Here is a 56682-nt window from a genome sequence, read left to right as displayed (position 1 = left end):
CAGCACGTGAGGCTTCTGGCGGTAGGTGCCGCGCTGATAGCCGCCGGCGCCTTCGTGGTAGGCGTAGTAGAGGTGCTCGGGGTTGTTCAGAGAAATGCCGGTCTGGGCCCGGGTGCGGGCGTTGTACCAGCCGATGAAGTCGGTCGCGTGCTTCATGTGAGTACGCCGGGCGAACAGGCTCCCCGCCTGGTCGCGGTACTCGCCCCACACTGGGTCCTGGGCCTGGGCGTAGCCCTTGGCCGAGGAGGGCCGGGGGCCGGGAATGAAGCCCAGATAGTACTTGCGATCCGGGCGCACGTGGCTTCTGAACGACGACTCCTGCTGGATGAACGACATTTGCGTCGCGATCGGCGTGCCCCACTGCTGGTGGGAATCCCGGGCATAGTCGTACCAGCTCGGCTGTTCGCGAAAGATCTCGCAGACGTTGCTCTGGTCCTGCGGCGGGTTGGGCGCGAAGGTGGCGCAGCCGGTCAGCAGCGAGAGCGCCAGCAGCACTCCCAGGCAGCGCAGGCGCGCCGGGCCGCGCGTCGAATTGGCGCGTTGAAACATGAGTCATCCCCTGTGGTCATTGGCGCTTGGCGCGTCTTGTCGTCATGGCGTGCGCAAAAGCGCCGCCAGGCAGTGGCGAAGGCGCAGCACCTCGCGGTTCAGCGTCTCCCCGGAGAGCATGCCCACGCCCATCACCAGCCCCGTCCGGTGATCGTGCTCGGCGCATACCGGGCTCAGCGCCCGCACGATCAGGTGCTCTTGCAACAGCGCCTGGGCGATGGCCACGTCGTCGATACCGGGCTCGAACTCCACGCACAGGCTGATGGTGCTGCTCGGCGGCGAGACCCGCTTCACGCCGGGCAAACTCGCCAGCTGGTCGTGCAGCACCTGCTGGCGGCCAAGATAGTCGCGCTGGATGCGCCGGCACCAGTGGTCCAGGTCGCCGTCGAAGATGAACTGGGCGAGCACCGCCTGGTCGAGCATGCGGCCCTCGCGAAAGAGTTCGCTGCGCAGGCGGTTCATCGGCTCCGCCAGGTGGCGCGGTACCACCAGGTAGCCCAGGCGCAGGCCGGGAAACATCATCTTCGAAAACGAGCCCACCAGCAAATGGCGTGGCGAGGCGGGGTCGAACAGAAGCGCCTCGTGATCGCCTTCGGTGAACTCGTAGTCGTCCTCCAGCACGTAGCCCGGCGCCAGCGCCTCGCACAGCTGCCCCTTGTGGCGGGCGCTGGCCGGCTCGCTCAGCGGGTAGTGGTGGGTGCCGGTCAGGTAGGCGAGCGCCACCGGCGGCGGCTTGGCGGGAAGCCTGTGGCCCCGAACCGGGTCCCAGGGCAGCAGGGCAAGCTCGAGCCCGGCGGCAGTGAAGATGTTGCGCGCGCCCCAGTAGCAGGGCGACTCCATCGCCACCGTGTCGCCCGTATCGGTGAGCGCCATGGCGCACAGCTCGATGCCGTTGTGAGTGCCGTCGGTAATGATGATCTGGTCGACGTCGCAGTCGAGGTGGCGCCAGCGGGCGAGAAAATCGCGAATCGCCCGCTTGAGTGGGCCGTAGCCGCCGGTGGAGTAGGAGAGCAGCAGCGCGTTCTGGGCCACGGTAACGCTGGTGTAGAGCTGGCGCCAGCGGCGCATGGGGAACTGGGCGATATCCGGGATGCCGGGCATGAAGGCGCCGCTCTGGATCGCGCTCGAACCCGGCGCGCGCAGCACCTGGCGGGCGCGCCGCGAAAGCGGTGTGCTCAATGGCGAAGGATTCGGCGCAGGCGCCCTGCGGCGCACCCAGGTGCCCTGGCCGTGACTCGTTCTTAAAAGCTCCTCGGTGAGCAGGGTGTCGATGGCCAGCGCCAGGGTCTGGCGCGCGCAGCCGATCCGCTCGGCCAGCGCCCGGTGCGCCGGCAAGCGGCTGCCCGGCGCCCAGTGGCGCGTCACCGCCTGGCGCAGGGCCTGCTCGATACGCACCTGCTTGCTCAGCCGTTCGGGCTCGCGCGCGTAGAGCGCCGCGAACGTCTCCAGCATCTCTTCCCGACTCATCGACGCTCCTTCAACGCAAGGCTCTTCACGGCAGATTCATCGTCAAATCCGAGCGTTATCGCACAAAGGCGCAAAGTGGTCCAGTCAAACAGCCAAGTGGTCCATTCGCGCCGCGCGGCGACCCTGCTAGCGTGTAGAGAAAGGCGCGTTGCGCCCGCAGGCAGCGGGCGGCGTCTCAAACAACAGCTGTCTCAAACAACAACGCCGCACTGCTCACATAATAATCAACGACCCTGGAAAACATCATCATGACGACATCGACTCCTGAACAAGCCAGGCTTGTTCGCGTACTGGCACGCGGGGACGTGCTGGCGCTGGCCTTCGGGGCCATGATCGGGTGGGGCTGGATCGTGCTGACCGGCACCGCCATCCAGTCCGCCGGAAGCCTGGGGGCCATTCTCGCCTTCATCGTCGGCGGGTTCGCCATCGTGCTGGTGGGCCTGACCTACGCCGAGCTCGCCTCGGCCATGCCCAAGGTGGGCGGCGAACACGTCTACAGCTACCGGGCGCTGGGCCACGGGGCCTCGTTTCTGTGTACCTGGGCGATCATCCTGGGCTATTTGAGCGTGGTGGCCTTCGAGGCCGTGGCGCTGCCGACGGTGGTCGAGTACATCGCGCCCGACTACGCGGTGGGGCATCTCTGGACCATCGCCGGCTGGGAAGTGAAGGCTACCTGGGTGGCGGTCGGCGTGGGCGGCTCGCTCGCCATGATGGCGATCAATTACTTCGGCGTCACCACCGCTGCACTCCTGCAGAAGGTGGTGACCGGGCTGATTCTGGTGGTAGGTGTGATGTTCATCACCGGTGCCCTGTTCGAGGGCAGCACCGCCAACATGACGCCGCTGTTCGCCCCAGGAGAGGCGGGTGTGGCCGCCGGCATCATGGCGGTACTGGTCATGGTGCCGTTTCTGTTCGTCGGCTTCGACGTCATCCCCCAGGCCGCCGAAGAGATCGACCTGCCCTACAAGGCGATCGGCAAGGTGCTGATGCTCTCGGTGCTGCTGGCGGTGGCCTGGTACTCGCTGATCATCCTGGGTACCAGTCTGATGCTCGATAGCGCCGCACTGGACAACGCCAGCCTGACCGTGCCGGAAGCCATGGGCGTGCTGTTCGACGCCGCCTGGGCGAGCAACCTGATGGTGCTGGCGGGTATCGCGGGCATCATCACCAGCTGGAACGCCTTCTACATCGGCGGCTCGCGGGCGATCTACGCGCTGGCCCAGGCGGGGATGCTTCCGCAGACCTTCGCCAAGCTGCACCCGCGCTACAAGACGCCGACCAATGCCATCTTCCTGATGGGCTTTCTCTCCTGCATCGCGCCGTTCTTTGGCCGCCCGGCGCTGGTGTGGATCGTCGACGCCGGCGGTCTTGGCATCGTCATCGCCTATCTGTTCGTCGCCGTCTCCTTTCTGGTGCTGCGCGTGCGCGAGCCGGACATGCCGCGCCCGTTTCGCGTCAGCTTCGGCATGCCCTGCGGCGTGGCGGCGGTGCTGATGTCGCTGGCCATGGCGTTTCTCTACCTGCCCGGCAGCCCCGCCGCGCTCACCGGTGCCGAGTGGATCATCTTCGCCGGCTGGTCGCTTCTGGGCCTCATCCTCTACGTCTATTCGCTGCGCACCTACGGGCGCGCCTACAGCGACCGTCACATGTTGAACGATCTGTAACGTCTGGGAGTACTTTATGAGTTTTATCGATCAATGGTTAAACGACAGCGTACCGGCACTGGTAGGCGGACAGTGGCGCCAAGGGGAAGCGACCTTTGCCGTCGACAACCCGTCCACCGGCGAAACCATCGCCCGCGTGGCGGAGCTTGGCGGTAGCGACACCGCAGACGCCGTGGCGGCGGCGTATGAAGCTGGCCCCGCCTGGCGCGCGACTCCGGTCAAGGAGCGCGCAAGAATCCTGCGCCGCTGGTTCGAACTCATTTCTGAACACGCTGACGATCTCGCCCGGCTGATGACCCTGGAGCAGGGCAAGCCGCTGGCCGAAGCGAAAGGCGAGGTAGGTTATGGCGCCTCCTTCATCGAGTTCTTCGCCGAGGAAGCCAAGCGCATGGCCGGCGAAACGCTGCCGAGCCACGGCGCGGACAAGCGCATTCTGGTCACGCGCGAGCCGGTCGGCGTGGTCGCCGCCATCACGCCCTGGAACTTCCCGCTGGCGATGATCACCCGCAAGTGCGCCCCGGCGCTGGCTGCTGGCTGCACCGTGGTGATCAAGCCTGCCGAAGCAACGCCGCTCACCGCACTGGCGGCGGCGTATCTTGGCCGCGAGGCGGGCCTGCCTGCCGGCACCATCAACGTGGTCACCGCCAGCAAACCCGCCGAGGTGGGCGAAGTGCTGACCACGGACCCGCGCGTGCGCAAGGTGTCGTTCACCGGCTCCACGCCGGTGGGCAAACGCCTGCTCGCCCAGTGCGCCAGCACGGTCAAGAAGACCGCCATGGAGCTCGGCGGTAACGCCCCGTTCATCGTCTTCGACGATGCGGATCTCGACGCCGCCGTCGACGGCGCCATCGCCTCGAAATTCCGCAACGCCGGTCAGACCTGCGTGTGCACCAACCGCTTTCTGGTTCAGGACGGCGTGTACGACGCCTTCGTCGAAAAGCTCGCCGCCCGCGTCCAGACGCTGAAAGTCGGCGACGGCCTGAGTGAGGGAAGCACTATCGGCCCGCTGATCAATCAGGCGGCGGTCGAGAAGGTACAGCGCCACGTCAGCGACGCCCAGGAGAAGGGCGCCCGGCTGGTGTGCGGCGGCAACGCCCACGCGGCCGGCGAGCGTTTTTACACCCCCACGGTGCTGGCAAACGTGACCACCGACATGGCCGTGGCCAGTGAAGAGACCTTCGGCCCGGTCGCACCGGTGTTTCGCTTCGAGCGCGACGACGAGGCGATCGCCATGGCCAACGATACGCCTTTTGGCCTGGCCGCCTACTTCTACGCAACCGACTACCGGCGCATCTGGCGCACGATGGAAGCACTCGAATACGGAATGGTTGGCGTCAATGAAGGGCTGATCTCCACCGAGCTTGCGCCCTTTGGCGGGGTGAAGGAGTCCGGCCTTGGCCGTGAAGGCTCCCATCACGGGCTCGATGAATTTACCGAACTGAAGTACGCCTGCATCGGCGGGCTATAAGGAGTTGACGATGACCAACCACGAATTGAACGAGCTGAAGAACCGTTTTGTCGCCAACGGCGCCGCCACCCCGACCACCCAGTTCGCCGAGCGCGCCGAAAACGCGGAAATCTGGGACGCCGACGGCCACCGCTGGATCGACTTCGCCGGCGGCATCGGCGTGCTGAACCTCGGCCACCGCCACCCGAAGATCGTCGCGGCGGTGGAGGCCCAGCTCAAGAAGGTGATGCACACAAGCGCCGCCGTGATCTCCTACGCGCCCTATGTCGAGCTGTGCCAGAAGCTGTGCGAACTGACCCCGGTGCGCGGCCCCGAGCGCAAGGCGATGCTGGTCAATACCGGCGCCGAGGCGCTGGAGAACGCGGTGAAGATCGCCCGCGCTGCCACTGGTCGCTCTGGCATCATCACGTTCGATGGTGCCTTTCACGGGCGCACCATGATGACACTCGCCATGACCGGCAAGGTGCTGCCCTACAAGAACGATTTCGGCCCGATGCCGGGTGACGTCTTTCGCGCGCCGTTCCCCAACCCGATCCACGGCATCAGCGAAGAAGCGTCTCTGGAGGCCATCCGCACGCTATTCAAGACCGACATCGCCCCGCACCGCACGGCGGCCATCGTCATCGAGCCGGTGCAGGGTGAAGGCGGCTTCTACATCGCCTCTCCCGAGTACCTGCAGGCCCTGCGCGCGCTGTGCGACGAGCACGGCATTCTGCTGATTGCCGATGAAGTGCAGTCCGGCTTCGCCCGTACCGGCAAGCTGTTCGCGCTGGAACACAGCGGCATCGAAGCGGACATCCTCACCACCGCCAAGAGCCTCGCCAACGGCATGCCGCTCTCGGCGGTCGTGGGCACCGCCGCGGTGATGGACGCCTCCGGCCCGAATTCGCTGGGCGGCACCTACAGCGGTAACCCGCTCGCCTGTGCGGCGGCGCTGGCGGTGATCGAGACGATCGAGGAAGAGAACATCCTCGCGCGCAGCGAGCAGATGGGCCGGATGCTCGCCGAGCGCTTTGCGGTGTGGGAAGCGCGCTTCGAGCACGTGGCCCACGGCCGCCATCTGGGTGCCATGGCCGCCTTCGAGCTGGTAGACGCCAACGGCAAGCCCGACTCCGCCGCTACCGCGGCGCTCTGCGCCAAGGCGCGCGAGCAGGGCCTGATCCTGCTTTCCTGCGGTTTCTACGGCAACGCCGTGCGCATTCTGGTACCGCTGACGGTCTCGAGCGAGGTGCTGGAAGAGGGACTGGGTATCATCGAAGCGTCGCTGCAAGCGCTCGACTAGGTCGCGAGCGCTTGCAGTCGGCTGCTGGCTTCTCGGCCGTTTACTTCTGTCATGCGGCGGCCAGCGGCCGGGCGGGGCCGAAGTGCTCGTAATGGCGGTGGGCTTCATCGACGCCCAGCGCCGCAAGCGCCTTGTCCATCATCGCCATGAACCCTTGGGGGCCGACGAAGTAGCAGTGCGTGTCGGTGCCCGGCAGGTAGCGCGCCAGAAGCGCCTGGTCGATGCGTCCGATGTGCGCCGCCTCGTCCCCGTTTTCCAGCACGTCGATCACCGTGAGCTGCTCCGGGTAGTCACGGGCGAGCGCCTGGACGTCATCACGAAAGGCATGGTGATCGCGGTCGATGGCGGCGTGCAGGTAGACCACCCGGCGGCCCTTTGAAAGCGCCTGGCGGGCGATGGGGAGAAGCGGCGTCTGGCCCACCCCGCCGCTGGCCAGAAGCAAGGGTTCGCTGCCCTCGATGAGCGTGAGATCACCCGCCGGCGGCAGCAGCTCCAGCGTATCGCCCACGTCCAGCGTATCGTGAAAGTGGCGGCTGACGCGGCCCTGCGCCTCGCGCTTGATCGAGAGGCGGTAGCTCTTGCCATTGGCGATGTCCGAGAGGCTGTAGTGGCGGTAGACCGGCTCGCCGTCGATCAGCACGCGCACGCCAATGTACTGGCCCGGCAGATGATCCGCCACCGGGCCGCCGTCTTCAGGCTCCAGCACGAAAGAGCGGATCACCGCGCTCTCCTGACGGGTGCGTGCGATTCTGAAGCGGCGCGCGCCGCGCCATCCGCCGGGGCGGCGTTCGAACTCGCGGTAGCGCTGGTCCTCGAGATCGATCAGAAGGGCGGCCAGTTCCCCGTAGAGCGCGCCCCAGGCGTCGGCGATCTCCGGGGTGAGCGCGTCTCCCAGCACCTCGCCGATCGCCGCCATCAGGCACTCGCCGACGATGGGATAGTGCTCGGGCAGGATGTTGAGCGATACGTGCTTGCTGACCACGATATCCAGCGCCGCCCGCGCCTTGGCCGGGTTGCCGCGCAGCTGCACGTAGGCCAGCACCGCGCCGGCCAGCGCCCGGGGCTGGCTGCCGTTTTGCTGGTGGACCTCGTTGAACAGCACCTTCACCTCCGGGTAGCGCTCGAACATCAGCGGGTAGAAACGGCGGGTGATGGCTTCGAGGTGTTCGGCGACCACCGGGGCGGTGGCGGCAATCAAGGCTTCCTGGTCGTGGCTCAGCATGGCGTGCTCCTTATAAGATGTATTTAAAATGAATCTTATAAGGCGGGCTTGATTAGCTCAAGCGCGCAGGCTCGCCGGATGTTGATCTGGATCAAGAAGTGGTGGGTTATTGAAAGGCAGCGCTCATAGCTGGGCAGCGGGGATGCGCAAAAGCCCGGCGAGCTCCGGTACGTGGCCATCGAGCACGTCTGCCAGGGTGTAGCGGTCGAGCACGGCGAGAAAGGCAGCCAGCGCCTCGCCGAGAATCGGCCGCAGCCGGCAGGCCGGGGTGATCGCGCAGCCGTTGCCTTGCTGGAAGCACTCGACCAGCCCCAGGTCCTGCTCGGTATCGCGCACCAATGCCCCGAGCCCGATGGTGTCGGGAGCGCGCGCCAGCACCAGCCCGCCATTCTTGCCCCGCATCGCGGTGACGTAGCCTTTGCGCGAGAGCTCGTGCACCACCTTCATCAGGTGGTTGCGCGAGATATCGAAGGCCTCGGCAATCTCGCCGATCGTCGAGCGCGCCTCCTGCTTGACGGCGAGATAGATCAGCACGCGAATCGAGTAGTCAGTGAACCGGGTCAGCTGCATGGTGGGCGCCTGGCGTTCGCCCCGCGCGGGGCATCGAGATGGAGGCCGTAGCCTAATCACTTACCGGTTGTGGGTCAAAGCACACGGCGCCGCTCAGTCGGCGGGCGGCTCGAACAGCGCAAGCTGGCGATGATCCACGGGTTTTATCCGCCCGCGTCGGGCGCTGGGGCGGCGGTGGCTGGCAAGCCGAGCCATCAGCACCTGGCTGATCTCTTTCGCCTGCGGCGTGTGACTCATCTCGAAGATGCGCGTTTTCCACACCTGCGCTTCGGCTTCGAAATCGTGGGGCAGCGGGTAGTGCTCGCCGGGGGTGAAGGCGTAGCGCGTCTGCAGGCTCTGCGGCAGCGCCCAGGGTTTGGTCCGCCACTCGACGGGGAGTGCGGTAAGCTCCGGCACCCAGCGGGCGACGAATTCGCCGCTCGGGTCGTTGTCTTCCGCCTGCTTGATCGGGTTGTAGATGCGCAGCGTATTGAAACCGGTGGCGCCGGACTGCATCTGGATCTGCGGGTAGTGGATGCCGGGTTCGAAATCGGTGAACAGCCGCGCCAGGTGCAGCCCGGGCTCACGCCAGTGAAGGCCAAGGCCGAAGGTCGCAAACGAGATCAGCATCGCGCGCATGCGGAAGTTGATCCAGCCGGTATGGATCAAGCAGCGCATGCAGGCATCCACCAGCGGCACCCCGGTGTGGCCGCGCTTCCAGGCCAGCAGTCGCGGGTGCTCGGGGTCGCGCTCGCGCAGCCCCTTGAGCGCCGGGTGTAGCGTGTACGATTCGATACTCGGCTCGCTTTCGAGCTTCTGGATGAAGTGGCAGTGCCAGTGCAGCCGCGAGGCGAGTGCTCTTAGCGAGTGCGCCCAGCGGGTCTTCTCGGCGTGCTTCTCGCGTTGATGGCGCAGCGAGCGCACCACCTCGCGCATCGAGAGCGTCCCCCAAGCCAGGTGCGGCGACAGCCGCGAGCCGTGCACCTCGGCCAACAAAGGCTTCGAGATCGAACCCCGGTAGCGCTCGCCGCGCCGGGTGATGAAGTCGTACCACAGCGCCCGCCCGGCCCGCCGACCGCCGGGCTGGCGCGCCGGGCAGGGCGTGGTGTCGAAGCCAAGCGTTAGCTCGGCCAGTTCCTCTATCTCGACATGATGAAACGCCTCCCAGCCTGGCGCAGCGTGGGCATTGGTGGGTGCCTTGAAGGGCGCGGCCTGCATCAGCGCCTCCCACTGTTCCTCCCAGGCCTCTTGATCCACGCGGCTCTTGAGCCCGCGCACCACGCCCACCTGACGATATTCGTGCCACGTCACGCCTTTAGCGCGGCACCAATCCAGCACCGCCACATCGCGCGCGTAGCTCCAGGCGTTGCCGGTTTCCTCATGCGAGTAGAGCGTAAGCGCCCCGTAGTGCGCCTTCAGCGCGGCGAGCAGCGCGAGCATATCGCCCTGCCAGATACACAGCGGCAGCCCCCGCTCGCGCAGCGCCGCCGCGAGATCGACCAGTGACTCGGCGGCGAACTGCCAGTGGCGCAATGCGCTGTCTGGCGCCTGCCACTGGCCGGGCTCGATGGCGAACACCGGCAGTACCAAACCTGCCTCGGCGGCAAGGGTCAGTGGCGCGTGGTCATGAACGCGCAGATCGCGCTTGAACCACACCACGTGAATACTGGCAGTGGCCATGGGGCTCCTTGGGCTATCCGTGCCCGGGTCGTAGCGTTACCATCAAGCGTTGGTCACAATCTCCCAAGGAGCAAGCCCATGTACATCGCCATGAACCGTTTTCGTATCGCCCCGGGCCGGGAAGAGGAGTTTCTCGAGGTATGGCGCAACCGCGACTCCCACCTGGACGAGGTACCCGGCTTCAAGGAGTTCAAGATGCTCCAGGGCGACAAGCAGGACGACCATACCGTGTTCATCTCCCACAGTATCTGGGAAAGCCAGGAGGCCTTCCGCGCCTGGACGCAGTCCGATGCGTTTCGCAAGGCGCATGCCAATGCCAAGTCGCCGGAAGGGATTTATCTGGGGCCGCCGAAGTTTGAAGGGTATGAGGTGGTGCTTTAGAGCATTCCTTTGAAACCACGTGTTCGATGCTGCCGCTTGCGAGCGGTAGTGTTGTGTTTGGCTGGGGTGAAATGCTGACGAGTGTGTGGGGCTGCGACCTATGGTTGACGGCTTTCATCGAGTTTACGCGTGACCGAAGGTAAATTTGTGGGTAGGGTGTGATGGAATTGAGCAAAACGAGCGGGCACGCGAAGAAAGGATAGGCTGCCTGAGAATTAGGCCGTACTTTATTTATCAATGGGTTATAGTTTCGGGGTTGGCTGCATAACCTCAATGAACGCGCCGGCACGTTTATTGAGGTTATGCAGCTGGGCGTATAATCACTGTTATAGCTGTAGAGCACAAATCTAAGGAGAAAGAGGTTGTCGGAAAAACCAAATTACTTTGTAAGAACTTTAATAGTGCTTTTCGTATTAGCGCTTTTCTCTATGGCATTCTTAAGCTTCTATCTGGCCGAACCGAAATACCAAATAACAACAGGCATTGTTACGATAATAGGGTTTGTTGTTGTGCTGGTTTTGTCGGAATCTTTCAATAATCTTAGTTTGGGTAAGATATTATCACTGAGTAGAGAGGTTCAAAAGAAAGAGCATGAGAAGGAAAAAGTAACAAGCGAGAATAAAGAGTTACGGCAAGAGCTTTTTAAGATCGTATCAAATATCCAGCAATCACAAGTTAACAATACATACAATGCACCATCTGATGAGTGGTTGAAACTGCTTGGAGTTGTAAAAGCACCAGAATCTGATGCTGAAGAGGATCAGGAGGAACAAAAGGAAGCTCAACGCGCTATGGAGTACATGGCAGAGCGTCAAAAGGCTAGAGACGAGTCTAGGGCAAGGATGGAATTGCGTAGAACAGCTGAGATTATTGGAATGGAGAAATACGCCAAAAACCTCTCAATATCTGATTCAGTGATAATTCAGCGCGCTGAGTTTTCACAAGCATTCGATGAGATTGACCCAATAATGCACAGAAGAATTATTTTCGACGGGTATATAAAGGGGGCGGGTCAAGAGCGATTTATTGATGTTCGTCCTAAGGGCTCGATCTCTCCAATGTATTATGATCGTCTTTACGTAATGCTCAATAAAATATACCTTTATCGTCAAGCGAAAGGAATTTCAGCTGAACTAGTTCTAATCATGCTAGATATCGAGGGAGAAGACAATAATCGGCTTTGGAATATCGATAAGTTTTATGACTATTTTCAGTCTGCAATTTCAAATAAGTTACTAAAAATCGAGTCGATCAGTGTGTCCACTGAAGAGATTGGAAAGTACGGCAGTAATAGTCAGCAAAGCTTGCTATAACAAGGCGCTGCTACGGAAAATTTATTCGCTGGCGCTCCTAAATTTCCGCAGAGCGCAGCGTTAAAATCTCGGGAGAGCATCATGATTGAGTGGGTTTCTGTAAGCTCAAAAGCCATAAGAAAAATCGGATATGATGCTACCAGTTCCAGAATGTTTATCGATTTTGAAGATAGCCATCCGATTTACACGTTCTGTGGCGTTCCAGAATCAGTGTTCCATGATTTTATAAGTTCTGGCTCTGTTGGACGCTATTACCACCAATACATTAAGGATCGGTATCAGTGCTGATCTGGTGCTAATTTTGCAGGCAATGATAAAACTAATGACATCAGTGAGTGGCTTCGCTATGCTGATGAAATGTCAGGAAAATATATGAACAATATAATGGAGATTGATCTCAGCAAGCGGCTTGAGATAAAAATCAATAACAAAAACCCTGTCGGTCTGGAAGATCTATCTCTCTCTTTACTGGCTTTCAATCATCAGTTTCAAAAGTTTGTCGAGTCTGAGACCAATCGGGAAACGGATATAGGCTCCGAGTTACTGATTAAAGAGGTTCGTAGCGGGTCAATCATTGTCGAGTTAATTTCCCATGCTGCACCAATAATACCTCTGCTGTGGGAAGGTGGTTCGTTGGCTCAATGGTCCAAAGTCGCAGAGGGGATTTGTGGTTGGTTATTGGGTAGAGCAGAGAAACCTCCAAAAGAGCTAACAAAGCAGGATCTTCAAGAGTGGAACAAATTTGTTGAGCCTGTGGCGAAGGATAATGGCTCTCAAATGAACATAAATGTTTCCGACAATGGCAAGGTAATCCAGCAATTCATCATCAATTCCACCGAAGCAAATGCCATGCAGAACCGAATCGGAAACCTGATATCCGACATGGATACCCCCGAAGGCAACATACATACCCGAAAGGTGATGTATTGGTACCAGACAAAATTTGATCCGAATTCAGACACAGGTAATCGAGCAATCATCGATGACCTCTCGAAATCAGCCTTAAAGGTAATTTTCGAGAATAATGCGGTAAAGGATGAGATGCTGCATGCGGAACCAAAATTTGGGAAGCCTTGGCATGAACTTGCTTATGTGGTTGATGTAGAGGTTGAGACTGTGAGGGGAACGCCCAAAATGTATAAGGTCCTCCGCTACTACCCGGAGCATACCTTTGACCCTGACGCGGACTGAGGTTTTAACAAATGGCTGTTGTCGGAAGCGCCTACGCTGCGCTCCGGCACGCCGCAAAGCCAAGCGTTATGCAAATTGACACCCTGTACGTTACAGGTTGCGTTTAGAGGTTGATACGAAGCATCAAACACAAGGGCTTGGCCGAGTTCTTCAAGTCTGGTAGCACTGCGGGTATTCAGGCCGCTCATCCAAAGAGGCTTTGGCTTCAGGAGCTTTCCGGCCATCGGTCGGGAATCTGGTCGGTGACGGTAAGCGGCAACTGGCGCATGACGTTCCGTTTTGAGGATGGAGACGCCGAGATAGTGAATTACGAAGATTGTCACTGAGGTACTCCTATGTTGATGCACAACCCCCCCATCCAGGTGAAGTCATAAGAGAGCTGTGCTTGGAGCCTCTTGGTTTGTCTGTGACAGCGGCGGCACAAGCGCTCGGGGTCAGCCGAAAAACGTTAAGCGCAGTTTTGAACGGCAAAGCTGGTATTAGCCCGGAAATGGCAGTCAGGCTTTCTATCGCTTTTAATACCTCATCGGAGAGCTGGCTAACCCAGCAGGCTCAATATGAGCTGTGGCATGCTGAGCAACACCGTAACGACCTTAGGGCCAAGAAGCTTGTCGCCGCGTAGTAGAGCACATCATCAGGCCATCAAATTCGCTCCCTCCGGTCGCGGCGAGCTGGGAGGAGGATGTGTTGGGCAGCGACGTGTTGAGAGACGGCGATACCCAGCGCGTGACGCTGACCAATTACACCAGCCCCATCTTCGATATTCGCCTGGTGGATGAAGACAAGGACAGCTACACCTTCTGGGATGTGGATGTCTCGCAGCGGGATATCGTGGTCACGCTGGATGATCTGGATTGAAGCACCCTCGTGGTCAAGCATGAGCGAAACCCCGAACCGTACCCTCATTCCGGTGGGCTGACCGGCAACGCTCATCTTTGGAGCTTGGGAAACCGAAACAATCAAGCGGATGCTGCGAAGGAAAATGCTAACGTATGAATTCTCTAACGTGAACTAAAGAAAAATCTGTTTTTATAAACGTGGCGAGCGGCGCATGCTGGAGGGGTCTTCCACTTCTGGAGCCGGAGCCATGACGGATCTTTCCACGGGCGCTTCGCCCCGTAGTGCCTCTGCCGAGCGCACTAGCACGGCACTCAACCACCACTACTGGATGCCCTACACCGGCAACCGGGATTTTCGTGCGAACCCCCGGGTCATCACCGGGGCCGAAGGGCGCTATTACATCGACGATCAGGGCCGCAAGCTATTCGATTCGCTCTCCGGGCTCTGGACCTGCGGGGCCGGGCACAACCGCGAGGAGATTCAGCAGGCGGTCTCGAAACAGCTCGGCTCGCTCGACTTCGCGCCGGGCTTTCAAATCGGCCACCCCTTGGCGTTCCAGCTGGCCGAGAAGATCGCGAGCCTGACGCCCGAAGGGCTCGATCACGTCTTCTTCACCAACTCCGGGTCGGACGCGGCGGACACCTCGATCAAGATGGCGAAGGCCTACTGGCGCCTGAAGGGTAAACCCGAAAAAACGCGCCTGATCGGCCGCGCCAAGGGATATCACGGGGTCAACATCGGCGGCACGAGCTTGGGCGGCATCGGCGGCAACCGCAAGCACTACGGCCAGTTGATGGACGTCACCCACCTGCCGCACACCCTGCAGGCGGGACACGCGTTCACTCGTGGTCAGGCCGAGACCGGCGCGGCGCTGGCCGATGCGCTGCTCGATCAGATCGCGCTGCACGACGCCTCGACCATCGCGGCAGTGATCGTCGAGCCGATGTCCGGCTCCGCTGGCGTCATCGTACCGCCGAAGGGGTATCTGGATCGGCTGCGCCAGATCTGCACCGACCACGATATCCTCTTGATCTTCGATGAGGTGATCACCGCCTTCGGACGCAGCGGCGCCCGTACCGGCGCTGAGGCGTTTGGCGTGACGCCGGATATCATGAACGTGGCCAAGCAGGTCACCAACGGTGCCATTCCGATGGGCGCGGTGATCGCAAGCCGCGAGATCTTCGATACCTTCATGCACGGCGGCGGCCCGGCCCACGCCATCGAGTTCCCCCACGGCTACACCTACAGCGCCCACCCGGTGGCCTGCGCCGCGGGTCTTGCCGCTCTCGAGATGCTCGAGCGCGAGGACTTCCCCGCCCAGGTGCGCGGTATCGCCCCGGCCTTCGAGCAAAAACTTCACGCCCTGAAGGGCCGCCCCCACGTGGTGGATATTCGCAATTTTGGGCTTGCGGGCGCCATCCAGCTCGCCCCGCGCGCGGGCGACCCGACCCTTCGCCCGCGCGATGCGCACCTCGCGCTGTGGGAAGCAGGCTTCTACGTGCGCTTCGGCGGCGACACGCTGCAGTTCGGCCCTCCCTTCGGCACCACCGACGCCGAACTCGAGCGGCTGTTCGATGCCGTCGCCACCACCCTGGATGCCCTCGCCTGACCGACCAAGGAGACCTCGATGGAACACATCACCCACCTGATCAACGGCGAGTCCGTTAAAAGCGAGCACACGCTTGCTGTCACTAACCCCTCCACCGGCGAGGTGATTCGCCAGGTGGCAGAGGGCCGCCGCGAAGACGTCGAGCGCGCCATTGCCGCCGCCCAGGCGGCATTTCCCGCCTGGCGCGACACGCCGCCGGCCAAGCGCGCCCAAGTGATGTATCGCTTCAAACAGCTTCTGGAAGACAACGCCGAGCGTCTGGTACAGCTTGTCAGCGAGGAGCACGGCAAGACCCCGGAGGATGCCCTGGGCGAGCTCAAGCGCGGCATCGAGAACGTCGAGTACGCCTGCGGCGTGCCGGAACTCTTGAAAGGCGAGTACTCCCACAACGTCGGCCCGGGGATCGATGCCTGGTCGAACTTCCAGCCGCTGGGCGTGGTGGCGGGTATCACTCCGTTCAACTTCCCCGCCATGGTGCCGCTGTGGATGTATCCGATGGCGATCGCCTGCGGCAACACCTTCGTGCTCAAGCCCTCGGAAAAGGACCCCAGCGCGGCGCACGCGGTGGCAGCACTCTTGAAGGAGGCCGGGCTGCCGGATGGCGTGATGAACGTGGTCCACGGCGGGCGCGAGGCGGTCGAGACGCTACTGGACGCCAAGGCGATCAAGGCGATCTCGTTCGTCGGTTCCACACCGGTGGCCGAGGCGATCTATAGCCGGGGCACGGCGAACGGCAAGCGCGTTCAGGCCTTGGGTGGAGCCAAGAACCACGCCGTGGTGCTGCCGGATGCGGATCTGGAAAACGCTGCCAATACGCTGATGGGCGCGGCCTTCGGCAGCTGCGGCGAGCGTTGCATGGCGATCTCGGTGGCGGTATGTGTGGGCGACGAAACCGCCGACCGGCTGGTGGAAACGCTGCTGCCCAAGATCGCCGCGCTCAAGGTCGGCCCCGGCACCGACAAGGGCCTGGACATGGGCCCATTGGTCACCGCCGAACACCGCGACAAGGTACTCGGATATATCGAGGAGGGCGTGCGAAGTGGCGCGAAACTCGTGGCTGACGGGCGCGAGCTGACCGTGAAAGGCCATGAAAACGGCTACTTCGTGGGCGGCTGCCTGTTCGATCACGTCAAACGTGACATGCGCATCTACCAGGAAGAAATCTTCGGCCCGGTGCTCTGCGTGGTGCGCGTGGGAAGCCTCGATGATGCCATGCAACTGATCAACGACCACAAGTACGGCAACGGCACGTGCCTGTTCACCCGCGATGGCGAGGCCGCCCGGCGCTTCACCGACGCCATCGAAGTCGGCATGGTCGGCGTCAACGTGCCGCTGCCGGTACCCGTGGCCTATCACAGCTTCGGCGGCTGGAAGCGCTCGCTGTTTGGCGACTTGCACGCCTATGGGCCGGATTCCGTGCGCTTCTACACCCGCCGCAAGGCGGTCTCCCAGCGCTGGCCTTCGGTGAGTGAGGCGACCCGGGCGGAGTTCTCCTTCCCGGCTAATCAGAACTGACGCTCCTGACCCGCCAGAGTTGACGTCTCGAGCCATCTAGGACATCGTCTCAGCACCGCCTTCGGGCGGTGCTTTTTTTGTCGTCGCTTGCGCTGCCAGCGTCGGCGAAGTCTTTCTCGTTTGCGTCATAGGGCTACGCCAGCCCCTCGACGACCAACAGTTCGAAAAGGCGGTGCAAACGGTCACCTCGGTGATCCTGCGTGGAATCGGACTCACGGCTTGATCAGGGCCGAGTACGTCGAGACTATCGTTAACAAGAATCAAAACTTCTTTTATCGCTTTCGGTGTTCTTGCCGTGATTAAAAGTCGACCGGTAAATAGTCCTGGTGAGTGTTTTACGAAGCTGGCTAGAATGGAAAGTTCATGATGACCAATGATTTGTACCGAGGTAAGACGAGTGTTTCTAGCATTGAACGATAGTGAACATAACGAGCGAACCGAGCAAGGTGGTTTATCCAGCGTTGCTTACGATGCCATCATGCGGATGATACTGGCACGTGAACTCTCGGGCGGCGATATCATTCAGGAAAGGCGTCTGGCGGATGAGCTCGACATGTCGCGCACACCGGTCAGGGAAGCCCTGCGTCGCCTGGAAGCCGAGGGGTGGCTGGAGCGTCTCAACGCGCGAACCATCGGCGTGAAGAAGATTGCCATCAATGAATACGTGGCGGCGCTTCAGGTGCGTGAGCTTCTGGAGCCCGAGGCGGCAGCCCTGGCGGCGGCGAAGGCCGGTACCGACATGATCACCGAGTGGGCCAGCAAGCTCGAGGCCATTCGCCAGGCAGAGCAGACCGGTCTCAAGCAGCAGTGGGAGTTCGATCAGACGCTGCACATGGGGATCGCCAAGGCAACGGGCAACGAAGTCTTGCTGAAGATCATCTCCGAGCTGAGAAAGACGACGCAGATCTTCGAGAACCAGACGCTGCCCGCGCGATCCTTTCCTGGTTATGACGCTCACCTTGCGATCATCCACGCCATCGTCAGTGGCGATAGCGAACAGGCGCGCAACGCCATGCAGCTTCATTTGCGCGAAACCAAGAAAAATATTTTCGATGCCATCTAAATATAACTCGCTCTGACGGCACGAATTTGGTGCGCGAGCTGATTGTCATGGCGGGTGCAAGGCTAGCCATGGCGCTATGAGAATCGGTTGATCGACTATCTTTGGTTAAACGTGTCAGGGCATGCACTAAATCTGTGCAGTAACGTCCGATTGAATCCCTTTTTTGTTGCATAACGCTGAGCTAACTACCAACGAAATGACAGTTGACAGCTGGTATACCACTGGTCTACAAATGGGCTACAACGTCTAAGAGATATAACTATGAAAAAATCTATAGCTGTTGCAATGGCCGTTTTCACCACTACCTGTTCGACGGCTTCCTTGGCGGACACTCTGGTCTTGAGAGCCGGTCACTCGGCCAATCTGAGTGAGCCTTATCAAAAGGGATTGGAAAAGTTTGCCGAAGTCGTCGAGCGAGAAACCAATGGTGACGTGACGGTTCAGATCTTTCCCAATAATCAACTGGGCAACGAAAGAGAAATGATCGAGGGCGTGCTGTTGGGAACCCTGGATATCGCCGTTCCCACCAATGGCGTGCTGACCAATTTCGTTTCTGAACTCTCGATCTTCGACCTGCCGTTTCTTTTCGATGATCGCGCTCACATGTACCGCGTGCTCGATGGAGAAGTGGGCGAACGACTGGCGTCGACCATGCAGGACAACGGCTTTCGCCTGCTCGGTTTCTACGAAGCCGGTATTCGCCATATCGTGACTCAGGAGCCCGTCAACAGTATCGAGGATCTGGATCGTCAAAGCATCCGTACCATGCAGATCCCGGCGCATGTGGCGGCGTTCAATGAGTTCGGTGCCAACGCGACACCGCTTGCCTACAGCGAACTCTATGCTGCGCTCGAAGCCGGTGTGGTGGATGGCGCCGAAGCGGCGTACACCAACTACCAGGCTCAGCGTTTCTATGAGGTGGCGCCTTACCTTGCCGAGGTCAGCTGGACGACCCTGGTGGCCGATCTGATCATGTCCGAACAGCGCTTCCAGAGCCTGCCCGAGAACGTGCAGCAGGCCTTGGTGGTCGCCGGTCAAGAGTCCGCGGATTACGAACGTCAGGTGTATGCCGAAATGGATACCCGCATTCGCGAAGAGCTCCTGGATGCCGGCGTCGAATTCACTCAGCCGGACTTGGCACCTTTTCGTGAAAGAGCGCAGGCGGTTTACAGCCAATACGTCGATACGGATCAGAAGAAGACCCTTCTGGACATGATTCAGCAGCAACATTGAACCGCCATTCGCTATTTACCGCGTCGTAAATGGCCCCGCTGTTTCGGGAGATATCATGACACCTATAGTGCGATGGGCAGAACGAGTGCTGCAGTGCATTCGCGTGTTGATTGCAGCATGCATCGTCGTTTTATTTGCGTATATGGTCGTGGCAATACTTACCCTGGTAGCGGGGCGATACGTGTTCGGTTTTTCCGTGGCGGGTGCTGCGGAAACCGCCACCTTCGCGCAGATATGGGTGATCTTTCTCGCCGCCGGAGTGGCGATGCGCGAAAAGCTCCATATCGGCGTCGATATACTTTATGAAGCGCTGCCGATGTTTCTCAAGCGTGTGGCCGCGCTGTTCATTCTGCTGCTGGGCAGCTGGTTCTTGTGGCTGGCCATTCTGGGCAGTCAGCGGCTGCTGCAGATTGGGCAGATGCAGACGTCCTCGGCGTTGGGCATTCCCATGTGGATTCCCTATCTCTCCTTGCCGGTAGGGCTCGGGTATTTCTTCCTCGAGTTCTTCATCGCCTATTCGAGAAAGATATTCGCAAGCTCCACCAACGCCGACCAGAACGATGAAGAGGGCGCCGTCTCATGATCATGGTCCTCGTACTGTTTGTCGTGCTGCTGATCGCTGGCGCCCCGATCGTGTTCACCATGGGCGTGTCCGCGAGTCTCGTCTTGATGGGCGAGGGAATTCCCAGCAGCATCATCTCCCAGCGCCTGTTTGCCGGCCTGGATAGTTTCACCATCATGGCCATTCCCTTTTTCGTGCTGTCCGGGCTCTTGATGGAGCGCGGTGGCATCGCTCGGCGCATGATCGATTTCGCGACCGCTCTGGTCGGCTGGATTCGTGGCTCGCTGCTGCTGGTCTCGGTCGTCTCGGGCACGGGGCTTGCCGCCGTGTCCGGGTCCGGTTCTGCGGACACGGCGGCCACCGCTTCCCTGATGCTGCCGGAGATGAGGCGCCGTCGCTACGATATCGACTTCGCCGCAGGCTTGATGGCGGCAGCGGGCTCGCTGGGGCCAGTCATTCCTCCCTCCATCATGATGATCGTGCTGGCATCCGTGGGCAACGTCTCGGTAGGTGACATGTTCATCGCCGGGGTCGTGCCCGGGTTCTTGATGGCGGCGGGGCTTCTGCTGGCAGGGTATCTCCATGCGCGTCGCCACGGTGGGGTCTACAGCCATGTTCAGCCTTTCTCGCTGCGTGAGCTGGGCTCGACCGCTTTCAAGGCGATCCCCGCGTTCTTGATGCCGCTGATCATCATTGGCGGTATCGTCGGCGGCGTTTTCACCCCGACCGAGGCCGCCGCCGTGGCGGTAGCCACGGGGCTGCTGGTGGGGCTTCTGATCTATCGTGAGCTGAAGCTTCGTGACCTGCCTCGCCTGATACTGCGCGCCGCCAGCATTTCCGCGTCGGTGATGATGATCATCGCCGTGGCCAACATCTTCTCCTGGCTGGTGGCCCGCGAAGGCGCGCCCCAGCTGCTGGTCGGGTTCCTGCAGTCCATCTCCGACAATCCGTTGATCTTTCTGGCCCTGCTCAATGTCGGCCTGCTCTTCATCGGCATGTTCATGGAAAGCATCGCCGCCATCCTGATCCTGGTGCCGGTACTCATGCCTGTCGCTCAAAGCTACGGTATCGACCCGCTCCATCTGGGGGTGGTCATCATCATCAACCTGTCCATCGGCATGGTGACGCCGCCCTACGGCATCACGCTGTTCGTGGCCAGCAGCATTGCCCAGCGCCCGATCATGCGCGTGGCGTCGAAGATCGTGCTGCCGCTGAGTTTCATGCTGGCCGTGCTCCTGTTGGCCACCTATGTACCCCAGGTCGTCACTGCCTTACCTGATCTTTTCAGAACCCGTTAACGTTGAGTAGGAATCCCAATGCCCCAGTTCGCCGGTACTTATAGTGTGCTTATCACCCCGTTCGATGACGACCTGAACGTAGACGTGGAGAGGCTGCGCTCGTTCATCGATTGGCAGATCGAACAGGGCATCCATGGCCTGATACCGCTTGGCAGCACCGGCGAGTTTCTCTCGATGACCGACGAGGAGCGCCGCCTGGTGGCCAAGACCGTGATCGATCAGGCGGCCGGTCGCGTGCCCGTGCTGGTGGGGACCGGCGCGGAAAACACCAATGACGTGGTGCGCTATAGCCGCGAAGCCGAGGCGCTCGGCGCGGATGGTCTGATGATCATTCCGCCGTTCTACAGCTGCCCTACCGAAGACGAGCTTTACCATCACTACAAGCAGGTATCGGACGCCGTGTCGCTGCCGATCATGATCTACAACAACCCGAATGCAGCCAACGTGGACATGCAGCCCGAAACGGTCGCCCGGCTCGCCGAGATCGAGAATGTCGCCTACATCAAGGAGTCCACGCTCGAGGTCACCCGAGTACGCGACATTCTAAGACTGTGCGGTGACAAGATCGGTGTGTTCGGCGGCGTGCTGGGGTTCGAGTCCTACGTGGAAGGGGCGATCGGCTGGGTGGCCGTTGGCTCCAACGTGATGCCGGCCGAGTTCGCCGACCTCTACACGGCGACGGTCGTCGAGAAAGACCTGGATCGCGCTCGTGAGGTGTACCGTCGCATTCTGCCGGTCATCGATTTCGTCTTTGGCCATCGCTACGTATCGGGCACCAAGGCGTTGCTCGAGTCGATGGGCCAAAGCGTGGGCCATCCCCGCCCGCCGCGGTTGCCGTCCCCCGCCGACGACAAGGCGTGGGCCGATCGCATCGTTCGTACACTTGCACTGAAGTAAGGGGCGATCATGGACGCGCTGGGACGCAAGGCCGTCAAGGCGGCAGCGAGCATCACCTTCACCTTCGAAGGCGAACACATCAAGGCTCTCGAAGGCCAGAGCCTGGCCTCTGCCTTGGTCGGAGCCGGCCATCTCTCCCAGCGCGAGGGTCGCCAAGGCGGCCTGCACGGTCACTACTGCGGCATGGGGGCGTGCTTCGAGTGCCTCGTCAACGTCGATGGCCATCACGGTGTGCGTGCCTGCATGACGCCTGCCCAGCAGGGGCAGACGGTCACACGTCATCCCTACAAGAGTCCGCTGACACACACGCCCTCTCACGCTACCCCCAAATCCTCTCATGAGATCGTGACGACGGACGTGCTGGTGATCGGCGGTGGCCCCGCCGGCTTGCAGGCGGCGCTTTCGGCCCGTCAGGCGGGAGCGGACGTGCTACTGGTCGACGAGCGGCCGAGTCTGGGCGGGCAGTACTACAAGCAGCTTTCGCAAGCCTACGCGACGCGCGATGGCAAGGCGCCCGACAAGCAGATGCAGGCCGGACGCGAGCTCATCCAGGCGGTGAAGGAGGCGAAGGTACGATCCTGGCACGATACGCTCGTCTGGGGCGCGTTTCGAGAGCGCCCGGAACAGCTGCGTATCGGTGTCGAGCAGGCGGGCGAGGCGAAAATCATCGAGCCTCGCGCTGTCGTCGTCGCGACCGGCGCCACCGAGCGCTCTTACCCCGTGCCCGGCTGGACGCTGCCCGGCGTGATGACCACGGGCGGGCTGCAAACGCTGCTGCGCTCCTATCGAACAGCGCCGCCGGGGCCCGTGCTGGTTGCCGGGAATGGTCCGCTCAACCTGCAGGTCGCCGCCGAGCTGGTCGCAGCCGGTGTCGAGGTGGCGGGCGTCGTCGAGAGTGCACGTCTCACCTCCCTGACCGCGCTCGCTCGAACCGGGCAGGCGAGTCGTCATGCGCCCGGCTTGATCAGCGCGGGACTTGGCTACCTGCTGACCCTCAAACGTGCTCGCGTGCCCATTTTCGATGGCCAGGCGGTGGCGGCGATCGAAGGTGACGACGCTGTCCAGAGCGTGGTGCTGGCGCCCGTGACCGCCTCGGGCGAGCTGGGCGAGGCGAGGCGTCGCCTGCACGTCAAGGCGGTCGGGCTCGGGTACGGCTTTCAGCCGCAGGCCGAGATCGGCCGGCTGCTGGGTGTCGAGCACGCGTATGCGCCCGCCACGGCCTCCGCCGTGAACGTGCTTTCCGCCGACCGGCGAGCGGACGGTAGCTGCAATATCGACGGTATCTTCATCGCCGGGGAGGCTGGAGGCTTCGGCGGTGCCCAGCTGGCGCTGGCGCAAGGGGCGCTGGCCGGCGCTGCCGCCGCTAAATACTGTGGCCATGAGGTGAGCGACAGCGGCGCGAGCTGGCGGGAGCGACAGCGAACGCACCAGCACTTTCAGACAGCACTCTGGCGCGCCTTCGAGTCGCCCTTGAAGCCTCTGGCCGGCCTGACCGACGACACGGTGGTGTGCCGCTGCGAGGGAATCACCGCCGGAGAAATCCGCAGTGGCTACGAGGCCGGGAGCGACGTGGCCTCGGTCAAGCGTCAGACCCGGGCCGGTATGGGGCGCTGCCAGGGCCGCTACTGCGCCTCGACGGTCAGCCGGCTGATCGCCAGCGACAAGAGTGATGGCAGCCAATTCGATCTGCCCGCTCCGCAGAATCCGATCAAGCCGATCACCATCGGCGCACTGGCCATCGAAAAGGGCGAGTGGGCCGGCCACCGGCGCGTCGACATGCCGCGCTCACCAAGCCGGCAAACGCCTGGCGCCGCCCGTTCGGTCAATGATGCCGAGGTGCTGGTCATCGGGGCCGGTGTCGCAGGAAGCGCCACGGCGAGGGCGCTGGCTCAGCGGGGCGTCGACGTGGCGGTGCTGGATCGCGGGCTGCCCAATGGCCAAGCGTCGGGTGGCAATGCGGGCAGCCTGCATGTTCAGCTGCTGTCGTTCGATTTCGGTGCCAAGGCTGAAAGTGGAGGAGGGCCGGCCGCCAGTACGCTACCGCTGCAGCAGGCGAGTGCCTCGCTTTGGGAGCAATTGGCCAGCGAACTGGGGTGCGATATCGAGTTCAAGCGCAGTGGCGGTCTGATGGTGGCGGAAAACGAGGTTCAGATGCGTTTTCTGGAGCGCAAGGCCGCGCTCGAGCGCTCGCTGGGCATCGATACCCAGATCGTCGGACGGTCCGACGTGGAGCGCAAGGTGCCCACGGTGTCAGAGGCCGTGGTGGGTGGGGCATGGTGTGCCGAAGAAGGAAAAATCAACCCGCTGCTCGCGACGCCGGCGCTGGTGCGGGCGGCCAAGCAGGCCGGGGCGCGCTTTTATACCGGCGATGCGGTGTGTTCGATCGAGCGCGTCGATGGGCAGTGGCAGGTTGGCACCCGTAGCGGGCGTCTCTATCGAGCACCTCGAATCGTCAATGCGGCAGGCGCCTGGGCGGGCGAAATAGGCCGGCTCGCGGGCATCGACGTCCCCGTGCACGCCGCTCCCTTGCAGATGATCGTCACCGAAGCGGCGGAGCCGGTGGTCGATGTTCTGCTGGCTCATGCCGATCGTCACTTGACGCTCAAGCAGGCGGCGAACGGCAATGTCATCATCGGCGGTGGCTGGCCGGCGGGGCTCAGCATTCCCTTTGGTTACCAGCGGCCGCTGCTCGACAGCATCGAAGGCAACCTCTGGGTGGCGCAGCACGTGCTGCCGGCCTTGAATCGACTTCGTGTGATACGCAGCTGGGCGGCGGTCAATATCAACATCGACGGCGCACCGATTCTGGGTGAGGCGCCTGGGCTGCCCGGCTTCTTTAACGCCGTGACCTCCAACGGATACACGCTGGGGCCGCTGGTGGGGCAGATCACGGCGGATCTGCTGACACGAGGCCATGGCGACTGGGATCTGACGCCTTTTTCGCTGACCCGATTCGAAGGGCTTCGCCTCTCTTGAGTACGTTGACCGCTGCCTCACAGCGCCCGTTACGCGGCATCGCGTGCATGCTGGCGGCGGCCGCGCTGTTCGTGGCCATGGACTCTCTGGCCAAGTACCTGGGAGATCGCTACTCCCCCGTACAGCTGGCCTGGTCGCGCTACACCGTGCATCTGGTCGTGTTGGTGGCGCTGCTGGCCGTCATGGGGCGACTCAATCGCGGCGAACTCGAAAGCCAGGCTCCCTGGGGGCAGCTGGGCCGAGGGCTGCTGCTGCTGGGCGCCACGCTGTTCGCTTATCTCTCGGTGCGCGCGTTGCCGTTGACCCAGGTTTACGTCGTCAACTTCAGTTCACCGCTCATCGTCACGCTGCTGGCTATTCCACTTCTGGGTGAGCGGGTGGGTATCAAGCGTATCATGGCTGTGGTGGGTGGCTTTTCCGGCGTGCTCATCGCCGTGCAACCCAACGTGGGCGGCGTGAGCGGGGAGCTTCTGCTGCCCGTGGCCATGGCGGTCTGTTTCGCGCTTTATCAATTGGCAACACGCTATTTCGCCGCGCAGGACTCCGCGCTCACGTCGCTGCTTTATACCGCCGCGGCCGGCGGGGTGGTGAGTACGCTGGCGGTGCCCTTTTTCTGGGTTCCCATCCTGACCCAGGACATTGCCCTGTTCGTCATGATCGGTGTGCTGGGGGCGTTGAGCCATTTCGCACTGATCGAGGCCATGCGTTCGGCCTCGGCATCGCTGGTCTCGCCCTTTCTCTATTCACAGCTGATCTGGGCGACGCTCATTGGCTACTGGTTTTTTGGTGACGTCCCCTCCGGAGCCACCCTTCTGGGGGCGGGTATCGTCGCCTTGGCAGGCGGTTATCTGATCATCGGTGAGCGCCATCGACATTAGATCGAAAAGGAGAACTTTCATGAGTGAACAATCCCAAACGCTGCGCATGTTCGTCAACGGCCAGGCGATGTCGGGGGGAAGCATCAATTTCGCCCTCGAGGGCGCGAAATTTCTGGGGCCGGTCAAGACCGCTCCTCGCTATCGCTTCTACTCCGTGCGCGATGAGTTTCCCGGCCTTTGGCCCGTCGAGCAGGGCGGCCAGTCGATTCCCGGCGAACTCTACGAAGTGACCTACGCCCAGCTTCGCGAATCGCTGCTGCCCAACGAACCCGGCGAGCTCGAGTTGAGCGTCATCGAACTCGAGGACGGCAGCGGCTCTTTGAGCATGAAGATGCGTGCCGAGGAGATCGATGCCGATGGCGTGGTGGAAATCACCGATCAAGGCGGCTGGCTCAAGTATCTCGCTCGCAAGGGGTGATCGCTGCGGGTCTTTCGTCCGCGATACTCACCTACGACACTTACTAACAAGAGCATCTTTACATGACCGGATTCGATTTGATCATTCGTAACGGCACCGTGGTGACCGCAAGCGACACCATGCGCTGCGATGTCGGGATTCGTGAGGGCAAGATCGTGGCCCTGGCGGACAAACTGGAGGGCGGGGAGCGCGAGATCGACGCCACGGGGCTTTTGGTCCTGCCCGGCGGCATCGACAGTCACGTTCATCTGGCGCAGCCCACCAGCGACGGCAGCGTGATGGCCGACGACTTCGAATCCGGTACCCGGTCGGCCGCCTGCGGTGGCAATACCACGGTCATTGCCTTCTCGCTTCAGGAGCGCGGAGCGTCACTGCTCGATTCGGTCGCGGAGCATCATCAGCGCGCGGCGGACAAGTGTCATATCGACTATGCCCTGCACGCCATCATTACCGACCCTACTCAGCAAGCGCTCGAGCATGATCTGCCCAAGGTCGTGCAAGAGGGGGTCTCGTCGATCAAGATCTTCATGACCTACGAGGATATGGCGCTGAACGACGGCGAGATTTTCCGGGTCATGGAGGCGGCGCGTCGCGAAGGCGCGCTGACCATGGTGCACGCGGAGAATTTCGACGCCATCCAGCAGATGACCGAGCGCCTGGAGAAGGCCGGCCAGACTGGGCCGCGCGGCCATGCCGACTCCCGGCCCATCGTGGTCGAGCGCGAGGCGACGCATCGTGCGATCAGTTTCGCCGAGCTGGTCGATGTTCCGCTGTTCGTCGTGCATGTCTCCGGTGGCGATGTGATCGAGCAGATCGAGTGGGCGAAGCGGCGTGGCCTGCCCATCTATGCGGAGACCTGCCCGCAGTACCTGACGCTGACCGCAGACGATCTGGATAACGCCAACATGGAGGGAAGCAAGTACGTGTGCAGCCCGCCTCCGCGAGACGAAGCCAACCAGAAAGCCTGCTGGGATGCCCTGGCCAGAGACGTGTTCTCGACCTTTACATCGGACCACTGCCCGTTCATCTACGAAAGCGAGACCGGCAAGCAAAAGGCCGGTGCCGACACGAGCTTCAAGTACGTGCCCAACGGTATTCCCGGCGTCGAGACGCGCCTGCCGATCCTGTTCAGCAAAGGGGTCAGCGAAGGGCGCATCAGCCTGAATCAGTTCGTTGCTCTGTCAGCGACCAATCATGCCAAGGTGTATGGCATGTATCCTCGCAAGGGAACCATCGCCATCGGCTCGGATGCCGATATTGCCCTATGGGACCCGGAGAAGCGCGTCACGCTCTCGCAATCGATGCTCAACCACAACTGTGACTACACGCCCTACGAGGGCATGGAGTTGATCGGTTATCCCGTCACCGTCATTTCCAACGGCGAGATCGTGGCCGACCAGGGGCGCCCTACGGGCGGTCCCGGCAAGGGACGCTTCATTGCCCGAGGCCCCTCGAGTTTGATTCCCACAACGCGGTAAGACTTGGCGGGCGCTTACCTCACCCGCTACGGTGCATGCTCTGATTCATCCCTAGCCCCGTAGCGCGGTATAACGAGCGCAGCGAGGCATCCGCGAAGGCGGCCTCAGCCGCCCCAGTGATGGCACCCCATCATCAGCGGCAGGTTGTTATGCCAGAGGATGGGGAGCTAACCGATCCGCAGTTCTCCCTTGCCCATCCAGACGGCACGGCCACCGACGCGTACCCGGTCAGCGTCCATGGCGGTGTCGATCACGCTGGGCCGTCCCATCTCCACGCCTTGGTGAAGGGTCCAGCGCCGCGCCGTTCCGGTGGTGGCAAGATAGCCGCTCAGCGCCGCCGCCGCGCTGCCGGTGGCGGCATCCTCGCACACGCCGTGCTCGCGGGAGAACATGCGGGTGCGCAGTCTCGGCAGGTTATCGGCCACATAGAGGTAGACCTGCTCGACACCGGTTGGCGCCACGCGGGCCTTCCACTCGGCCGCCGAAAGGCTGACCGCCGCCAGCGCTGCCAGATCGCGCAGCTCGATCAGATGAAAAGCTAGCCCGCAGGAAGAGATGACGGGCGTACCGACGACCTGGTGCGCCTCGAGCCCCAGCAGCGCCGCGGCGGCGGGACCGTCCAGCGCGCTCGATGCTATCCGGGCGGGGTGCGCGGTAATGAAGCTGGCTCGGTCATCGTCGAAGGCGATGGGCAGCGCGCCGACCGGCGGCACCAGCGTCAGCGCCTGTCCGCGATCGACCAGGCCGAGGTCGGCCAGAAGCCAGGCGGTGCCTACGGTGGGGTGGCCGGCGAAATCGAGCGCTTCGACCGGCGTGAAGATGCGCATCGGATAGCGATTCGCCGCATCGGCGCGGCCCAGAAAGACCGTCTCCGCCAGATTGAGCTCCCGGGCGATCGCCTGGCAGGTGCGGCTGTCGAGCGCATCGGCATCGAGAAACACGGCAAGCTGATTGCCTGCGAAGCGGGTATCGGTAAAAACGTCGAGTAGATGGTAGGTCGCGGTTTTCATGGGGCGGTCCCTGGTAAAAGAGCGTGTCAGAAGAGGCGGCGGCTTTCGCGGCGAACCTGTGCGCGACTGATGCCGACATCCCTCAAGAGCCGGTCGTCAAGGGTGGCGAGCTGGCGGCGGCTGCGTTGACGCTCACGGTAACGGCGTAGTCCGGATCGGATGCTTGCAAGGCTGAAGCGGGGCATGGGAGGTCTCCTGTAGGGGGCCCGTTCAGGTTACTCAGCAACATAAGTTCAATACAGATATAGAAATGAAAGATTTTAAAATACAGTTGAGGTATTTTCAGGTGCTGTAGGGTGGCTTTATCCACCAACTGTATGGCGACTGAAGAGGCAGGCACCGTGACACGTTATGAATCAGTGGCCGCTGTATTGCGCGAGCGTATCGAGCATGGTCTTTATCGTCCGGGGGATCGCCTGCCGTCGATTCGTGCCGTATGCCAGGAAATGGACGTAGGCATCTCGACCGCCCAGGAGGCGTATCGGCAACTCATGGACGCGGCGCTGATCGAGTCGCGGCCGAAATCCGGCTACTTCGTGCTGCCGGGATACGCGCCCTCGGTGCTGCCCTCGGCGTCGCGCCCGGCCCAACGGCCGCTGGACGTCTCCCAGTGGGACCAAGTGCTGGAGCTCATCGCCACCCGGCGCGACGACGACCGGCTGCAGCTGGGGCGCGGGGTGCCGAACCTCGAATGCGCCACGCTCAAGCCGCTTTCGAAAATTCTGGGCGGGCTGCATCGCCGTACCGAGCTCAACGGCTTCAACTACGACACGCTCATCGGCAGTCCCGAGCTTCGCCAGCAGGTGGCCAAGCTGGCGGTGGCCTCCAACTGCCTGCTGCACCCGGACGATATCCTGATCACCACCGGCTGTCAGGAAGCGCTGGCCATCGCCCTGCGCATCCTGACCCAGCCCGGCGACGTGGTGGCGGTCGACTCCCCCAGCTTCTACGGCACCCTGCAGATCCTCAAGGCCAACGGCCTGAAAGCACTGGAGATTCCCACCGACCCGCAAACCGGCATCAGCCTCGAAGCGCTGGAGCTGGCGCTCGAGCAGTGGCCGATCCGCGCGATCCAGATCACGCCCACCTTCAACAACCCGCTGGGCTACACCCTGCCCGCCGAGCGCAAGCGCGCGCTGGTGCAGCTCGCTCAGCGCTTCGACGTGGCGATCATCGAAGACGACATCTACGGCGATCTGGCGTATGCCCAACCTCGCCCGCCGACCGTGAAATCCTTCGATGACGACGGCCGGGTACTGCTGTGCAGCGGCTTTTCCAAGACCCTGGGCCCCGGGTTTAGAGTCGGCTGGCTAGCGCCGGGGCGCTACCGCGACCAGGCGCTGCACATGAAGTACGTCTCCACCGGCGCCTCCGCCACACTGCCCCAACGGGCGGTGGCGGAATTCATCGCCAAGGGCCATTTCGATCGCCACCTGCGCGCGGTCATCCGCCAGTACCAGCGCCAGCGCGACGTAATGATTGGCTGGGTGCAGCGCTACTTCCCGCCCGGTACCGGCATCAGCTACCCCCAGGGCGGCTTTCTGCTCTGGGTAGAGCTACCCGCCGCCGTGGACTGCGTGCGTCTCAACGACCGCTTGGCCGAGCACCGCCTTCACGTTGCCCCGGGAGCGCTATTCTCCGCCTCGGGCAAGTTCCGCCAGTGTTTGCGGCTGAACTACGCGTTCACACTTACGCCGGATATCGAAGACGCCGTGCGCCGCGTGGGCGCACTGGCGGGTGCAATGGTCGAGGAAGCCCTGCAGCCGCTCGAGTAGCAGCGTTCGACTCAGTAGACATCACCGCGAATACGCAGCTATAACATCACGCTTAGTGGACTTTTATAGGGGCTTAGCAAGTAACTGATTTTAGGGTTCTTTAATAATATGCTGTTGATCAAAAAGTAACCAAACACGGTGGTGGATTTTTTGTTGCCTGTTTTTGTCTTTTAGATCAATTGTCTATAATTAGACCGTTCCCCGCAGGCGTGGGGATGAACCGGCGGGCTGCGAGTGGTTGGCCAGCGTTGCCGACCGTTCCCCGCAGGCGCGGGGATGAACCGTCGGGCTGCTTCCTCCAGGTGATCAGGGGCGACCGTTCCCCGCAGGCGCGGGGATGAACCGCCCGTGTTGGCCGACCTGGAGTCTATTGGTACCCGTTCCCCGCACCTGCGGGGATGAACCGCTCGTTCTCGCGCCTGGAGAATTTGCGCTGGCCCGTTCCCCGCACCTGGGGGGATGAACCGCCTGAGGGTGAGCGCAGTATGGCAGCCACCGTCCGTTCCCCGCACCTGCGGGGATGAACCGCCAAAGGGCATTTTGTGGGCATCACTCAGGGTCCGTTCCCCGCACCTGCGGGGATGAACCAGAAGCTCCGCTCGCCGAACAAGCTGGAGGAAGCCGTTCCCCGCGCCGGCGGGGCAATTCCATCCCCTCCACCGTTACGCGAACACGCGGTGGCCTGCATGAGGATGAAATAAGAAGCGACAGTGGAAAACATTGCCTGGGGATGGCTACCTGGATGAAATCGGCGTATCAAATAGGGATATTGCCAAGTCGCGATGAGTCATGAACGCTCATCGCAAGAGGAAGGTAGTCATGATGTTGCGTTCATTTGGCTGGATGACGGCTGCTGTCATGGGGCTGTCGATAGGGTTTGCCGTTGAGGCCAGCGTCAGCACTGCCCAAAGCGGTTGGCGCGCAGATGAGTGATACCTGCACCCCCGTCGACGAATCGCTGGGGATCACGCCCCAGCGCTACGCGATGGATGATGACATGGGTGGCGATCTGTGGCTCTTGCCCTGCAACGCAGGTGCCTACCAGACGTCTTTCGAGGCGGTCTACCAGCCGGAAGACGCCGAACCGCGCAAGTTGCTGTTTGCCTTGTGGCGTAACGGGAACTGGACCGGCACCGCCTCGCTCTTCGATCCCGACACCGGTGTCCTGACCGACCGGTACAAGGGTCGCGGCGTCGGCGGCTGCGGTGGCGAGCGTACCTGGCAGTGGGAGCAGGGTGATTTCCGGCTGACCGAGTATCGCGCCCAGGAAATCTGCGATGATGAGGCCGGCGAGTTTCCCGTCGTCTTCGAGGCCGAATGATGGCTCCGAGCGATGAGCCAACCGCTCAGAGCGTCAGGTTGTCTCGCCGTACGTCCAGCTGCTCAAGGCGCTGCTTCAATAAATCCGGGAAGCGACGGTACCAGGTCTGATTGAGCGGTGACGGGTGGGGGAGCGGGTAGAGCGTGAAGGTCTGAGTTTTGCCGTGTGCGTCTTCCAGGGTGACGTCGATATGGTTCTCGAAGCGGTCTTCGCGCTTCCAGAACGCCTCCAGCCGGTCGCGCTCTTCCTCCGGGCGGTCGATGCCGAACCAGAGAAACGCCTCGCGCCCCAGGGTGATCAGAGTGCGGCCTTCCCAGTGCGAGATCAGTACCTCGCTGACCAGCCCATGAAAGCGGCGCTTGACCTTCATCGACCACGCCTTGTTGCCGACCGGCTTGTAGGGCACGGTGTTGATCCAGAAGAAGTGCTCGCCGATCTCTTCTGCCGCGTCGAAGTCCGGCATCTCCTCGCCGTAAAGGTGGCGGTAGAGCGCCTTTCTGACCAGCTGGCCGCCGGCGCCGATGAAGGGCTCGTTGAAGCGTACTTCATCGCGGCCCGGGTCGCGGCCGAAGAAGCCGAGGCGCAAATCGCGCCGGCCAAGGCCGATGATCGGCTCCAGCGGGTCGCGTTCGAAGCGCTGGTACACCTCAAGATCGATACCGTCGGTCTCGGCGGCGAGTGTCCGAAAGCGCTCGCGTTGTCGGTTGGTCAGCGGCATCCTTGCCTCCTTTCAACAGGTTAGGGTAAATGCGGGTGAGTCAGTCGAACCACTCCTGAGCGGTGCGCCACAGGCACATGCCCACGAAGTAGATGGACGCCACCGCCAGCCCCAGCAGCGCCCAGCCGGCATGGACGGGGCTTTCGATAATCAGCACGGTGGCGCACACGCACCATACCAGGGTGATGGCGATATTGAGCGGCATGAAGCGGCGCACCCGGAAGGGGTGGAGAAACTTCATCTTGGTGACGGTGAGCACGGCGAGAAACAGGATGGCGCCGAGTGTCAGCCAGGGCGGCAGGTCGAGAATGAAGAAGTAGGCCGCCGCGATGTTCCAGGCCGCCGGGAAGCCGACGAAGTAGTTGTCTTGGCTTTTCATGTCGACGTTGCAGAAGCAGAACATCGACGACAGCAGGATGGTGAACACCGCCAGCAACTCGAAGCCCGCCGGCAAGTCGATGAAGTAGTAGATGAACAGCGCCGGGATGAACGCCCAGGTGAGGTAATCGATCACCATGTCCAGGGTCGAGCCGTCGAAGTGGGGCAGGATTGTCTTCACCTCGTACTTGCGCGCCAGGGTGCCGTCGAAGCCGTCCACCATCATCGCCGCGCCCAGCCACAGAAGACACGCCACCGGGTTGTCGTCGATCAGCGCCAGCAGCGCCATGGTGCCCAGCAGCACGCCGCTTGCCGTGAGCACGTGCACGCTCCAGGCCTTGCAGCGAGACGCCTGAGACGGCGCCGGTGAAGAGAGTGGTTGAGCCACATTAACCCCAGGGGGAACCCGTGTTCCCGATATGTTTGGTGTATCGATTCGCGTGTGAAGCGTAACCCTACTACAAGAGAGCATACCGAGAATACGTGGCCCTGCTCATTCGTCGCCGCTGGCCACGCTGTGGGCCTCTCATCAAGATAGTCGACCTTCGTTCGATGCGGCCACTTCGGCGAGCCAGAGGCTGCACAGCCACTGCCCGGCGCGCAGGATCGCCTCGTCCGAAGCGCCCGCATAGCCCAGCACCAGCCCCGTGCGTGCCGGCGTGCCCAGGTAGTAGCGCGAAAGTGGCGAAAGCGTTACCCCCGCCTGGCGCCCCAGCGCCGTCAGCCGGGTTTCCTGCTCGATGCTTTCGAGCTCGGCCACCAGGTGCATGCCGGCGTGGCCTGGCGACAGCCGCAGACCGGCCTTCACTGCCGGGGGCAGCTGGTACTGATGACTCAGACCGACAATGCCCCGCCCAAGCGCTCTACGAATCGCTGGGTTGGCAGCGCAACACTGCTTTCTACAGCTACCTGCTGGATATCGAATAAAGGAGCGAATCGATGACGCCAATTCCCTCTGCAGTGTTCGTTTTTCTGACGAGAGCGAGGAGCGGGTGGTGATCGACACGCGAAGCCTTGAGCACTACCGTGCGAGGTAGCGGCTGTTGAATGATGCCTTGTACACAGGCCCGGCGCTGACCGGGCCTGTGTATATCACGCCTCGCTCAGCTTGCGCGCCCGGTGCAGGTTTTCCATCGTGTTCAGGCAGGCGCTGGCGGCTTCGCGCCCCTTGGTCACGAAGTGCTCGAAGTAGAAGCCATGGTGGGTGGCGTGCTCGTGGAAGTGATGCGGGGTGAGCACGACCGAGATTACCGGTACATGGGTGTCGAGCTGAACGCGCATCATGCCGTCGATCACCGCGTGGGCGACGAAGTCGTGGCGGTAGATGCCGCCATCGACGACGAAGCCGGCGCCGACGATGGCGCCAAACCGGCCGCTTTCCGCCAGTACCTTGGCCTGAAGCGGGATTTCATAAGCGCCGGAGACGGTGAATACCTCGACTTGGTCGGCGCGCAGGCCGTTTTTCTCGATCTCTTCGATGAAGGAGGTGTAGGCCTGGCCGACGATATCGCTGTGCCAGTGCCCCTGGATGAAGGCGATGCGCTGGGAGGTGGTGTGGCTGGAAAGCGTCAACGGAAAGGTCTGATTCATGGTCATTCTCATGGATGATGGTTGCCAGAATCAGGGCATGCGGCGAGCAGACGCGCCCGTGCCTGGGCCCGGAGCGCGTCCGCGCGGCCGTTCTCTTTCATCCGGACTATCACCGTCGGCTTCGGGATCTCACCGAATCTGCTGACCTCCAGAACGTGACATAGCCTGGAGCGCTCGCGGGCTCGTGCCTTTTGGCCATCACCGCCGGTGGGGACTTTCACCCCGCCCTGAGAACTTGTTCGCGTGCGAAACGCGGCCAGTGTACGTCGATTGTCGCAGCGTCGCCAGTCAGGCAGGCGAGCAGACGTCGAGCCACTCGGCGCCTACCAGCGTCGCCAGGCGTTCCGGGGCAATGCGTACGGCGCTGCTGGGCGAACCTGCCGCCGGTAGCACCTCGTCGAAGCGCTTGAGCGATTCATCGCAGTAGATAGGCAGGACCGTGGCGAGTCCGAAAGGGCAGACGCCGCCCACAGGATGGCTGGTCAGCTCCATCACCGTTGCCTCGTCGAGCATCGTTGCCTTGGCCTCGAAGCGCTCGCGGAGCTTGGCGTTGTCCAGGCGCGCATCTCCCGCCGCGACCACCAGAAAGGGCTGCTCGCCGACCTTCAGCGCCAGCGTCTTGGCGATCTGGCCGGACGTCACGCCGTGGGCCTTGGCGGCCAGCTCCACGGTCGCGGTGCTCTCCTCAAGCTCGATGATCTCGATGTCCGGGGCGTGCTCGGCCAGAAATCCCCGCGCGGTATCAATGCTCATGAAACGGCTCCTTGTCGTGAACCGTTTCAGATTAAACCGCTTTTGGGATCTCAGCCAATCCAAAGCCCCCGCTCGACGCGCGATCGGGGGCAGGCATCACGCATGACTCAGGGCCTTGCGCCCAGCGCGCTGGCTACTTCCTCGATCTGCAGCGCCAGGCTCTGCAGGCCGCCGCCGGAAAGATACCAGAGCTCCGGCGAGAGCAGAGCGACGTCGACATCGTTGGCGCCGACCTCGGAAAGCTGTTGGCGCAGGGCATCGGCGTCAAGAGGCGTTTCGCCGATGGCGGCGCTGCGGTCAATCACCAGCAGGCGCTGCGGGTCGATCTCGGCGATCGCTTCCGGCGAGAGCCGCGTGAAGCTGCGCGCGCCGAAGGTTTCGGTTTCGACGCCCTCCGGCATCTGTTGTTTCTCCACACCCAGTACGTCGTGGATCACCGAGTGCTCGTTGAGCGAATAGTTGCCGTCGTTGTGCGTGATGACCAGCGTGCGCGGAGCGTCTGCCAGCGCTTCGCGCTGGGTCTCGATCTCTTCGTGCAGCGTCTCGAGGGCGCTTTCGGCCTCCTCTTCGAGCCCGGCGTGCTCGCCGAGCGCGCGCACGTTGTCATCGAAGGCGGCGAGGTATTCGTTGCCAGAAAGGCTTGCCTCGAACAGCGGCGCGATCGCCTCGAACTCCTCCTGCCACTCGCCCTGGCGGCCGGTGTAGACGATCAGGCTCGGCTCGCTTTCCGCAAGCGCCTCGAGGTCGGGGCTGCGCAGCCCGCCGAGATCGGCGTAGTCGTCAGTGTCGAAGCTTGCAAGGTAGGCGGGCAGGATCTGCTTGGGCAGTCCGACCACCTGGTCGCTCGCGCCCAGCGCGTGCAGGGTATCGAGGCTTCCAAGGTCGAATACGGCGAAGCGCTCCTGAGCGTGGGCGCTGGCGCTCATGGCGGCGACCAGCAGCGAGGAGGCGACGAGCGAGGCTTGTGTTCCGATCTTCTTCATGGAAATCCTTTTATGAGAAAGTATTTTATATGAGACTTATTATCATATTGGGGTTGGTTAGGGATTGCCATGCTTTTTCTCGTCTCAGGATCGCTCGCTCTCGAAATCATATGTGATATGTTATAGCGTAATTTTTCGGGACGACAGGCGTCGGCCAACGATCACGAGCTTTAAAGGGAGAACCCGGGTGGCCTCGGTACTTTTCGAACATATTGAAGCGCTCCACGGCAAGCGTCAGTGGGGCACGTTCCTCGACGCTGGCACTGGCGTCAACTCGATCACTTGGGTAAGTGGTCTTTCAACCGACAGCTGGACCGCGGTGACCGGTGCCGGCGGCATGGCCATGAGCGTCGAGCGCGCGGTGGAGGGCAAGAAGCGCGAGCAGGACCGGCTGGTGCTGGGCAACTGGCAGGACCCGCATTTTCTTGCCGGCGAGCGCTTCGACACCGTACTGGCGGACTATCTACTTGGCGCCATCGACGGCTTCGCCCCCTACTGGCAGGACGAGCTCTTCCCCAGGCTCTGCGCGCTGACCAAGAAGCGCCTGTACCTGGTCGGCCTCGAGCCCTACGTGCCCTTCGATGCCACTACCGCCGCCGGCAAGCTGGTGGTGGAGATCGGCCGGCTGCGGGATGCGTGTCTGCTGCTGGCCGGCGAGCGCACCTACCGCGAGTATCCGAGCGCCTGGGTCGCGCGCCAGCTCGACCGCGCCGGCTTCGAGGTCATCGAGACCAAACGCTTTCCGATCCGCTACGGCAAGAAGTTCGTGGATGGTCAGATGAAGATGTGCCGTCAGCGCATGGCGACGGTGGCGGATCGCAAGCTGGCCCGGGCAATGCTCGAGCACGTCGACGACGTCGAGCGCCGGGCGCTTGCGCACATCGAGATCGACGGTGGGCTGAGCCACGGGGCGGACTACGTGATGGTGGCCGAGCCGAAAAAAAGCAAGAAGTGAAGAAGCAGCGATCCAAAGGTGGCGGAGGAGGGTGAGAGTCGAACTCACCAGGGGCTGCCTGGCAGCCCCTACGCGGAGTTGAAGTCCGGTCGTCCCACCGGGGAGCGATCCTCCTCCTTGTTGCTTGCCACCAGAGCCTAACCGCTTTTAACCCCACATGCCAGGGCGGCGCAGCTGGCGGGCATCATGTACCCGGCGGGTGTAGCCCACCCGGTCGAAGAATTCGAGCTGAGCGATGGCGAGCTTGCGCCCCACCTGGGTGCGGTCGCGGTAGTCGGCGGCGCGTACGCAGCCGTGCTCCCGGGCGAGTGCCTCGATGATCTCGCCCAGGCGGGCCAGGGTATCGGTAGGGTAGAAGTGATCCTTGCGCACCTGGAAAAGCCGGCCGAGCCGAGCGTTGGCGAACAGCACCTCGCGCACCCGAGGCTCGTCGAGCTGCCGGTCGGTTGCGATATCGCGCACCCGCGGTGGGTCGAAGCGCTCATCAAGCAGCGGCAGCAATGTCTGTGAAAGCGTCTCCAGCGCCTCGTCCAGGCGTGCCTCGTGGGAAGGACGCTTGATGAACGGGCCCTGGGCGATGACATGCCCGGCCGAAACCAGCGTGTCGAGCCACTCGCGGAACACCCCGACGTTCCACTTCGGCGCCACGACGCGTCGCAGGCGATCGCGCTCCATGCCCACCTCGGCGGGCGCTTCCAGATGATATTGTGCCAGCGCCTCGTCGAGCACGTTGGCCAGCGCGTCGAGATGCACGGGAGCGAAAGCGCGGTGCTCGGTGCCGGCGCGAATCAGCGTCAGGCCCCGGGCGCGGGCCTGCTCCTCGAGGGTTTCGACCGAGCGGTTCAGGGTAGCGGAGAGCTCCACCAGGGAGAGGCCGTCTGGCTGGCGTTCGGCAAGGGTTTCGAGCGTGGCGGCGAAGCCGTTCTGGCGCTCGCTGGCGCCGTTTTCGAGCGCTTGCTGCAACGTTGCCAGGTACGCCAGCCGCGGCGGTCGGCGCGCGCCTCGCCGTGGCGGGTAGGGGTCGAGCACGCGCCCGCCGCCGAGGGTCTCGTCGGCGCCTTGGGAGCGAATCACGAAGCGGTCGCCGCAGCAGGCGTGCTGCGGGGCGTCCAGGGTCAGCTGGGCGAGCGCCCGGCCGCCGGGGGCGAGGGTGGGCGCCTCGAGCAGGCCGAGCCGGCCGGTCAGGTGCGCCGCGCCCATATGGATATGCACCGGCATCCAGTGCAGCGCGTCGCGATCGAGCGTGGGCAGAAGATGGAGCGCAACGTCGAGACGCTGGCTCGCGGGCAGCGGCGCCGGGGCGTCGATCAGCCAGTCGCCACGCTTGATCTCGCACTCGACCCCGGCGAGGTTGAGCGCGCAGCGATCTCCCCGTTGAGCGTGCTCGGCCTCGCGGTTCTGGCGTCGCAATCCGCGCACGCGAACCCGCTCGCCCCGGGGCAAGAGCCACAGCGACTGGCCGCGTTCGACGACCCCATCGACCACCGTGCCGGTGACCACGAGCCCGGCACCCTTCTTGGTGAACACCCGGTCGATGGCGTGACGAAAGCGCCCCGGAGCGGGGCGAGCCTGCCAGTCGGCGGCGCGCGCGTCGAGCCAGTTCGAGAGCGCCTCGATACCCGTGCCGGCGCGGGCGCAGACGCTGAACATAGCCACCTCGCCGACCAGGGCCTGTGCCTCGCGCTCGCAGGCGGCACGCCGCTCGCTATCCACCAGGTCGGTCTTGGTCAGCACCACGGCCACCACGGGAATCGACAGCAGCGTCAGGATCGCCAGGTGCTCGCGGGTCTGGGGCATCACGCCATCGTCGCAGGCGATGATCAGAAGTGCCCCATCGACGCCGGCCACGCCCGAGAGCATGTTGTGGATGAAGCGCTCGTGGCCGGGCACGTCGATGAAACCGAGCTCGGCGCCGCTTTCGGTCGTGGGGTAGATGAAGCCGGGCTCGATGGTCAGCCCCCGGCTCTTCTCCTCCTTGAGCGTATCGGCATCCACGCCGGTCAGAGCGTGGAGCAGCGTGGTCTTGCCGTGGTCGACGTGACCGGCGGTGGCGAGAATCATGTTGGCGTCTCGGCGGCGTGCAGGGCGCGGGTGATCTGTGTGGCCAGCAGCGCTTCGTCACCCTGCATCAGGCAGCGCAGGTCGAGCCACAGCGCGCCTTCCTTGACCCGCCCGATGATCGGCCGGGGAAGCTTGCGAAAGGCGCGTTCGAGTTCGCGCAGCGCGCGCTCGCGCACCTCGCGCCGGGGCGAGTCCACGTCCAGCACCAGCGCCACGCTCGGCAGCCGGTCCACCGGCAGCGAGCCGCTGCCGAGCTGGCTCATGCACGCTTGTAGCCGCGCGGTACGCCCGGCGGGCAGCGTGGTGATCCCGGCCAGCACGCGCTCGCCGGCGGCCTGGATGTCATCGGCCTCGCGGGTCAGCAGGCGCAGCGTGGGCAGGGTCTGGTCCGGGCGGTCGTCGTCACGGTAATGTTTGAGCGTGGTCTCGAGCGCAGCCAGTACCAGCTTGTCCAGGCGCAGCGCGCGCTTGAGCGGGTGGCGCTTGATGCGCTCGATATAGGCGCGCTTGCCGACGATGATGCCGGCCTGGGGCCCGCCGAGCAGCTTGTCGCCGCTGAAGGTGACCACGTCGGCGCCGGCGGCAATCGCCTCATGGGGCTGGGTTTCGTAAGGCAGGCCAAAACGGGCTAGATCCACCAGCGCGCCGCTGCCCAGGTCTACCACCAGCGGAAGCTCGGCCTCGTGTGCGATGCGCGCAAGCTCGGCCTCGTTCACGGCGGTGGTGAACCCCTCGACGGCGTAGTTGGAGGTGTGCACCTTGACCAGAAGCCCGGTGTCGTCACCGATCGCCTCGCGGTAATCGCGCGGGTGGGTTCGGTTGGTGGTGCCTACCTCGCGCAGCCGGCAGCCGGCGGCAGCCATGATGTCCGGCATGCGAAAGGCGCCGCCGATCTCGATCAGCTCGCCGCGGGAGACGATCGCCTCATGCCCGGCGCCGAGCGCGCCCAGGGTGAGCACCACGGCAGCGGCGTTGTTGTTGACCACGGTGGCGGCCTCGGCGCCGGTCAGCTCGCACAGAAGCGCCTCGATCAGGTCGTCGCGGTCGCCGCGCCCGCCGGTGGCCAGATCGTACTCCAGCGCCACCGGGTTGCGCGCCACCCGAGCCATGGCGTCGATGGCGGGTTCCGAGAGCAGCGCGCGGCCCAGGTTGGTGTGGATCACCGTACCGGTGAGGTTGAACACCGCCCGGGCATTGGGGCTCACGAAGGCGTCGAGCCGTTCGCGCAGCGCGTCGACGATCGACGTCTCGTTGGGGGGAGCGTCCAGCGGGGTGGCGCGCAGCGCGTCGAGGGTGTCGCGCGCCATGCGGGTGACAACGCGGCGGCCGTGACGGCTTTCAAGGTCGCGAAGTGCCGGGTGCTGCAGCAGCCGGTCGACGGCAGGAAGGGTACGGCGCCAGTCCGTGGCGCCTTGCGGGGATGCGATATCAGTCATGTCGTCAGGCGTCTGTCCGTGTCGAGCGGTGTCCGGGCTCGTAAGCTTGGCTTTCGTCACGTCGGCTCGCCGGCAAACGCGAGCAGCGGATTGAAACCGGCACGAACATAGCCCTGCTCTTCGAGCAGCATGTCCAGGCCAAGCGTTGCGATATCGTCAGCGAAGGGGTCGGTATCCGCCTCCCATTCGCGATCCATTAACTTAACGCTTGCGTGACAGGCGCCGCAACTCTCGGCGCGAATCGGCAGCGCCCGTTTGCCGTCCGGCCCTTCCGCGCCGATGTAGTCGAGCTTTTCGGCATCGAAGCAGTGGCTGCAGCGCGTGCGCTCGAGATACCACTGGGTAGCGCACAGCCCGCACACCAGATAGCGCACCCGCGAGCGGTGGCGGCCAAGCTGCACGATAGAAGCCACCGGCGGCATGCCGCAGCAGGGGCAAAGTCCTTGGGCGGCACCTTGCGGGCGCGTGAGCCGCGCCGCCAGTGCATGGGCCTGGCGCGTCCAGCTCACCTGCAGCGCCGCGCCCACCAAAGGCGCCACGGCCCGCGCCTGTGCCGGCACGCCTTGTTGTCCGATGATCGCGCCGACGATCGAGTCGAGCGTCTCTTCGGGAAGGCTTTCGAGCTGTGAGAGCAAGTGGCGCTGCGCTGCAAAGCGCTCGCCATCGGCGGCCAGGGCGGCGTCGAGCGTCTGGCGCAGGGCGTCGAGATCCTCGCGCCACGTCAGTGTCTCGAGCAGCGCCGAGGGGGCGAGCGGTGGAAAGCCGTGCTCAAGCGCGACCTGAAAGCTTTGCGCCGCGAAGGTCGGGCCCGCCTGATCCTTCAACGTGCGGTGCTGGGCGCGAGCGAGATGAGCATTGAAGGCCAGAAAGGGCGCCATGTCGACAAAGCGCGTCTCGAGTTCGGCAAAGCGACTCGCCCGCGTGGCAAAAAGGCGCGACTCCGGCGCCACGACCAGCGGCGGCTCGCCGTGACGGGGCGGTTTGGGGTCGTGCAGCGTATCGGATATGTCGCTCATGGGCGCTCCTGCGAAACGGGGCGCCCGAAGGCGCCCCGTGGTGTCGTGTGTGCGATCAGGCAACGGGGTCGTCACGCTTGATGGGCGTCTTTGCGTCAGGGCGCGGCCGCTCGCGTTTGATGGTGTCATCGTACCAGAGCGGGTGGTGATGCTTGGCCCAGGCGTGGGTGACGAAGCCGCGAATCATGGCGCCAAACGAGCCCTTGACCCAGATCGCCGCGTAGATGTGGATCACGATGGTGACGATCGCCCCGAAGGCCGCCAGCGCGTGCAGAAGGCTTGCGATACGCACCACCGTGACCGGGAAGTAGCCGGCGAACCAGGGACGCCACATCAACACGCCGGTGATCAAGAGCGTCGGCACGCAGAGTACCAGCAGCCAGAACACCAGCTTCTGGCCCGGGTTGTACTTGCCGATCGGCGGTACTTTCTCGTCGCGATTGGCGAGCACGTCCTTGATCTGCTTCATCCAGCGCACGTCGTTTCGGATCGGCAGGTTGTTGCCTGCGTGGCTCACCGCCATCAGCGCGAAGAGTAGAAAGAACAACACGCCGATGAACGGGTGCAGGATGCGCGCCCACACCGGCCCCCCCAAGGTGTGGGAGAGAAAGAAGAACGGCGGGTGGAAGAAGGCTAGCCCCGAAAGCGCCAGCAGGATGAAGCTCAACGCCATCGTCCAGTGGTTGATGCGGGTCGAGGTCGGGTAGCGCAGCATCATGCGCTGGCCCAGCCGGTTACGCTTTTCGTCATCGCGGTTCATGGTCGCTTCTCCTGCCGGGCTCGTGAGGCTCGGTCTCCGGCGCGCTGAGTGTGTGCTCACGCAGGTAGGCGTCCTCACCTTCCGGGCCGAACACCTCTTCGTCGAGCGGCTCGTCCTTCGGCCCCTTGGTGAGGTAGTGCATGAAGCCGGCGAACGCCGTGATACCGATGATCGCGCTCATGATCGGCTTGGCCGGCCCCTTCCAGGCACTGACGAAGGGCGAGATGCTCGGGTTTTCCGGAAGCCCCGCGTAGAGGTCCGGCTTGTCGGCGTGATGAAGCACGTACATCACATGGGTGCCGCCGACTCCGGCGGGATCGTAGAGGCCGGCCTCAGCGAAGCCGCGCCCCTTGAGTTCCGTCACGCGCTGTTCAGCCCGGGTGATCATGTCCGCCTTGGAGCCGAACTCGATGCAGCCGGTCGGGCAGGTCTTCACGCAGGCGGGCTCGAGACCCACCGAGACCCGATCCGAGCAGAGCGTGCACTTGTAGGACTTGCTGTCGCGCTCGGAGATCCGCGGGATGTCGAAGGGGCAGCCGGTGACGCAGTAGCCGCAGCCGATGCACTTGTCCGAGTCGAAGTCGACGATGCCGTTGGCGTACTGCACGATTGCCCCCGGCGCCGGGCAGGCGGTGAGGCAACCCGGGTCGGCGCAGTGCATGCAGCCATCCTTGCGGATCAGCCACTCCAGATCGCCCTGCTCGTTCTCGTGCTCGGTGAAGCGCATCACCGTCCAAGAGTTCTCGGTGAGATCCGTCGGGTTGTTGTAGGTGCCGCCGTTGATGCCGACCTCGTCGCGCACATCGTTCCACTCCATGCAGGCGACCTGACACGCCTTGCAGCCGATGCAGCGGCTGACGTCGATCAGCTTGGCCACGGGCTCGACCTCGTGACGCCCCTGGGGGGGCGTCGTGGTCGTGGCGGAACGGCGCAGGATATTTTGCGGGTTGCTCATGTCCTGCCTCCTGAGGTGTCCTTCTCGACGTTGACCAGAAAGGACTTGAATTCCGGCGTCTGGGTGTTGGCATCGCCCACGAAGGGCGTGAGGGTGTTGGCCAGAAAGCCCTTGCGCGCCAGACCCAGAAAGCCCCAGTGGATCGGAATGCCTACCTGATGGACGATACGATCGCCCACGGTGATCGCCTTGATGCGCTTGGTGACCACCGCCACGGCGCGAATGTAGCCGCGCTTCGAGGACACCCGCACCCAGTCGCCCTCCTTGATGCCGAGCTCATTACCCAAGGCCTCGCCGATCTCGACGAACTGCTCGGGCTGGACGATGGCGTTCAGGTGCACGTGCTTGGTCCAGTAGTGGAAGTGCTCGGTCAGCCGGTAGGTGGTCGCCGCATACGGGTACTCCTCCCAGGTACCCATCATCTCCAGATCCTGAGCGAAGACCCGCGCCGCCGGGTTGTAGCGCACCTTGTCGTTGCGCGGGAAGAGCAGGTTGCCCTCCGGCACCGGGCTCTCCAGCGGCTCGTAGTGGGTGGGGAAGGGACCTTCCGCCATGCCCTGGCTTGCGAACAGCTTGCCTACGCCCTCCGGGTTCATGATGAACGGCATCTGCCCGCGGGTCGGCGCCGAGTCCACCGGAAAATCCGGAATGTCCGCGCCGGTCCAGCGCCGTTGAACGCTGTCCCACCATACGAGCGACTTGCGCTCGGACCAGGGCGTTCCGTCGAGCTTGGCCGAGGCGCGGTTGTAGAGAATCCGCCGGTTGGCGGGCCACGACCAGGCCCAGCCGAGCGTCTGACCGATGCCGTAGGGGTCGGCGTTGTCGCGGTTGGCCATCTGGTTGCCGGCCTCGGTCCAGGACCCGGCGAAGATCCAGCAGCCGGAGGCGGTAGAGCCGTCGTCGCGCAGCTCGCCGAAGCCCGCGAGCTGTTCGCCCATGCGCCGCACCAACTGCCCATCGAGGTAAACGTCGCTTATCGCGCGGCCGTTGTACTCCCGGGCGAGCTCTTCCGGCGACGGTTCGTCGGGCTGTTTGTAATTCCAGGCCATTCCCAGAATCGGGTCCGGAAAGGCGCCGCCGTCGCGGGCGTAGAGTTCGCGTACGCGGGTGAACAGCGCCCCCAGAATGTGGGTGTCTGCGCGCGCCTCGCCGGGGCCCGAGGCGGCGGCATAGTGCCACTGCAGCCAGCGGGCACTGTTGACCGTTGAGCCTTCGTCCTCGGCGAACGACAGCGCCGGCAGGCGGAACACCTCGGTCTGGATCTCGCTCGGGTCGACGTCGTTGTACTCGCCGGCGTTGCGCCAGAACTCGGCGGTTTCGGTGTTGAGCGGGTCGATCGACACCAGGTACCTGAGCTTGGCAAGCGAGCGCGATACCTTCGCCTTGTTGGGAATCGCCGCCAGCGGGTTGAAGCCCTGGCAGAAGTAGCCGTAGATCTCGCCTTTCGACATCCGCTCGAAGGTGTCGAGGATGTCGTAGAGCGGCTTGTCGAGCTTGGGCAGCCAGTCGTAGCACCACTGGTTGTGCGCGCGGGCATTGTCGCCGTACCAGGCCTTCATGAGACTCACGAAGAACGCGTCGGCATTTTGCCAGTAGGAGACCTGGCCCGGCTGCAGCGGTGCCCGCCGCCGCGCGGTCAGAAAGGTGTCCAGGTCCTGCTCGTCGTCCACCGGTGCCGCGATGTAGCCGGTCAGCTGGTTCGAAAGCAGGCCGAGATCGGTCAGCCCCTGGATGTTGGAGTGCCCACGAAGGGCATTCACACCGCCGCCGCGAAGGCCGATATTGCCCAGCAAGAGCTGGACCATGCCGGCGGTGCGGATGATCTGCGAGCCCAGCGAGTGCTGGGTCCAGCCGAGCGCGTACAAGAGCGTGGTGGTGCGATCCGGCGTTGCGGTGCTCGCCAGCGTCTCCCATACCCGCATGATCTTGTCCACGGGCGTGCCGCAGATCGAGGAGACCATGTCCGGCGTGTAGGCATCGAAGTGCGCGCGCAGAAGGCGATAGACGCAGCGCGGGTTCTCGAGGGTATCGTCTCTGAGCGCGAAACCGTCCTCGTCGGTCTGGTAGACCCAGTGCTCCTTGTCGTAGGAGCGGCTCTCGGCATCGTAGTTGTCGAACAGCCCGTCCTCGAAGCCGAAGCCCTCATCCACCAACAGCGCGGCGTCGGTGTAGTTGAGCACGTACTCGCGCTGGATCTGATCGGTATCGATCAGATAGCGAATCAAACCGCCGAGAAAGGCGATGTCGGTACCGGTACGAATCGGCGCGTAGAAGTCCGCGACCGAGGCGGTCCGCGTGAAGCGCGGGTCCACTACCATCAATTGAGCGTTATTGTGCTCCTTCGCCTCGGTGACCCAGCGAAACCCGACCGGGTGCGCCTCGGCGGCATTGCCACCCATGACCAGAATGACGTCGGCATTGCGGATATCGACCCAGTGGTTCGTCATCGCACCGCGACCAAATGTTGGGGCAAGACCTGCCACCGTTGGTCCGTGTCAAACGCGCGCCTGGTTGTCGAAGGCCAGCATCCCGAGGCTGGTGACGAACTTGTGGGTCAGATAGCCCGCCTCGTTGGAGGAAGCCGAGGCGGCGAGAAAGCCGGTGGTCGTCCAGCGGTTGACCGTGCGGCCCTCGCTATCGGTTGCAACGAAGTTCTCGTCGCGGTCCGCCTTGATGTGGCGGGCGATGCGCTCGTTGGCCTCTTCCCAGGAGATGCGCTTCCACTCGTTGGTGCCGGGCTCGCGCACCTCGGGGAACTTCAGGCGCGAAGGGCTTTTGACGTAGTCCAGAAGCCCCGCGCCTTTCGGACAGAGCGCTCCGCGGCTGACCGGGTGGTCCGGGTCGCCTTCGATGTGGATGATCTGCTGGTGGGCGTTCTTGGCCTCGTCACCGCGGCTGTAGATCAACACCCCACAGCCCACCGAGCAGTAGGTGCAGATGTTGCGCGTTTCCTTGGTGTGGGTCAGCTTGAAAGGGCGGATGGAGGAGGCCGCCGCTTCCGGCGCGAATCCCATCATCGCCATGCTGGAGGTGGCGAGCCCCGCCGCCCCCAGCTTGAAAAACCCGCGTCGGGTCACTTGAATCGTCATGGTCTCACCTCGAGGGTCAAGCCGCGCTCGAAACGCCGGCGCCGGGCCTTGGCGCCTGTGGGATCGAGTCGCGTGCTTGCGGGTACGGTCACGGTGTCACTTGTTATGCTGCTTATGAACTTACCCTAGCATCTTTGACGCCCCCATGCCTTGGGTTAATGCTCAACTATTTCTTGAAGGCGCTTTTTCTTCGCGCTCGCCGTCGATGAGGGCCAGGAAGGCATCGACCACCCGGTTGGGGCGCCGGTCGCGACGCGCGATCAGCACGAAGGGAATCCTGTAGCCGGAGCGCTCGACATCAAGCGCGCGCATCTTGCCCGCCGCCACCCACTGGGCGGCGACGTGATCGGGCAGAAAGCCGATGTAGCGCCCGGTCAGGATCAGAAACGCCGCGCCCTCCCGGTCGGACGCCGAGGCGTGCAGCATAAGAGTGTCGTGGGCATGGCGGGCCTGTAGCGGCAGCGGGTAGCGAGGGGCGACCGCCGGGGTCCGGGCGAGCGCTTTTGCGTCGAGCGGTAAATCGGCCTGCTCGAACAGCGCGTGGCCCGCACCGCAGTAGAGCGAGGAGGGTTCGTCGTAGAGCCAATGCGCCTCGAGGCTCGTGGGCAGGTTCACCGAGGGCACCACGCCGACGTGCAGGTGGCCGTCCATCACCTTGCGGATTACCGCATCCGACGGGTCCATGTGGATATTGACGCTCACCTCGTCATGCCGCGCGGCCAGCTCTCCCAGCGCATGGGTGACGTTCATGGCCGGCAGGGTGACGAGGTTGTCGGTGATGCCGATGTTGAGCTCGCCCTTGATGGTGTGGTGCAGCGCGTTGACGTCGCTTCTGAACGTCTCCAGGGCGCTCAGCAGCGCAAGGCCCGCCTGATAGAGTGCCTTGCCCTCCTCGGTGAGGCTGAAGCCGCCACGGCCGCGCCGGCAAAGCGAGAAACCCACGCGGCGCTCCAGGTCGCCCATGTGCTGGCTGATCGCCGAACGGCTGATGCCGAGCGTGGTTTCGGCAGCGGTGAAGCCACCGCACTCGACCACGGTATTGAACACCCGGATCAAGCGAATCTCGTAGTCGCTCATCTGGCCAAGCGATGCCATGGCTACCTCGCGCTGTACAAGATGACCCTTTTTAACAGATCATTCGTGGCTCAGGATCGGCGTGCATCAAACTACCATGCTCAAACTACCATGCCGCGCTCGGTCGGCACCATGCGTTCTGGCCGAGGATGCCCACGATGCGGACCGCTGACTCGGCGGTTTGCAACACCATCGGAAGAAGGCCTACGCAGAATGTCCGCTTTATCGGGTCACTCCCCCCGCGATGACCAGGCTTCCCTGACGACGTCTCGCCATCGTGCCATCGGGCTCTATGTCGGTGCGCTGCTCGCCGTGGCCGGCGTGTTCTGCTGGCTCTCCTGGGATCAGCGCGACAAGGAGATCGAGACCGCCGTGGCGCGCATGGAAGCGCGGGCCAGCGTCATGATCCAGTGGACCCAGGGCGTGCTCGGCCAGAGCGAGCAGGCGCTGTTCAGTCTTTCCGAGATGATCGAGCTCAGCGGCGGCGTCGATGCCGACAACGCGGCGCTGGCGCGCGCCTTGAATCACCTGACTCGCCACGTTGACTCCATCGACGAATTGGGCTTGCTCGACAACAGCGGTCGCGTGGTGATGGGCAGCAATGCCGAGTATGCGGGTGAATCCTACCGCGACACCGAGCTGTTCGAAAGCTTCGCCCAAGGCGGCGTGAATCGGGTGATCACCACGCTCCAGCGCTCGCCGAAGAACGACCTATTCTATCTCTACAACGCGCGACGCCTGGAAGACGCACAGGGCGGCTTCGCCGGTATGGCCGTATCGCGCATCCGCCCCGAGATCTTCGACAATGCGCTGGCCCGGTTGAGCATGAACGAAGGCGAAAGCATTACCCTGATCGACATGGACCAGCAGGTGATCGCCCGCCACTCGCGACCCGTTGTGTCTTTCCAGCTCGGGCAGCGCCTCGAGCTCGCCGAAAGCCAGGGCACGCTCGATGGAGGAAGCGACCACACGTTCGAGATGCGCTCGCAGATCGACGGGCGCGAGCGCCTCTATCATTTGCGCCGCGTCGACGACTATCCGGTGTACGCGGTAGTGGGGCTGGATATCAACAGCGTGCTCGAGGGCTGGCGCGAGCGCACCCTGGCGCTTCTGATCATCCTGGTGGTGATGGCGCTGCTCGGCGCATGGGGGCTGCGCCACTACCTGAACCGCCTGACGCTGTCGCGGCTTTTGCAGCAGCGCATCGAGGAGCGCGAAATCGCCCGCGCCCACGCTCAGGAGCGCGAGTCGCGTCTTGACGCACTGGTAAACTCGTTGCAGGACTTGATCTTCGTGTTCGACGAGCAGGGACGTTTTCGCTATATCCACGCCCTGCACCGTCACCAGCTCTTGATCGACCCACACAAGGCGCTGGGCGCGCATTTCTCCGATATTCTGCCCGACGCGCTCACCCGCACGTTCACCACGATCTTCGACCGGGTACGCCGCCTGGGCGACGTAGAGATCGTCGAGTACACGCTGCTCCTCGACGGCGGGCCGAGGCATTTTCACGCCACGGTGAGCCCCTTGACCGATGCCACCCAGGCCTTCAGCGGCGTGCTCTCGGTGGTGCGCGATGTGACCGAGGACAAGAAGCTCCAGGCGGAGCTGCGCATCGCCGCGGCGGCGTTCCAGACCCACCTGGGCGTCCTGATCACCGATGCCCGCGGCACGATCCTCAAGACCAACGATACCTTCAAGCGCATCACCGGCTATAGCGACGCCGAGATGATCGGCAAGAACCCGCGCATGTTCAGCTCCGACCATCACGGCGCGGCGTTCTACCGCGAGATGTGGCGGCGGGTGAACAGCACCGGCAACTGGGAAGGCGAGATCTGGAACAAGCGCAAGAACGGCGAGCTGTTTCCTGAGTGGATCACCATCAGTGCCATTCGCGACGAGAGCGGGCGGCTGAGCCACTACGTCGCCACCATCAGCGACATCAGCGAGCGCAAGGCTGCCGAGCAGGAGATCCATCAACTGGCGTTCTACGATCCGCTCACCGGGCTGACCAACCGCCGCCTGTTCCTGGACCGCGTCGAGGCGGCGCTCAAGGAGCTCAACCGCTACCCGCGCTACGGCGCGCTGATGCTGTTCGACATCGATCACTTCAAGGAGATCAACGATACCCTGGGCTACCACGCTGGCGACCAGCTGCTGCAGAGCGTGGCGCGGCGGCTGTCGCGCATGCTGCGCGATACCGATACCTTGGCCCGGCTCGGCGGCGATGAGTTCGCCGTGTTGATCGAAGGCGTGCACAGTAGCCTCGCCCAGACCCACCAGCTCGCCGAAGGCATCGCCGGCAAGCTGCTCGCCTCGCTCAACGAGCCTTTGCGGCTCAACGACGACCTGGTGACGATCACTGTCAGCGCCGGCGTGACGATGATCGCCAGTGACCAGCTCAGCGTCGACGACTACCTCCAGCAGGCGGACATGGCCCTCTCCCAGGCCAAGGCGAGCGGGCGCCAGGTGCTGCGTTTTTTCAACCCGCACATGCAGGCGCAACTGCTCGCCCGAGTGCGTCTGGAGGCGGATTTGCGCCAGGCGGTGATCTTCAAGCAGTGGGAGCTTCACTATCAGCCCCAGGTCGATGCCCATGGCGAGCTGACCGGCGTGGAGGCGCTGCTGCGTTGGCACCACGCCGAGCACGGCCTCGTCTCGCCGGACGAATTCATACCGCTTCTCGAGAGCAGTGGGCTGATCACCGAGGTCGGCGAATGGATCCTCGAGCAGGCTTGCCATCAGCTGCTTGCATGGTCGACGCATCCGAGACTTGGCCGGTTGACCATTTCCGTCAACATCAGCCCGGTGCAATTTCGCGAAGCGGGCTTCGTCGAGCGGGTGGAGAGCGTCTTCGCGCGCGTCCAGGCGCCGCTTACGAAGCTTAAGCTCGAAGTCACCGAGTCACTGTTCGTCGAGGCGCCGGAGAACGTGCGCGAGACCATGCTGCGCCTGAAGCGCCGAGGCGTGCGCTTCTCGCTGGACGACTTCGGCACCGGCTACTCGTCGCTGGCCTATCTTGCGAAGCTGCCGCTTGATCAGCTCAAGATCGACCAGTCCTTCGTCCAGCAGGTGCTGACCAGCGACGCCAACGCCGCCATCGTCGAGAGTACCATTGCGCTGGCCGAGAGCCTGAGCCTCGAGGTGATCGCCGAAGGTGTTGAGATGCGCGCCCAGTACGAGTGGCTGCGCGCCCACGGCTGCCTTGCCTACCAGGGCTACCTGTTCGGCCGCCCCGTACCGGTGGCGCTGTTCGAGGAGCAGGTCCTGACTTGAGTCGGCGGGCTATTCGAGTGGGCGCAGTCGCTCGAGAAGCGAGGCGTGGCCATCCGCGCTCGTCTGGGCATCGGGCAGGATGATCTCGAGGCGCGAATCCTGGCGCCAGGTGCTCGCCTCGACGCTCAGCGCGCCCTCGGCGCGGTTGAGCCGCTTCCAGCCGTCGCGGGTGTGAAAGACCCCTTTCGCCCGGGCCGCCCTCGGCAGCGCGGAAAGAAGCTGGGCGAGCAGGTCGAGATCGAAGCGGTCGTCGGGGTGCCAGCGCAGCCCCGTGGAGGTGTAGCCCAGCGAGCTTGCGGTTTCGCAGCGGGGCGTCCCCGGGCGTGGCGCGGGATCGAAGAAGCTGCCCTCGAGCGACGGCGGCGCCGCTAACCTGCGATGTGCCGCGGGCCGCTCGAGTGCCTTGAACGGCGCCTCGCCGCCGTCTTCGAGCAGGGTCAGCGGGAGTGTCTTGCGTTCGGCCTCGTGCACCCACTTCGGGCGCGGCCAGCGCGTCTCGAGAAAGGTGTGGGCGCGGGCACGCTGGTCGCTGCTCGCGTGTTCTAGCTGGGTGAGCACCACCGCGTCGGCCACCGCCAGCTGGTCGTTGAAGGTCTCATGCTCGCGCACTTTCGGCTCGTCGAGCCGGCGCGGGTCGAGGGCGACGACGATGTCACGCACCTCGAGCGCCTCACGAAAGGTCTCACCACGCAGCAGATCGAGAAGCCCCGCCGGATGTCCGAGCCCCGACGGCTCGATGATCAGTCGATCGGGCCGGGCGCGGGCGATCAGGTTGACAAGCCCCGCCTGCAGCACGAAGGCCAGCTGGCAGCACAGGCATCCCCCGGGTAGCCCCTTGACCACGACGTCATCGCGTTCCTCGAACATCGCCTGGTCGATGCCGATCTGACCGAATTCGTTGACCAGCACCGCCCAGGTTTCGTCCCCAGGCTTCTGGGCGATCAGGCTGTGGATGAGTGTGGTCTTGCCGCTGCCGAGAAACCCGGTCACGACGTGGGTGGGAGTGCGCGCTGGTGACAAAAACTAGCCTCCGGTCATGTTCATGAAGCGCACCACCTGGACGTCACCGTCGGTGGTGAAGTGGTGGCGCTCGGGCTTGAGCGGCAGCGCATCGATGATCGCCTGCTTGAGCCTTGCCATGTCGCCGGGGTGACGGCGAATCACCGCGCGCAGGTCCACTGAGTGCTCGTTGCCCAGACACAGCAGAAGCCGCCCCTCGACGGTCACCCGCACGCGGTTGCAGCTGTCGCAGAAGTTGTGGCTGTGCGGCGAGATGAAGCCGATCCGGCTGTCGCTGTCGCTCATGCTGAAGTAGCGCGACGGGCCCGGCGTGGTCACGGCACTGGGCGTCAGCGCGTAGCGCGCCTCGATCAGCGCCTTGACGTCGTCGCTGGAGAAGAAGGTCTCGGCGCGGGAGTGATCCGACACGTCGCCCAGCGGCATCTCCTCGATGAAGCTCAAGTCGAGCCCTTCGCGGCGAGCGAACTCGACCAGGTCCAGCACCTCGTCGTCGTTGCGCCCTTTCAAAATCACCGCGTTGAGCTTGATGCGCGAAAAGCCCGCCTCCTTGGCGGCGCGGATGCCGTCGATCACCTTGTCCAGATCACCGGTGCGGGTCAGCGCCTTGAAGCGCGCCGGGTCGAGCGAATCCAGGCTCACGTTGAGCCGGGTGAGCCCGCCCTCCTTGAGGCGCCGGGCGTGCTTTCTGAGGCTCGCGCCGTTGGTGGTCATGGTGAAGTCGGCAAGTCCCAGGGCGCCGATCTCGTCGACCAGTTGGGTGATGTTGGCGCGCACCAGCGGCTCGCCCCCGGTCAGGCGGATTTTCTCGACGCCGAGCTCGGTGAAGGCGCGGGCGATGGTGGCGATCTCCTCGAGGGTGAGCACCTGGGCGCGGGGCAGAAACGTCATCTCCTCGCTCATGCAGTAGACACAGCGGAAGTCGCAGCGGTCGGTGACCGATATCCGTACGTAGTTGACGCGGCGGCCAATGGGGTCGATCAGTTGCTCGGTCATGGCCATCTCGATAGGTCGGTGGAGGGCGGCGTTGCGGGCGGTTGCGGCGCGGCGAGCGGCTGGATCGACACGATCTCGCCCGCAGCGGCGGCCCCCTGATTGTCGCCAAGCTCGATCAGGCAGTTGGCCGCCACCATGGAGGTTAGCATACCCGAGCCCTGGGCCCCGGTGATTCGTACGTGAAGCCGGCCCTGCGCGTCGCAGCGGTAGACGCCGCGAAGCAGATCGGTGCGCTGGCGACGACCCTGGATCGGCGTCTCGAGCACCGCCGCCAGCCGCACCGGCGCGGCGGAGGGCAGGCCTTGCAGGCGCGCAAGCAGTGGTGCTACGAACTGGTGAAAGGCCACCATGGCCGCCACCGGGTTCCCCGGCAGGCCCACGAAGGGGGTGCGGCGCTCGCCTAGAAGCCCTGCGGCGAGCGGTCGCCCCGGGCGCAGCGCCACGCGCCAGAAGGCCAGTTGGCCCAGGGCGTCGAGTGCGGCGCGGGTGAAGTCGCGCTCGCCGGCAGAGACGCCGGCGCTGGTCAGCACCAGATCACTTCGCGCGGCGGCCCCGGCCAGTGCCGCCTCGATTGCCGAGGACTCGTCGGGCAGGATGCCCAGGTCGAGCACGCAGGCGTCGTGCTCGCGAAGAAGCCCCATCAGCGCAAAGCGGTTGGCATCGAACACTCCGGCAGAAGGCAACGCCTCGCCGGGGGCGATGACTTCATTGCCGGTGGAAAAAAGCGCCACCACCGGGCGCTTGATCACGCTCACCCGGGCAAAACCGAGCGAGGCGAGAAGCCCGAGGGCAGCGGCGTCAAGGTACGCGCCTGCGCCTAGCACCACAGCGCCGGCGGCGAGTTCCTCGCCGGCCTGGCGTACGTTTTGACCCTTCGTCACTTGCGCTGGTGCTGTGAGCAGAACGTACCCGTCGCGCTCCTCGAACTGCTCACGGGCAATCACGGTATCGGTGCCGGTGGGCAGTGGCGCGCCGGTGGTGATGCGTACACAGGCGTCGGCGCCGATCTCGCCGGTGAAGGCGTCGCCGGCGAATACGCTCCCGGCAATCGACCAGCGGCGAGGAGCGCCCTCGGGCCAAGCCAGGGCGATGCCGTCCAGCGCGGCGTTGGCGTAGCGCGGCACATCGAAAGGCGCCTCGACGGCGGTGGCCAGCGTGCGACCGTGGGCGTCTGCCAAGTCGAGGGTCTCGCTGCCCACGTCCCGGCTCACCAGGCGCGCGAGCGCCGTGCGGGCCTCGTCGACGCTCAGAGCAATGCCTTGCTCGGCACCGCGCGTCATTGGCTCGGCCTTGCGCGCCGCGCGGCGCGATCGAGCTCCAGGCGCTGCTTGTGCGCTTCGTCGTTGAGATTGACGAAGGCGCCGGGCGCGTGCGCCATGTCGACATCACAGTTCGCATGACGGTCGTACCAGCGCGTGAGCTTGCGCTCGCCGCTGGCCAGAAAAGCGCGCAGGTCGTCGGCAAGCGACGTGTCGATCAGCGCGACCGTCGGGTGCCGACGCTCGCCGTCGAAGGCAACGCCGATGCGCGCCGTGCCGATGCCGGCCACCAGGCGCTCGACCACGTCGTCCGGCAGCAGCGGCGTATCGCAGGGCAGAACGACCAGCCACGGCGTGATAGCCACCTCGAGACCGCTCAGGATGCCCATGAGTGGCCCTTGAAAGCCGGGCTCGAGGTCACCGATTACACGGTGGCCGAACAGCGCGTAAGCGTCCGCATTGCGGTTGGCGCTGATCAACACTTCACTGACCCGGCCTTCGAGGCGGTCAAGCGCATGGGTAAACAGCGGCGCGCCCTCGAAAGGATCGAGCCCCTTGTCACGCCCGCCCATGCGGCGGCCTTCGCCGCCGGCCAGGACCAGGCCGGTCAGTTCATCCTTCGCGATCATGAGAGTACCTTCGCCGGGAGTGAGTGGGGCGGTGCACGCATTTGGACTCGACGCGCCGTGCGAAGTGCCATGTTCGCAATCGCCGCGGCGTTTTTAAAGGGCGTCTTTGCTATTTTAAAGGGCGTCTTTGCTATGCTGGCGAACATCATCCGCTCAAGGAGCCATCATGCAAGCGTTCGATGAATTTGACCAGACGACCCGCACCGAACTCGAGGCCGCCGCCTTTCGCCGGCTTCTCGCCCATCTCGACGACAACAAGGATGTCCAGAACATCGATCTGATGATCCTGGCGGACTTCTGTCGCAACTGCCTCTCCAAGTGGCTGGTGAGCGCCGCCGAGGCGCGCGGTGAAACCCTCGACCTCGAGGCCGCCCGGGCTCACGTCTACGGCATGCCCTACAGCGAATGGAAGGCGCACTACCAGGGCGAGGCAACGCCCGAGCAACTGGCGGCGCTCGAGGCGCGCCAGGCCCAGAAACGCGCGAAGGAGTGACCCCGTGGATGCCATGCAAGCGCTGAACATCGCGGTGTTGACCGTCTCGGACACGCGCACCGAGGAGAGCGACACCTCCGGCCAGTTGCTGGTCGAGCGCCTCGAGAGCGCCGGCCATCGGCTGGCGGAAAAACGCATCGTGGTCGACGACATGTACCGCATTCGCGCCGTGGTGGCGGCGTGGATCGCCGACCCCGAGGTGCAGGTGGTGATCACCACCGGCGGCACCGGCTTCACCGGGCGCGATTCCACCCCGGAGGCGGTCGCGGTGCTCTTCGACAAGGAGATCCAGGGCTTCGGCGAGCGCTTTCGGGCGCTCAGCGGCGAGGAGATTGGCAGCTCCACCATTCAAAGCCGCTGTCTGGGCGGGCTCGCCAATCGAACTGTGATCTTCTGTCTGCCGGGTTCCACCGGCGCGTGTCGCACCGGTTGGGACCGCCTGCTCGCCGAGCAGCTCGACAGCCGCCATCAACCGTGCAACTTCGCCAACCTGGTGATTCCAGGGCGGGGCCAGCATGGCTGAGCTGGCGCCGATCGAACACGCTTTAGAAGCGCTTCTCGCCGAGGTCTGCCCGCTCGAAAGCGAAACGCTCGCCCTCGAGCACGCCGCCGGGCGAGTGCTGGCTACCCCCGTGATGGCCACGCTCGACGTGCCCGCCTTCGACAACAGCGCCATGGACGGCTACGCCTTGCGCGCGGCGGATGCCGGCACCTGGCTGCCGGTCTCCCAGCGCATCGCCGCGGGAAGCCCGGCGCGCCCACTCGAGCCGGGAAGCTGCGCGCGCATCTTCACCGGCGGCGAACTGCCCGAAGGGGCGGACTGCGTGGTGATGCAGGAGGAGGTGGAGCGTGACGGCGAGCGCGCCCGCATTCCCGCCGGTGTTGCCGTGGGCAATAGCGTGCGCCGGCGCGCGCGGGATGTGGCCAGGGGCAGCGTGCTGCTCGAGGCGGGCACGCGGCTCACGGCCGCCGGGCTCGGGCACCTGGCGGGGCAGGGCATCGACGAGGTCGTGGTGCGCCGCCGCCCGCGCGTGGCGCTGCTCTCGACCGGCGACGAGGTCGTCGAGCCGGGTACGCCCTTGGCGCCCGGCCAGCTCTACAACAGCAATCGGCCGATGCTCCGGCAGTTGCTGGCAAGCTTCGGCGCCGAAGTGGTGCATCTGGAGAGCGTGCCGGACGATGCCGACAAGACCCAGTCGTGCCTGGCGCGCGCTGCCGCGCTTGCCGACGTGGTGATCACCACCGGCGGGGTCAGCGTGGGCGAGGAGGATCACGTCAAGCGTGCCCTCGACGCCCTGGGCGAGTTGGATCTGTGGCGGCTGGCGATTCGCCCGGGCAAGCCCCTGGCGCTGGGGCGACTGCCGCGCGGCAACGGCCGCACGGCGCGCTTCGTGGGGCTGCCTGGCAATCCGGTCTCGAGCTTCGTGGGGGCGTGGCTGTTTCTGCGCCCGCTGATGGGGGCGCTGCTCGGCTGTCCAGCGCTCGAGACGTTGACTCAGGTGACGGCAATCGCGACTTTTTCCACCACCACCGGGCCGCGCCGTCACTACATGCGCGTGAAGCTCGCCTTCACCGAGGCCGGGGTCGAGGCCCACGCCTTCGACG

At 63.7% G+C, this 56682-nt stretch carries 53 protein-coding genes, 1 tRNA gene and 1 riboswitch (2 of these 55 cut by a window edge); of the genes, 28 read left to right on the top strand and 26 right to left on the bottom strand.

Going from position 1 to position 56682, the window contains the following annotated elements; translation table 11 throughout:
* Positions 1-549 carry the 5' portion of a transglycosylase SLT domain-containing protein gene (locus GEV37_RS04145; protein WP_227388927.1) on the bottom strand. It extends 114 nt beyond the left edge of the window, so 549 of the gene's 663 nt are visible here — the first part of the coding sequence; its start codon is at positions 547-549; its stop codon lies off the left edge, out of view.
* A gap of 42 nt (positions 550-591) precedes the next feature.
* Positions 592-2016 carry an aminotransferase-like domain-containing protein gene (locus GEV37_RS04140; RefSeq protein WP_227388925.1) on the bottom strand — a complete coding sequence of 475 codons (1425 nt, stop codon included), beginning with the start codon at positions 2014-2016 and terminating at the stop codon, positions 592-594.
* Between the two features lie 248 nt (positions 2017-2264).
* Here GEV37_RS04140 and GEV37_RS04135 point away from each other — a divergent pair, with 248 nt between their 5' ends.
* Genes GEV37_RS04135 through gabT form a run of 3 tightly spaced genes read left to right on the top strand, consistent with a single transcriptional unit; the run spans position 2265 to position 6430 of the window.
* Positions 2265-3680: an APC family permease gene (locus tag GEV37_RS04135; RefSeq protein ID WP_227388924.1), complete on the top strand. Its 1416-nt coding sequence runs from the start codon at positions 2265-2267 to the stop codon at positions 3678-3680.
* Positions 3681-3696: 16 nt separating this feature from the next.
* Positions 3697-5148, top strand: coding sequence for an NAD-dependent succinate-semialdehyde dehydrogenase (locus tag GEV37_RS04130; RefSeq protein ID WP_227388922.1), 1452 nt, complete (start codon positions 3697-3699; stop codon positions 5146-5148).
* 10 nt (positions 5149-5158) lie between these two features.
* Positions 5159-6430, top strand: coding sequence for a 4-aminobutyrate--2-oxoglutarate transaminase (gene gabT, locus GEV37_RS04125; RefSeq protein ID WP_227388920.1), 1272 nt, complete (start codon positions 5159-5161; stop codon positions 6428-6430).
* A 49-nt stretch (positions 6431-6479) separates the two neighbouring features.
* Here gabT and hmpA read toward each other — a convergent pair whose 3' ends face one another.
* From hmpA to GEV37_RS04110, 3 genes are all read right to left on the bottom strand, one after another.
* Positions 6480-7652 carry an NO-inducible flavohemoprotein gene (gene hmpA, locus GEV37_RS04120; RefSeq protein ID WP_227388919.1) on the bottom strand — a complete coding sequence of 391 codons (1173 nt, stop codon included), beginning with the start codon at positions 7650-7652 and terminating at the stop codon, positions 6480-6482.
* Positions 7653-7775: 123 nt separating this feature from the next.
* Entirely contained in the window at positions 7776-8222 is a 447-nt protein-coding gene (locus GEV37_RS04115) for an Rrf2 family transcriptional regulator (protein ID WP_227388918.1), read from the bottom strand.
* A 93-nt stretch (positions 8223-8315) separates the two neighbouring features.
* On the bottom strand, positions 8316-9881 hold the full coding sequence (locus GEV37_RS04110; RefSeq protein ID WP_227388916.1) for a cryptochrome/deoxyribodipyrimidine photo-lyase family protein: 1566 nt from the start codon (positions 9879-9881) through the stop codon (positions 8316-8318).
* Between the two features lie 78 nt (positions 9882-9959).
* Between GEV37_RS04110 and hmuQ the strand changes: the two genes are divergently transcribed.
* From hmuQ to hydA, 18 genes are all read left to right on the top strand, one after another.
* On the top strand, positions 9960-10262 hold the full coding sequence (hmuQ, locus tag GEV37_RS04105; RefSeq protein WP_227388915.1) for a heme-degrading protein HmuQ: 303 nt from the start codon (positions 9960-9962) through the stop codon (positions 10260-10262).
* Between the two features lie 362 nt (positions 10263-10624).
* Positions 10625-11575 carry a hypothetical protein gene (locus tag GEV37_RS04100; protein ID WP_227388914.1) on the top strand — a complete coding sequence of 317 codons (951 nt, stop codon included), beginning with the start codon at positions 10625-10627 and terminating at the stop codon, positions 11573-11575.
* Between the two features lie 81 nt (positions 11576-11656).
* A complete protein-coding gene (locus GEV37_RS04095) occupies positions 11657-11863 on the top strand; it encodes a KTSC domain-containing protein (RefSeq protein ID WP_076939701.1) in 207 nt (68 codons plus the stop codon).
* A gap of 84 nt (positions 11864-11947) precedes the next feature.
* Positions 11948-12766: a hypothetical protein gene (locus GEV37_RS04090; protein WP_227388913.1), complete on the top strand. Its 819-nt coding sequence runs from the start codon at positions 11948-11950 to the stop codon at positions 12764-12766.
* Between the two features lie 242 nt (positions 12767-13008).
* Complete coding sequence (locus GEV37_RS17065; protein WP_386111273.1) at positions 13009-13092, top strand: hypothetical protein; 84 nt, start codon at positions 13009-13011, stop codon at positions 13090-13092.
* Positions 13083-13388, top strand: coding sequence for a HigA family addiction module antitoxin (locus GEV37_RS04080; protein ID WP_386111155.1), 306 nt, complete (start codon positions 13083-13085; stop codon positions 13386-13388). Before GEV37_RS17065 ends, GEV37_RS04080 begins: the two co-directional genes overlap by 10 nt.
* Positions 13389-13450: 62 nt before the next feature.
* Positions 13451-13624 carry a hypothetical protein gene (locus GEV37_RS04075; RefSeq protein WP_227388911.1) on the top strand — a complete coding sequence of 58 codons (174 nt, stop codon included), beginning with the start codon at positions 13451-13453 and terminating at the stop codon, positions 13622-13624.
* 229 nt (positions 13625-13853) lie between these two features.
* The gene (aptA, locus tag GEV37_RS04070) at positions 13854-15215 is read left to right on the top strand and encodes an omega-aminotransferase AptA (protein WP_227388910.1); all 1362 of its coding nucleotides are present in this window, start codon (positions 13854-13856) and stop codon (positions 15213-15215) included.
* Between the two features lie 18 nt (positions 15216-15233).
* Positions 15234-16730, top strand: a complete 1497-nt coding sequence (locus GEV37_RS04065) for a CoA-acylating methylmalonate-semialdehyde dehydrogenase (protein ID WP_227388909.1) — start codon at positions 15234-15236, stop codon at positions 16728-16730.
* Positions 16731-17103: 373 nt separating this feature from the next.
* On the top strand, positions 17104-17793 hold the full coding sequence (locus tag GEV37_RS04060; RefSeq protein WP_227388908.1) for a GntR family transcriptional regulator: 690 nt from the start codon (positions 17104-17106) through the stop codon (positions 17791-17793).
* A 261-nt stretch (positions 17794-18054) separates the two neighbouring features.
* The gene (locus GEV37_RS04055; RefSeq protein ID WP_227388907.1) at positions 18055-19026 is read left to right on the top strand and encodes a TRAP transporter substrate-binding protein; all 972 of its coding nucleotides are present in this window, start codon (positions 18055-18057) and stop codon (positions 19024-19026) included.
* Positions 19027-19168: 142 nt separating this feature from the next.
* A complete protein-coding gene (locus tag GEV37_RS04050; protein WP_264477654.1) occupies positions 19169-19609 on the top strand; it encodes a TRAP transporter small permease in 441 nt (146 codons plus the stop codon).
* Positions 19606-20886 carry a TRAP transporter large permease gene (locus GEV37_RS04045; RefSeq protein ID WP_227388904.1) on the top strand — a complete coding sequence of 427 codons (1281 nt, stop codon included), beginning with the start codon at positions 19606-19608 and terminating at the stop codon, positions 20884-20886. Before GEV37_RS04050 ends, GEV37_RS04045 begins: the two co-directional genes overlap by 4 nt.
* An 18-nt stretch (positions 20887-20904) precedes the next feature.
* The gene (gene dapA, locus GEV37_RS04040; protein ID WP_227388903.1) at positions 20905-21783 is read left to right on the top strand and encodes a 4-hydroxy-tetrahydrodipicolinate synthase; all 879 of its coding nucleotides are present in this window, start codon (positions 20905-20907) and stop codon (positions 21781-21783) included.
* Between the two features lie 9 nt (positions 21784-21792).
* Positions 21793-24759, top strand: coding sequence for an FAD-dependent oxidoreductase (locus tag GEV37_RS04025; protein ID WP_275951396.1), 2967 nt, complete (start codon positions 21793-21795; stop codon positions 24757-24759).
* Entirely contained in the window at positions 24756-25637 is an 882-nt protein-coding gene (locus GEV37_RS04020) for a DMT family transporter (protein WP_227388902.1), read from the top strand. The genes GEV37_RS04025 and GEV37_RS04020 overlap by 4 nt, the downstream gene beginning before the upstream one ends.
* Before the next feature lie 19 nt (positions 25638-25656).
* Positions 25657-26055 carry a gamma-glutamylcyclotransferase gene (locus GEV37_RS04015; protein WP_227388900.1) on the top strand — a complete coding sequence of 133 codons (399 nt, stop codon included), beginning with the start codon at positions 25657-25659 and terminating at the stop codon, positions 26053-26055.
* Between the two features lie 62 nt (positions 26056-26117).
* Complete coding sequence (hydA, locus tag GEV37_RS04010) at positions 26118-27533, top strand: dihydropyrimidinase (protein WP_227388899.1); 1416 nt, start codon at positions 26118-26120, stop codon at positions 27531-27533.
* Between the two features lie 167 nt (positions 27534-27700).
* Here hydA and GEV37_RS04005 read toward each other — a convergent pair whose 3' ends face one another.
* Positions 27701-28543, bottom strand: a complete 843-nt coding sequence (locus GEV37_RS04005) for a PhzF family phenazine biosynthesis protein (protein WP_227388897.1) — start codon at positions 28541-28543, stop codon at positions 27701-27703.
* A 26-nt stretch (positions 28544-28569) separates the two neighbouring features.
* Complete coding sequence (locus tag GEV37_RS04000) at positions 28570-28728, bottom strand: YjiS-like domain-containing protein (protein ID WP_227388896.1); 159 nt, start codon at positions 28726-28728, stop codon at positions 28570-28572.
* Between the two features lie 156 nt (positions 28729-28884).
* On the opposite strand from GEV37_RS04000, the gene GEV37_RS03995 reads away from it, so the two are divergent.
* Together GEV37_RS03995 and GEV37_RS03990 are read left to right on the top strand one after the other, a co-directional pair.
* Positions 28885-30318: an aminotransferase-like domain-containing protein gene (locus GEV37_RS03995; protein WP_227388895.1), complete on the top strand. Its 1434-nt coding sequence runs from the start codon at positions 28885-28887 to the stop codon at positions 30316-30318.
* Between the two features lie 925 nt (positions 30319-31243).
* The gene (locus tag GEV37_RS03990) at positions 31244-31639 is read left to right on the top strand and encodes a DUF1176 domain-containing protein (RefSeq protein ID WP_227388894.1); all 396 of its coding nucleotides are present in this window, start codon (positions 31244-31246) and stop codon (positions 31637-31639) included.
* Positions 31640-31664: 25 nt separating this feature from the next.
* Here the strand turns inward: GEV37_RS03990 and GEV37_RS03985 are convergent, their stop codons facing one another.
* The 6 genes from GEV37_RS03985 to GEV37_RS03960 form a co-directional block, all read right to left on the bottom strand.
* Entirely contained in the window at positions 31665-32357 is a 693-nt protein-coding gene (locus tag GEV37_RS03985) for a uracil-DNA glycosylase family protein (RefSeq protein ID WP_227388893.1), read from the bottom strand.
* Between the two features lie 40 nt (positions 32358-32397).
* Positions 32398-33123 (bottom strand): phosphatidylcholine synthase, encoded by a 726-nt coding sequence (pcsA, locus tag GEV37_RS03980; protein ID WP_386111144.1) that lies wholly within the window; start codon positions 33121-33123, stop codon positions 32398-32400.
* 141 nt (positions 33124-33264) lie between these two features.
* Positions 33265-33543, bottom strand: coding sequence for a hypothetical protein (locus GEV37_RS03975; protein ID WP_227388892.1), 279 nt, complete (start codon positions 33541-33543; stop codon positions 33265-33267).
* Positions 33544-33827: 284 nt separating this feature from the next.
* Positions 33828-34325, bottom strand: a complete 498-nt coding sequence (locus tag GEV37_RS03970; protein WP_227388891.1) for a 6,7-dimethyl-8-ribityllumazine synthase — start codon at positions 34323-34325, stop codon at positions 33828-33830.
* Between the two features lie 85 nt (positions 34326-34410).
* Positions 34411-34564: riboswitch (FMN riboswitch) on the bottom strand.
* 49 nt (positions 34565-34613) lie between these two features.
* The gene (locus GEV37_RS03965; RefSeq protein ID WP_227388890.1) at positions 34614-35078 is read right to left on the bottom strand and encodes a YbaK/EbsC family protein; all 465 of its coding nucleotides are present in this window, start codon (positions 35076-35078) and stop codon (positions 34614-34616) included.
* A gap of 107 nt (positions 35079-35185) precedes the next feature.
* Positions 35186-36061, bottom strand: coding sequence for an ABC transporter substrate-binding protein (locus GEV37_RS03960; protein WP_227388889.1), 876 nt, complete (start codon positions 36059-36061; stop codon positions 35186-35188).
* 187 nt (positions 36062-36248) lie between these two features.
* On the opposite strand from GEV37_RS03960, the gene GEV37_RS03955 reads away from it, so the two are divergent.
* Positions 36249-37016, top strand: coding sequence for a class I SAM-dependent methyltransferase (locus GEV37_RS03955; RefSeq protein WP_227388888.1), 768 nt, complete (start codon positions 36249-36251; stop codon positions 37014-37016).
* 19 nt (positions 37017-37035) lie between these two features.
* On the opposite strand, the gene GEV37_RS03950 is transcribed toward GEV37_RS03955, so the two are convergent.
* The 9 genes from GEV37_RS03950 to GEV37_RS03910 all read right to left on the bottom strand — a co-directional run bounded on the left by GEV37_RS03950 (position 37036) and on the right by GEV37_RS03910 (position 47428).
* Positions 37036-37133, bottom strand: a tRNA-Sec gene (locus GEV37_RS03950).
* A gap of 30 nt (positions 37134-37163) precedes the next feature.
* Positions 37164-39077 (bottom strand): selenocysteine-specific translation elongation factor, encoded by a 1914-nt coding sequence (selB, locus tag GEV37_RS03945; RefSeq protein WP_227388887.1) that lies wholly within the window; start codon positions 39075-39077, stop codon positions 37164-37166.
* Positions 39074-40513 carry an L-seryl-tRNA(Sec) selenium transferase gene (selA, locus tag GEV37_RS03940; protein ID WP_227388886.1) on the bottom strand — a complete coding sequence of 480 codons (1440 nt, stop codon included), beginning with the start codon at positions 40511-40513 and terminating at the stop codon, positions 39074-39076. Before selA ends, selB begins: the two co-directional genes overlap by 4 nt.
* 56 nt (positions 40514-40569) lie before the next feature.
* Positions 40570-41529, bottom strand: a complete 960-nt coding sequence (gene fdhE / locus GEV37_RS03935; RefSeq protein WP_227388885.1) for a formate dehydrogenase accessory protein FdhE — start codon at positions 41527-41529, stop codon at positions 40570-40572.
* A 55-nt stretch (positions 41530-41584) separates the two neighbouring features.
* Positions 41585-42289, bottom strand: a complete 705-nt coding sequence (locus GEV37_RS03930; protein ID WP_227388884.1) for a formate dehydrogenase subunit gamma — start codon at positions 42287-42289, stop codon at positions 41585-41587.
* The gene (gene fdxH, locus GEV37_RS03925; RefSeq protein ID WP_227388883.1) at positions 42276-43244 is read right to left on the bottom strand and encodes a formate dehydrogenase subunit beta; all 969 of its coding nucleotides are present in this window, start codon (positions 43242-43244) and stop codon (positions 42276-42278) included. The genes GEV37_RS03930 and fdxH overlap by 14 nt, the downstream gene beginning before the upstream one ends.
* Positions 43241-45727: a formate dehydrogenase-N subunit alpha gene (gene fdnG, locus GEV37_RS03920; protein ID WP_227388882.1), complete on the bottom strand. Its 2487-nt coding sequence runs from the start codon at positions 45725-45727 to the stop codon at positions 43241-43243. The genes fdxH and fdnG overlap by 4 nt, the downstream gene beginning before the upstream one ends.
* A 12-nt stretch (positions 45728-45739) precedes the next feature.
* The gene (locus GEV37_RS17120) at positions 45740-46333 is read right to left on the bottom strand and encodes a molybdopterin-dependent oxidoreductase (protein WP_227388878.1); all 594 of its coding nucleotides are present in this window, start codon (positions 46331-46333) and stop codon (positions 45740-45742) included.
* A 162-nt stretch (positions 46334-46495) separates the two neighbouring features.
* Entirely contained in the window at positions 46496-47428 is a 933-nt protein-coding gene (locus GEV37_RS03910; RefSeq protein ID WP_227388877.1) for a LysR family transcriptional regulator, read from the bottom strand.
* Positions 47429-47620: 192 nt separating this feature from the next.
* On the opposite strand from GEV37_RS03910, the gene GEV37_RS03905 reads away from it, so the two are divergent.
* Complete coding sequence (locus tag GEV37_RS03905; RefSeq protein WP_227388875.1) at positions 47621-50683, top strand: bifunctional diguanylate cyclase/phosphodiesterase; 3063 nt, start codon at positions 47621-47623, stop codon at positions 50681-50683.
* A gap of 9 nt (positions 50684-50692) precedes the next feature.
* Here the strand turns inward: GEV37_RS03905 and GEV37_RS03900 are convergent, their stop codons facing one another.
* The 4 genes from GEV37_RS03900 to mobA are packed head-to-tail and all read right to left on the bottom strand — an operon-like array spanning position 50693 to position 54584.
* Positions 50693-51703, bottom strand: coding sequence for a CobW family GTP-binding protein (locus GEV37_RS03900; RefSeq protein ID WP_227388874.1), 1011 nt, complete (start codon positions 51701-51703; stop codon positions 50693-50695).
* A gap of 3 nt (positions 51704-51706) precedes the next feature.
* The gene (gene moaA / locus GEV37_RS03895; protein ID WP_227388873.1) at positions 51707-52696 is read right to left on the bottom strand and encodes a GTP 3',8-cyclase MoaA; all 990 of its coding nucleotides are present in this window, start codon (positions 52694-52696) and stop codon (positions 51707-51709) included.
* Positions 52693-53976 carry a molybdopterin molybdotransferase MoeA gene (moeA, locus tag GEV37_RS03890; protein WP_227388872.1) on the bottom strand — a complete coding sequence of 428 codons (1284 nt, stop codon included), beginning with the start codon at positions 53974-53976 and terminating at the stop codon, positions 52693-52695. Before moeA ends, moaA begins: the two co-directional genes overlap by 4 nt.
* Complete coding sequence (gene mobA, locus GEV37_RS03885) at positions 53973-54584, bottom strand: molybdenum cofactor guanylyltransferase MobA (RefSeq protein ID WP_227388870.1); 612 nt, start codon at positions 54582-54584, stop codon at positions 53973-53975. The genes moeA and mobA overlap by 4 nt, the downstream gene beginning before the upstream one ends.
* 166 nt (positions 54585-54750) lie before the next feature.
* Between mobA and GEV37_RS03880 the strand changes: the two genes are divergently transcribed.
* The 3 genes in view from GEV37_RS03880 to GEV37_RS03870 are tightly spaced (at most 13 nt apart) and all read left to right on the top strand, a layout consistent with a single transcriptional unit that may run on beyond the window.
* Positions 54751-55077 (top strand): DUF1244 domain-containing protein, encoded by a 327-nt coding sequence (locus tag GEV37_RS03880; protein ID WP_227388869.1) that lies wholly within the window; start codon positions 54751-54753, stop codon positions 55075-55077.
* Between the two features lie 13 nt (positions 55078-55090).
* Positions 55091-55600, top strand: coding sequence for a molybdenum cofactor biosynthesis protein B (gene moaB, locus GEV37_RS03875; RefSeq protein WP_227389205.1), 510 nt, complete (start codon positions 55091-55093; stop codon positions 55598-55600).
* Positions 55593-56682: the 5' portion of a molybdopterin molybdotransferase MoeA gene (locus tag GEV37_RS03870; protein ID WP_227388867.1), read on the top strand. The gene runs 116 nt beyond the window's last position; 1090 of the gene's 1206 nt are visible here — the first part of the coding sequence; its start codon is at positions 55593-55595; the stop codon falls past the right edge of the window. The genes moaB and GEV37_RS03870 overlap by 8 nt, the downstream gene beginning before the upstream one ends.

Source organism: Vreelandella malpeensis (genome assembly GCF_020622355.1).
GTDB classification, from domain to species: Bacteria; Pseudomonadota; Gammaproteobacteria; order Pseudomonadales; family Halomonadaceae; genus Vreelandella; species Vreelandella malpeensis.
The sequence above is the reverse complement of the archived record's forward strand: the minus strand, read 5'-3'. Positions and strand labels throughout refer to the sequence as shown.

Coding starts and splice junctions, on each gene's coding strand:
- GEV37_RS04140 (WP_227388925.1), bottom strand. CDS start 2,016: ATGAGTCGGGAAGAGATGCTGGAGACGTTCGCGGCGCTCTACGCGCGC.
- GEV37_RS04135 (WP_227388924.1), top strand. CDS start 2,265: ATGACGACATCGACTCCTGAACAAGCCAGGCTTGTTCGCGTACTGGCA.
- GEV37_RS04130 (WP_227388922.1), top strand. CDS start 3,697: ATGAGTTTTATCGATCAATGGTTAAACGACAGCGTACCGGCACTGGTA.
- gabT (WP_227388920.1), top strand. CDS start 5,159: ATGACCAACCACGAATTGAACGAGCTGAAGAACCGTTTTGTCGCCAAC.
- hmpA (WP_227388919.1), bottom strand. CDS start 7,652: ATGCTGAGCCACGACCAGGAAGCCTTGATTGCCGCCACCGCCCCGGTG.
- GEV37_RS04115 (WP_227388918.1), bottom strand. CDS start 8,222: ATGCAGCTGACCCGGTTCACTGACTACTCGATTCGCGTGCTGATCTAT.
- GEV37_RS04110 (WP_227388916.1), bottom strand. CDS start 9,881: ATGGCCACTGCCAGTATTCACGTGGTGTGGTTCAAGCGCGATCTGCGC.
- hmuQ (WP_227388915.1), top strand. CDS start 9,960: ATGTACATCGCCATGAACCGTTTTCGTATCGCCCCGGGCCGGGAAGAG.
- GEV37_RS04095 (WP_076939701.1), top strand. CDS start 11,657: ATGATTGAGTGGGTTTCTGTAAGCTCAAAAGCCATAAGAAAAATCGGA.
- GEV37_RS04090 (WP_227388913.1), top strand. CDS start 11,948: ATGAACAATATAATGGAGATTGATCTCAGCAAGCGGCTTGAGATAAAA.
- aptA (WP_227388910.1), top strand. CDS start 13,854: ATGACGGATCTTTCCACGGGCGCTTCGCCCCGTAGTGCCTCTGCCGAG.
- GEV37_RS04065 (WP_227388909.1), top strand. CDS start 15,234: ATGGAACACATCACCCACCTGATCAACGGCGAGTCCGTTAAAAGCGAG.
- GEV37_RS04060 (WP_227388908.1), top strand. CDS start 17,104: ATGATTTGTACCGAGGTAAGACGAGTGTTTCTAGCATTGAACGATAGT.
- GEV37_RS04055 (WP_227388907.1), top strand. CDS start 18,055: ATGAAAAAATCTATAGCTGTTGCAATGGCCGTTTTCACCACTACCTGT.
- GEV37_RS04050 (WP_264477654.1), top strand. CDS start 19,169: ATGGTCGTGGCAATACTTACCCTGGTAGCGGGGCGATACGTGTTCGGT.
- GEV37_RS04045 (WP_227388904.1), top strand. CDS start 19,606: ATGATCATGGTCCTCGTACTGTTTGTCGTGCTGCTGATCGCTGGCGCC.
- dapA (WP_227388903.1), top strand. CDS start 20,905: ATGCCCCAGTTCGCCGGTACTTATAGTGTGCTTATCACCCCGTTCGAT.
- GEV37_RS04025 (WP_275951396.1), top strand. CDS start 21,793: ATGGACGCGCTGGGACGCAAGGCCGTCAAGGCGGCAGCGAGCATCACC.
- GEV37_RS04015 (WP_227388900.1), top strand. CDS start 25,657: ATGAGTGAACAATCCCAAACGCTGCGCATGTTCGTCAACGGCCAGGCG.
- hydA (WP_227388899.1), top strand. CDS start 26,118: ATGACCGGATTCGATTTGATCATTCGTAACGGCACCGTGGTGACCGCA.
- GEV37_RS04005 (WP_227388897.1), bottom strand. CDS start 28,543: ATGAAAACCGCGACCTACCATCTACTCGACGTTTTTACCGATACCCGC.
- GEV37_RS04000 (WP_227388896.1), bottom strand. CDS start 28,728: ATGCCCCGCTTCAGCCTTGCAAGCATCCGATCCGGACTACGCCGTTAC.
- GEV37_RS03990 (WP_227388894.1), top strand. CDS start 31,244: ATGAGTGATACCTGCACCCCCGTCGACGAATCGCTGGGGATCACGCCC.
- GEV37_RS03985 (WP_227388893.1), bottom strand. CDS start 32,357: ATGCCGCTGACCAACCGACAACGCGAGCGCTTTCGGACACTCGCCGCC.
- GEV37_RS03970 (WP_227388891.1), bottom strand. CDS start 34,325: ATGAATCAGACCTTTCCGTTGACGCTTTCCAGCCACACCACCTCCCAG.
- GEV37_RS03965 (WP_227388890.1), bottom strand. CDS start 35,078: ATGAGCATTGATACCGCGCGGGGATTTCTGGCCGAGCACGCCCCGGAC.
- GEV37_RS03960 (WP_227388889.1), bottom strand. CDS start 36,061: ATGAAGAAGATCGGAACACAAGCCTCGCTCGTCGCCTCCTCGCTGCTG.
- selB (WP_227388887.1), bottom strand. CDS start 39,077: ATGATTCTCGCCACCGCCGGTCACGTCGACCACGGCAAGACCACGCTG.
- selA (WP_227388886.1), bottom strand. CDS start 40,513: ATGACTGATATCGCATCCCCGCAAGGCGCCACGGACTGGCGCCGTACC.
- fdhE (WP_227388885.1), bottom strand. CDS start 41,529: ATGAGCGACATATCCGATACGCTGCACGACCCCAAACCGCCCCGTCAC.
- GEV37_RS03930 (WP_227388884.1), bottom strand. CDS start 42,289: ATGAACCGCGATGACGAAAAGCGTAACCGGCTGGGCCAGCGCATGATG.
- fdxH (WP_227388883.1), bottom strand. CDS start 43,244: ATGAGCAACCCGCAAAATATCCTGCGCCGTTCCGCCACGACCACGACG.
- GEV37_RS17120 (WP_227388878.1), bottom strand. CDS start 46,333: ATGACGATTCAAGTGACCCGACGCGGGTTTTTCAAGCTGGGGGCGGCG.
- GEV37_RS03910 (WP_227388877.1), bottom strand. CDS start 47,428: ATGGCATCGCTTGGCCAGATGAGCGACTACGAGATTCGCTTGATCCGG.
- GEV37_RS03905 (WP_227388875.1), top strand. CDS start 47,621: ATGTCCGCTTTATCGGGTCACTCCCCCCGCGATGACCAGGCTTCCCTG.
- moaA (WP_227388873.1), bottom strand. CDS start 52,696: ATGACCGAGCAACTGATCGACCCCATTGGCCGCCGCGTCAACTACGTA.
- moeA (WP_227388872.1), bottom strand. CDS start 53,976: ATGACGCGCGGTGCCGAGCAAGGCATTGCTCTGAGCGTCGACGAGGCC.
- mobA (WP_227388870.1), bottom strand. CDS start 54,584: ATGATCGCGAAGGATGAACTGACCGGCCTGGTCCTGGCCGGCGGCGAA.
- GEV37_RS03880 (WP_227388869.1), top strand. CDS start 54,751: ATGCAAGCGTTCGATGAATTTGACCAGACGACCCGCACCGAACTCGAG.
- moaB (WP_227389205.1), top strand. CDS start 55,091: ATGCAAGCGCTGAACATCGCGGTGTTGACCGTCTCGGACACGCGCACC.